58 protein-coding genes, 1 pseudogene and 1 CRISPR repeat array (1 of these 60 only partly in view) are annotated in these 57,106 nt (G+C 53.6%); of the genes and pseudogenes, 21 read left to right on the plus strand and 38 right to left on the minus strand.

Going from position 1 to position 57,106, the window contains the following annotated elements:
* Positions 1-41: 41 nt before the first annotated feature.
* The 6 genes from csrA to mltB all read right to left on the minus strand — a co-directional run bounded on the left by csrA (position 42) and on the right by mltB (position 6,830).
* On the minus strand, positions 42-227 hold the full coding sequence (csrA, locus tag ACJHW7_RS11735) for a carbon storage regulator CsrA (protein WP_000906486.1): 186 nt from the start codon (positions 225-227) through the stop codon (positions 42-44).
* 234 nt (positions 228-461) lie between these two features.
* Positions 462-3,092, minus strand: a complete 2,631-nt coding sequence (gene alaS, locus ACJHW7_RS11740; RefSeq protein ID WP_072847820.1) for an alanine--tRNA ligase — start codon at positions 3,090-3,092, stop codon at positions 462-464.
* Positions 3,093-3,219: 127 nt separating this feature from the next.
* Positions 3,220-3,720: a recombination regulator RecX gene (gene recX / locus ACJHW7_RS11745; protein ID WP_000140515.1), complete on the minus strand. Its 501-nt coding sequence runs from the start codon at positions 3,718-3,720 to the stop codon at positions 3,220-3,222.
* 242 nt (positions 3,721-3,962) lie between these two features.
* Complete coding sequence (gene recA, locus ACJHW7_RS11750; RefSeq protein ID WP_000963143.1) at positions 3,963-5,024, minus strand: recombinase RecA; 1,062 nt, start codon at positions 5,022-5,024, stop codon at positions 3,963-3,965.
* A gap of 79 nt (positions 5,025-5,103) precedes the next feature.
* Complete coding sequence (gene pncC, locus ACJHW7_RS11755) at positions 5,104-5,601, minus strand: nicotinamide-nucleotide amidase (RefSeq protein WP_000132231.1); 498 nt, start codon at positions 5,599-5,601, stop codon at positions 5,104-5,106.
* Between the two features lie 143 nt (positions 5,602-5,744).
* On the minus strand, positions 5,745-6,830 hold the full coding sequence (gene mltB, locus ACJHW7_RS11760) for a lytic murein transglycosylase B (RefSeq protein WP_024227183.1): 1,086 nt from the start codon (positions 6,828-6,830) through the stop codon (positions 5,745-5,747).
* 255 nt (positions 6,831-7,085) lie between these two features.
* On the opposite strand from mltB, the gene srlA reads away from it, so the two are divergent.
* From srlA to gutQ, 7 genes are all read left to right on the plus strand, one after another.
* Positions 7,086-7,649 (plus strand): PTS glucitol/sorbitol transporter subunit IIC, encoded by a 564-nt coding sequence (gene srlA / locus ACJHW7_RS11765; RefSeq protein WP_000573321.1) that lies wholly within the window; start codon positions 7,086-7,088, stop codon positions 7,647-7,649.
* On the plus strand, positions 7,646-8,605 hold the full coding sequence (gene srlE, locus ACJHW7_RS11770; RefSeq protein ID WP_000196929.1) for a PTS glucitol/sorbitol transporter subunit IIB: 960 nt from the start codon (positions 7,646-7,648) through the stop codon (positions 8,603-8,605). Before srlA ends, srlE begins: the two co-directional genes overlap by 4 nt.
* Before the next feature lie 10 nt (positions 8,606-8,615).
* On the plus strand, positions 8,616-8,987 hold the full coding sequence (gene srlB / locus ACJHW7_RS11775; protein ID WP_000216209.1) for a PTS glucitol/sorbitol transporter subunit IIA: 372 nt from the start codon (positions 8,616-8,618) through the stop codon (positions 8,985-8,987).
* A gap of 3 nt (positions 8,988-8,990) precedes the next feature.
* Positions 8,991-9,770, plus strand: coding sequence for a sorbitol-6-phosphate dehydrogenase (srlD, locus tag ACJHW7_RS11780; RefSeq protein ID WP_001077351.1), 780 nt, complete (start codon positions 8,991-8,993; stop codon positions 9,768-9,770).
* 105 nt (positions 9,771-9,875) lie between these two features.
* A complete protein-coding gene (gutM, locus tag ACJHW7_RS11785) occupies positions 9,876-10,235 on the plus strand; it encodes a transcriptional regulator GutM (protein WP_021557120.1) in 360 nt (119 codons plus the stop codon).
* Positions 10,236-10,301: 66 nt separating this feature from the next.
* Entirely contained in the window at positions 10,302-11,075 is a 774-nt protein-coding gene (gene srlR / locus ACJHW7_RS11790) for a glucitol operon DNA-binding transcriptional repressor SrlR (RefSeq protein ID WP_000804543.1), read from the plus strand.
* Positions 11,068-12,033: an arabinose-5-phosphate isomerase GutQ gene (gene gutQ, locus ACJHW7_RS11795; RefSeq protein ID WP_001287415.1), complete on the plus strand. Its 966-nt coding sequence runs from the start codon at positions 11,068-11,070 to the stop codon at positions 12,031-12,033. Before srlR ends, gutQ begins: the two co-directional genes overlap by 8 nt.
* Here gutQ and norR read toward each other — a convergent pair.
* Positions 12,030-13,544: a nitric oxide reductase transcriptional regulator NorR gene (gene norR, locus ACJHW7_RS11800; RefSeq protein WP_000010777.1), complete on the minus strand. Its 1,515-nt coding sequence runs from the start codon at positions 13,542-13,544 to the stop codon at positions 12,030-12,032. The genes gutQ and norR overlap by 4 nt on opposite strands.
* Positions 13,545-13,730: 186 nt before the next feature.
* Here norR and norV point away from each other — a divergent pair, with 186 nt between their 5' ends.
* Positions 13,731-15,170: an anaerobic nitric oxide reductase flavorubredoxin gene (gene norV, locus ACJHW7_RS11805; protein ID WP_000029625.1), complete on the plus strand. Its 1,440-nt coding sequence runs from the start codon at positions 13,731-13,733 to the stop codon at positions 15,168-15,170.
* The gene (norW, locus tag ACJHW7_RS11810) at positions 15,167-16,300 is read left to right on the plus strand and encodes an NADH:flavorubredoxin reductase NorW (RefSeq protein WP_000064748.1); all 1,134 of its coding nucleotides are present in this window, start codon (positions 15,167-15,169) and stop codon (positions 16,298-16,300) included. Before norV ends, norW begins: the two co-directional genes overlap by 4 nt.
* Before the next feature lie 127 nt (positions 16,301-16,427).
* Here norW and hypF read toward each other — a convergent pair whose 3' ends face one another.
* The 3 genes from hypF to ascG all read right to left on the minus strand — a co-directional run bounded on the left by hypF (position 16,428) and on the right by ascG (position 20,519).
* Positions 16,428-18,680, minus strand: a complete 2,253-nt coding sequence (gene hypF, locus ACJHW7_RS11815; protein WP_040235293.1) for a carbamoyltransferase HypF — start codon at positions 18,678-18,680, stop codon at positions 16,428-16,430.
* A gap of 152 nt (positions 18,681-18,832) precedes the next feature.
* Positions 18,833-19,360 carry an electron transport protein HydN gene (hydN, locus tag ACJHW7_RS11820; protein ID WP_001078777.1) on the minus strand — a complete coding sequence of 176 codons (528 nt, stop codon included), beginning with the start codon at positions 19,358-19,360 and terminating at the stop codon, positions 18,833-18,835.
* A 148-nt stretch (positions 19,361-19,508) separates the two neighbouring features.
* A complete protein-coding gene (ascG, locus tag ACJHW7_RS11825) occupies positions 19,509-20,519 on the minus strand; it encodes a DNA-binding transcriptional regulator AscG (RefSeq protein ID WP_024227184.1) in 1,011 nt (336 codons plus the stop codon).
* Positions 20,520-20,778: 259 nt separating this feature from the next.
* On the opposite strand from ascG, the gene ascF reads away from it, so the two are divergent.
* Positions 20,779-22,236, plus strand: a complete 1,458-nt coding sequence (gene ascF, locus ACJHW7_RS11830) for a PTS cellobiose/arbutin/salicin transporter subunit IIBC (protein WP_001107859.1) — start codon at positions 20,779-20,781, stop codon at positions 22,234-22,236.
* An 8-nt stretch (positions 22,237-22,244) separates the two neighbouring features.
* Complete coding sequence (gene ascB / locus ACJHW7_RS11835; RefSeq protein WP_021557125.1) at positions 22,245-23,669, plus strand: 6-phospho-beta-glucosidase AscB; 1,425 nt, start codon at positions 22,245-22,247, stop codon at positions 23,667-23,669.
* A 158-nt stretch (positions 23,670-23,827) separates the two neighbouring features.
* Here the strand turns inward: ascB and hycI are convergent, their stop codons facing one another.
* The 9 genes from hycI to hycA form a co-directional block, all read right to left on the minus strand.
* On the minus strand, positions 23,828-24,298 hold the full coding sequence (hycI, locus tag ACJHW7_RS11840; RefSeq protein WP_000132961.1) for a hydrogenase maturation peptidase HycI: 471 nt from the start codon (positions 24,296-24,298) through the stop codon (positions 23,828-23,830).
* Positions 24,291-24,701: a formate hydrogenlyase assembly protein HycH gene (gene hycH, locus ACJHW7_RS11845; protein ID WP_021557126.1), complete on the minus strand. Its 411-nt coding sequence runs from the start codon at positions 24,699-24,701 to the stop codon at positions 24,291-24,293. The genes hycI and hycH overlap by 8 nt, the downstream gene beginning before the upstream one ends.
* Positions 24,698-25,465 (minus strand): formate hydrogenlyase subunit HycG, encoded by a 768-nt coding sequence (hycG, locus tag ACJHW7_RS11850; protein WP_021557127.1) that lies wholly within the window; start codon positions 25,463-25,465, stop codon positions 24,698-24,700. The genes hycH and hycG overlap by 4 nt, the downstream gene beginning before the upstream one ends.
* Entirely contained in the window at positions 25,465-26,007 is a 543-nt protein-coding gene (gene hycF / locus ACJHW7_RS11855) for a formate hydrogenlyase subunit HycF (RefSeq protein ID WP_000493785.1), read from the minus strand. The genes hycG and hycF overlap by 1 nt, the downstream gene beginning before the upstream one ends.
* A 9-nt stretch (positions 26,008-26,016) precedes the next feature.
* A complete protein-coding gene (gene hycE / locus ACJHW7_RS11860) occupies positions 26,017-27,726 on the minus strand; it encodes a formate hydrogenlyase subunit HycE (protein WP_001288134.1) in 1,710 nt (569 codons plus the stop codon).
* Positions 27,727-27,743: 17 nt separating this feature from the next.
* Positions 27,744-28,667: a formate hydrogenlyase subunit HycD gene (gene hycD / locus ACJHW7_RS11865; protein WP_000115224.1), complete on the minus strand. Its 924-nt coding sequence runs from the start codon at positions 28,665-28,667 to the stop codon at positions 27,744-27,746.
* Positions 28,668-28,669: 2 nt separating this feature from the next.
* Positions 28,670-30,496, minus strand: coding sequence for a formate hydrogenlyase subunit 3 (gene hycC, locus ACJHW7_RS11870; RefSeq protein ID WP_001590570.1), 1,827 nt, complete (start codon positions 30,494-30,496; stop codon positions 28,670-28,672).
* Complete coding sequence (hycB, locus tag ACJHW7_RS11875) at positions 30,493-31,104, minus strand: formate hydrogenlyase subunit HycB (protein ID WP_001079186.1); 612 nt, start codon at positions 31,102-31,104, stop codon at positions 30,493-30,495. Before hycB ends, hycC begins: the two co-directional genes overlap by 4 nt.
* A gap of 124 nt (positions 31,105-31,228) precedes the next feature.
* Complete coding sequence (gene hycA / locus ACJHW7_RS11880; RefSeq protein WP_000158061.1) at positions 31,229-31,690, minus strand: formate hydrogenlyase regulator HycA; 462 nt, start codon at positions 31,688-31,690, stop codon at positions 31,229-31,231.
* 211 nt (positions 31,691-31,901) lie between these two features.
* Here hycA and hypA point away from each other — a divergent pair, with 211 nt between their 5' ends.
* From hypA to flhA, 6 genes are all read left to right on the plus strand, one after another.
* On the plus strand, positions 31,902-32,252 hold the full coding sequence (hypA, locus tag ACJHW7_RS11885; protein ID WP_001299100.1) for a hydrogenase maturation nickel metallochaperone HypA: 351 nt from the start codon (positions 31,902-31,904) through the stop codon (positions 32,250-32,252).
* A gap of 3 nt (positions 32,253-32,255) precedes the next feature.
* Complete coding sequence (hypB, locus tag ACJHW7_RS11890) at positions 32,256-33,128, plus strand: hydrogenase nickel incorporation protein HypB (protein WP_000337665.1); 873 nt, start codon at positions 32,256-32,258, stop codon at positions 33,126-33,128.
* The gene (gene hypC / locus ACJHW7_RS11895) at positions 33,119-33,391 is read left to right on the plus strand and encodes a hydrogenase 3 maturation protein HypC (protein WP_000334881.1); all 273 of its coding nucleotides are present in this window, start codon (positions 33,119-33,121) and stop codon (positions 33,389-33,391) included. The genes hypB and hypC overlap by 10 nt, the downstream gene beginning before the upstream one ends.
* Positions 33,391-34,512: a hydrogenase formation protein HypD gene (gene hypD / locus ACJHW7_RS11900; RefSeq protein WP_001212982.1), complete on the plus strand. Its 1,122-nt coding sequence runs from the start codon at positions 33,391-33,393 to the stop codon at positions 34,510-34,512. Before hypC ends, hypD begins: the two co-directional genes overlap by 1 nt.
* Entirely contained in the window at positions 34,509-35,519 is a 1,011-nt protein-coding gene (gene hypE, locus ACJHW7_RS11905) for a hydrogenase maturation carbamoyl dehydratase HypE (RefSeq protein ID WP_001059931.1), read from the plus strand. Before hypD ends, hypE begins: the two co-directional genes overlap by 4 nt.
* A 73-nt stretch (positions 35,520-35,592) precedes the next feature.
* Positions 35,593-37,671, plus strand: coding sequence for a formate hydrogenlyase transcriptional activator FlhA (gene flhA, locus ACJHW7_RS11910; RefSeq protein ID WP_001301446.1), 2,079 nt, complete (start codon positions 35,593-35,595; stop codon positions 37,669-37,671).
* 36 nt (positions 37,672-37,707) lie between these two features.
* Here flhA and ACJHW7_RS11915 read toward each other — a convergent pair whose 3' ends face one another.
* The gene (locus ACJHW7_RS11915) at positions 37,708-38,061 is read right to left on the minus strand and encodes a nitrous oxide-stimulated promoter family protein (RefSeq protein ID WP_021557128.1); all 354 of its coding nucleotides are present in this window, start codon (positions 38,059-38,061) and stop codon (positions 37,708-37,710) included.
* Between the two features lie 31 nt (positions 38,062-38,092).
* Positions 38,093-38,272 carry a hypothetical protein gene (locus ACJHW7_RS11920; RefSeq protein ID WP_000611933.1) on the minus strand — a complete coding sequence of 60 codons (180 nt, stop codon included), beginning with the start codon at positions 38,270-38,272 and terminating at the stop codon, positions 38,093-38,095.
* Between the two features lie 75 nt (positions 38,273-38,347).
* On the opposite strand from ACJHW7_RS11920, the gene mutS reads away from it, so the two are divergent.
* Entirely contained in the window at positions 38,348-40,909 is a 2,562-nt protein-coding gene (gene mutS, locus ACJHW7_RS11925) for a DNA mismatch repair protein MutS (protein ID WP_001272907.1), read from the plus strand.
* Positions 40,910-41,014: 105 nt separating this feature from the next.
* Entirely contained in the window at positions 41,015-41,671 is a 657-nt protein-coding gene (pphB, locus tag ACJHW7_RS11930) for a protein-serine/threonine phosphatase (protein ID WP_040234893.1), read from the plus strand.
* Positions 41,672-41,711: 40 nt separating this feature from the next.
* Here the strand turns inward: pphB and ACJHW7_RS11935 are convergent, their stop codons facing one another.
* Genes ACJHW7_RS11935 through ACJHW7_RS11945 form a run of 3 tightly spaced genes read right to left on the minus strand, consistent with a single transcriptional unit; the run spans position 41,712 to position 43,979 of the window.
* Positions 41,712-41,948: a non-oxidative hydroxyarylic acid decarboxylases subunit D gene (locus tag ACJHW7_RS11935; protein WP_000562982.1), complete on the minus strand. Its 237-nt coding sequence runs from the start codon at positions 41,946-41,948 to the stop codon at positions 41,712-41,714.
* A gap of 10 nt (positions 41,949-41,958) precedes the next feature.
* The gene (locus ACJHW7_RS11940) at positions 41,959-43,386 is read right to left on the minus strand and encodes a non-oxidative hydroxyarylic acid decarboxylases subunit C (RefSeq protein ID WP_000863205.1); all 1,428 of its coding nucleotides are present in this window, start codon (positions 43,384-43,386) and stop codon (positions 41,959-41,961) included.
* Positions 43,386-43,979, minus strand: coding sequence for a non-oxidative hydroxyarylic acid decarboxylases subunit B (locus ACJHW7_RS11945; protein WP_040234895.1), 594 nt, complete (start codon positions 43,977-43,979; stop codon positions 43,386-43,388). The genes ACJHW7_RS11940 and ACJHW7_RS11945 overlap by 1 nt, the downstream gene beginning before the upstream one ends.
* 146 nt (positions 43,980-44,125) lie before the next feature.
* On the opposite strand from ACJHW7_RS11945, the gene ACJHW7_RS11950 reads away from it, so the two are divergent.
* Entirely contained in the window at positions 44,126-44,533 is a 408-nt protein-coding gene (locus ACJHW7_RS11950) for a MarR family winged helix-turn-helix transcriptional regulator (protein WP_001208062.1), read from the plus strand.
* A gap of 119 nt (positions 44,534-44,652) precedes the next feature.
* Here the strand turns inward: ACJHW7_RS11950 and rpoS are convergent, their stop codons facing one another.
* The 12 genes from rpoS to cysD form a co-directional block, all read right to left on the minus strand.
* Positions 44,653-45,645 (minus strand): RNA polymerase sigma factor RpoS, encoded by a 993-nt coding sequence (gene rpoS, locus ACJHW7_RS11955; RefSeq protein WP_000081550.1) that lies wholly within the window; start codon positions 45,643-45,645, stop codon positions 44,653-44,655.
* A gap of 62 nt (positions 45,646-45,707) precedes the next feature.
* Positions 45,708-46,802, minus strand: a complete 1,095-nt coding sequence (gene nlpD, locus ACJHW7_RS11960; RefSeq protein WP_306174120.1) for a murein hydrolase activator NlpD — start codon at positions 46,800-46,802, stop codon at positions 45,708-45,710.
* Positions 46,803-46,986: 184 nt separating this feature from the next.
* Positions 46,987-47,613 carry a protein-L-isoaspartate O-methyltransferase gene (gene pcm / locus ACJHW7_RS11965; RefSeq protein ID WP_000254708.1) on the minus strand — a complete coding sequence of 209 codons (627 nt, stop codon included), beginning with the start codon at positions 47,611-47,613 and terminating at the stop codon, positions 46,987-46,989.
* Entirely contained in the window at positions 47,607-48,368 is a 762-nt protein-coding gene (gene surE / locus ACJHW7_RS11970; RefSeq protein WP_001295182.1) for a 5'/3'-nucleotidase SurE, read from the minus strand. Before surE ends, pcm begins: the two co-directional genes overlap by 7 nt.
* The gene (gene truD, locus ACJHW7_RS11975) at positions 48,349-49,398 is read right to left on the minus strand and encodes a tRNA pseudouridine(13) synthase TruD (RefSeq protein ID WP_000568924.1); all 1,050 of its coding nucleotides are present in this window, start codon (positions 49,396-49,398) and stop codon (positions 48,349-48,351) included. Before truD ends, surE begins: the two co-directional genes overlap by 20 nt.
* Positions 49,395-49,874: a 2-C-methyl-D-erythritol 2,4-cyclodiphosphate synthase gene (ispF, locus tag ACJHW7_RS11980; protein WP_001219242.1), complete on the minus strand. Its 480-nt coding sequence runs from the start codon at positions 49,872-49,874 to the stop codon at positions 49,395-49,397. Before ispF ends, truD begins: the two co-directional genes overlap by 4 nt.
* The gene (gene ispD / locus ACJHW7_RS11985; protein ID WP_000246138.1) at positions 49,874-50,584 is read right to left on the minus strand and encodes a 2-C-methyl-D-erythritol 4-phosphate cytidylyltransferase; all 711 of its coding nucleotides are present in this window, start codon (positions 50,582-50,584) and stop codon (positions 49,874-49,876) included. The genes ispF and ispD overlap by 1 nt, the downstream gene beginning before the upstream one ends.
* 18 nt (positions 50,585-50,602) lie before the next feature.
* Positions 50,603-50,914, minus strand: a complete 312-nt coding sequence (ftsB, locus tag ACJHW7_RS11990) for a cell division protein FtsB (RefSeq protein WP_000517476.1) — start codon at positions 50,912-50,914, stop codon at positions 50,603-50,605.
* 193 nt (positions 50,915-51,107) lie between these two features.
* Positions 51,108-51,431 (minus strand): DUF3561 family protein, encoded by a 324-nt coding sequence (locus ACJHW7_RS11995; RefSeq protein WP_001246103.1) that lies wholly within the window; start codon positions 51,429-51,431, stop codon positions 51,108-51,110.
* Between the two features lie 49 nt (positions 51,432-51,480).
* The gene (gene cysC, locus ACJHW7_RS12000; RefSeq protein ID WP_001173673.1) at positions 51,481-52,086 is read right to left on the minus strand and encodes an adenylyl-sulfate kinase; all 606 of its coding nucleotides are present in this window, start codon (positions 52,084-52,086) and stop codon (positions 51,481-51,483) included.
* Positions 52,086-53,513, minus strand: a complete 1,428-nt coding sequence (gene cysN / locus ACJHW7_RS12005; protein ID WP_021557132.1) for a sulfate adenylyltransferase subunit CysN — start codon at positions 53,511-53,513, stop codon at positions 52,086-52,088. The genes cysC and cysN overlap by 1 nt, the downstream gene beginning before the upstream one ends.
* A 1-nt stretch (position 53,514) precedes the next feature.
* Complete coding sequence (cysD, locus tag ACJHW7_RS12010; protein ID WP_000372390.1) at positions 53,515-54,423, minus strand: sulfate adenylyltransferase subunit CysD; 909 nt, start codon at positions 54,421-54,423, stop codon at positions 53,515-53,517.
* A gap of 251 nt (positions 54,424-54,674) precedes the next feature.
* Here cysD and iap point away from each other — a divergent pair, with 251 nt between their 5' ends.
* On the plus strand, positions 54,675-55,712 hold the full coding sequence (gene iap, locus ACJHW7_RS12015; RefSeq protein ID WP_000490429.1) for an alkaline phosphatase isozyme conversion aminopeptidase: 1,038 nt from the start codon (positions 54,675-54,677) through the stop codon (positions 55,710-55,712).
* Between the two features lie 81 nt (positions 55,713-55,793).
* A CRISPR array of direct repeats spans positions 55,794-56,615; the repeat unit is 29 nt; unit sequence CGGTTTATCCCCGCTGGCGCGGGGAACTC.
* 105 nt (positions 56,616-56,720) lie between these two features.
* Here iap and cas2e read toward each other — a convergent pair.
* Both cas2e and cas1e read right to left on the minus strand, forming a co-directional pair.
* Positions 56,721-57,005, minus strand: a complete 285-nt coding sequence (gene cas2e / locus ACJHW7_RS12020; RefSeq protein ID WP_001416755.1) for a type I-E CRISPR-associated endoribonuclease Cas2e — start codon at positions 57,003-57,005, stop codon at positions 56,721-56,723.
* A gap of 1 nt (position 57,006) precedes the next feature.
* Positions 57,007-57,106, minus strand: a pseudogene (gene cas1e / locus ACJHW7_RS12025) (type I-E CRISPR-associated endonuclease Cas1e) (it continues 817 nt past the right edge of the window).

Below are 57,106 nucleotides of genomic sequence, written 5' to 3' on the forward strand. Positions count from 1 at the left end.
TTGAGGGTGCGTCTCACCGATAAAGATGAGACGCGGAAAGATTAGTAACTGGACTGCTGGGATTTTTCAGCCTGGATACGCTGGTAGATCTCTTCACGGTGAACAGAAACTTCCTTCGGGGCATTTACGCCAATACGTACCTGGTTGCCCTTTACCCCTAAAACTGTCACGGTGACCTCATCCCCAATCATGAGGGTCTCACCAACTCGACGAGTCAGAATCAGCATTCTTTGCTCCTTGAAAGATTAAAAGAGTCGGGTCTCTCTGTATCCCGGCATTATCCATCATATAACGCCAAAAAGTAAGCAATGACAAACACATTACATCTAAGCAGTCATGGCATTACATTCTGTTAAACCTAAGTTTAGCCGATATACACAACTTCAACCTGACTTTATCGTTGTCGATAGCGTTAATGCGAATGCCGTGAAGCGAGTCCACGGCATTGCCTGACGCTTATATTATTGCAATTTCGCGCTGACCCAGCCTTTCACACTGGCTAACGCTGCAGGTAAGGCCGCAGCATCCGTACCACCGGCTTGCGCCATGTCAGGACGTCCACCACCCTTGCCGCCCACCTGCTGAGCGACCATACCAATCAGTTCCCCTGCTTTCACACGATCTGTGACGTCCTTAGATACGCCTGCAATCAGAGAAACCTTACCTTCGGCTACCGTTGCCAGCACGATAATTGTCGACCCCAGCTGATTTTTTAAATCGTCAACCATGGTACGCCACATTTTCGGCTCAACACCGCTAAGCTCGCTAACCAACAGCTTAACACCATTAACATCAATTGCCTTACTGGAAAGATTTGCGCTCTCCTGTGCGGCAGCTTGTTCTTTAAGCTGTTGTAGTTCTTTTTCTAACTGACGCGTACGTTCCAGTACTGAGCGCACTTTATCAGCCAGATTATTGCTATCGCCTTTCAGCAGATGCGCGACTTCGCTTAAGCGATCGCTGTCTGCATGAACGGTGGCGATAGCACCTTCTCCGGTTACCGCTTCGATACGACGAACGCCTGCAGCAGTACCCGATTCAGAGATGATGCGGAACAGACCAATATCACCAGTGCGGCTGGCGTGAGTACCGCCACACAGCTCGGTGGAGAAATCGCCCATGCTCAGCACGCGTACGCGCTCATCATACTTCTCGCCGAACAGCGCCATCGCACCTTTCGCTTTCGCCGCTTCGAGATCCATGATGTTGGTTTCGATCGGCAAATTGCGACGAATCTGTGCGTTCACCAGGTCTTCGACCGCACGAATCTCTTCTGGTTTCATCGCTTCGTTGTGTGAGAAGTCGAAGCGCAGCACCTTGTCGTTAACCAGTGAACCTTTCTGCGATACATGAGTACCCAGAACCTGGCGCAGCGCAGCATGCATCAGGTGCGTTGCGGAGTGATTCAGACGAATACGGGCGCGACGAGCCTCATCAACATCAGCCTGCACAGCGTCGCCCACTTTCAGAGAACCCGCAGCAAGTTTACCGATGTGACCAATCGCCTGGCCGTATTTCTGCGTATCTTCCACCACGAAGGAGAAGTTAGCGCCTTTCAGTTCGCCTTTATCACCAACCTGACCGCCGGATTCCGCATAGAATGGCGTTTGATCCAGCACGACCACAGCTTCCTGGCCTGCATTGATGGCATCAACCGCTTTACCATCAACAAACAGCGCGGTCACTTTGCCGTTCAGTTCCAGATGGTCATAGCCTTTAAATTCAGATGCACTGTCAACACGGATCATTGCGTTGTAATCGGCACCAAAGCCGCTGGCTTCGCGCGCGCGACGACGCTGCTCTTCCATTGCAGCTTCAAAACCAGCTTCGTCAACTTTGATGTTGCGCTCACGACAAACATCAGCCGTCAGGTCAACCGGGAAGCCATAGGTGTCGTACAGACGGAAAGCAGTTTCACCATCCAGCGTATCACCAGAAAGTTTTGCCAGCTCTTCATCCAGCAACGCCAGACCGCGCTCCAGAGTACGAGCAAACTGCTCTTCTTCAGTCTTCAGCACCTGCTCAACCTGCGCCTGCTGGCGTTTCAGGTCTTCACCCGCAGAGCCCATAACGTCGATCAGCGGACCAACCAGTTTGTAGAAGAAGGTTTCTTTCGCGCCGAGCATATTACCGTGACGCACTGCGCGACGAATGATACGACGCAGTACATAACCACGGTTTTCATTGGACGGCATTACGCCATCCGCGATCAGGAACGCACAAGAACGAATGTGGTCAGCGATTACGCGCAGCGATTTATTGCTAAGATCGGTCGCGCCAGTGACTTTCGCTACCGCCTGGATCAACGTGCGGAACAGGTCGATGTCATAGTTAGAGTTAACGTGTTGCAGCACCGCAGCAATACGCTCCAGACCCATACCGGTATCTACAGACGGCTTCGGCAGCGGTTCCATCGTGCCATCGGCCTGGCGGTTGAACTGCATGAAGACGATGTTCCAGATCTCAATGTAGCGGTCGCCGTCTTCTTCCGGACTTCCCGGAGGGCCACCCCAAATGTGGTCGCCGTGATCGTAGAAGATTTCGGTGCACGGGCCGCACGGACCAGTGTCACCCATCTGCCAGAAGTTGTCAGATGCGTATGGCGCACCTTTGTTATCGCCGATGCGAATAATACGTTCGCGCGGGATCCCGACTTCTTTTTCCCAGATTTCGTAGGCTTCGTCGTCGCTTTCATAGACGGTAACCCACAGACGCTCTTTCGGCAGGGCAAACCATTTTTCGCTGGTCAGCAGTTCCCATGCAAACTGAATGGCATCGTGTTTGAAATAGTCGCCGAAGCTGAAGTTGCCCAGCATTTCGAAGAAGGTATGGTGACGCGCGGTGTAACCGACGTTTTCCAGGTCGTTGTGTTTACCACCCGCACGCACACAGCGTTGGGAAGTGGTAGCGCGGGAATAATTACGCTTGTCGAGCCCAAGGAACACATCCTTGAACTGGTTCATCCCGGCGTTGGTAAACAACAAAGTTGGGTCGTTATGGGGTACCAGGGAGCTGCTGGCAACTACCTGATGTCCCTTACTATGGAAAAAGTCGAGAAACGCCTGACGGATCTCAGCGGTGCTCTTGCTCATAATTATCCTGAAATCAAGCTAACGAAATATCGCCACCAGCTCCAGCGTGTCTTAACCGCCGGGCTGGTAACTGAAAAGTGGGAATAAGATAAGTTTTCTTGACTGGGAAGTAAAATACCGTATGCGTTCAGTCGGCAAAATTTCGCCAAATATCCTGGATATCTTCCATCAGATAGCCACGATAGAGCAGAAAACGCTGGATCTTAACTTTTTCTGAAAAGACAGTTGACAAAGGTTCACCATATTTTCGCGTCGCCTGATCGCGCGCCAGTGCGCACCAGTCGATGTCACATTCACGCATCGCTTTTTCTGTCGCTTCGCGGGAAATACCTTTCTGATTCAGTTCCTGGCGAATACGCGCAGGTCCATAACCTTTGCGGCTACGGCTGGCGATAAAGCGCGCAACAAATCGGCTGTCATCGAGATAGCCATGTTCATGGCACCAGGCAATAACGCGCTCGTAATCTTCTTCCGTGGCATCAATCTCTTCCGGGCCATTTTTGCCCATAATCGGTGCCGCGAGTTTACGTCGCAGTTCTTGCTCACTGTGATCGCGCACCGCCAGAATGCGTACCGCACGATCCAACAGGCGAGCATATGCCGGGCGACGGGACGTTGATTCTGTCATGGCATATCCTTACAACTTAAAAAAGCAAAAGGGCCGCAGATGCGACCCAGGTTTTGCTGATAAACAGATTTAATAGTCAATGAGTGTGCAGAATGTTCCCGCAGGCCCAATTCGTTAGAGGATCGAGGTGAGAGTAATTTTTCACGCCAGTGCTGGCCTGTTCCCCTCACCCTAACCCTCTCCCCAAAGGGGCGAGGGGACCGTCCGTGCACACATTATCTATTATCATCAATAACGAACGATTAAAAATCTTCGTTAGTTTCTGCTACGCCTTCGCTATCATCTACAGAGAAATCCGGCGTTGAGTTCGGGTTGCTCAGCAGCAACTCACGTACTTTCTTCTCGATCTCTTTCGCGGTTTCCGGGTTATCTTTCAGCCAGGCAGTTGCATTCGCTTTACCCTGACCGATCTTCTCACCTTTGTAGCTGTACCACGCGCCTGCTTTCTCGATCAGCTTCTCTTTTACGCCCAGGTCAACCAGTTCGCCGTAGAAGTTGATACCTTCGCCGTAGAGGATCTGGAATTCAGCCTGTTTAAACGGCGCAGCGATTTTGTTCTTCACCACTTTCACGCGGGTTTCGCTACCCACCACGTTTTCGCCCTCTTTCACCGCGCCGATACGACGGATGTCGAGACGAACAGAGGCGTAGAATTTCAGCGCGTTACCACCGGTAGTGGTTTCCGGGTTACCGAACATCACACCAATTTTCATACGGATCTGGTTGATGAAGATCAGCAGCGTGTTGGACTGCTTCAGGTTACCCGCCAGCTTACGCATCGCCTGGCTCATCATACGTGCCGCAAGGCCCATGTGAGAGTCGCCGATTTCGCCTTCGATTTCCGCTTTCGGCGTCAGTGCCGCCACGGAGTCAACGACGATAACGTCTACTGCGCCAGAACGCGCCAGGGCGTCACAGATTTCCAGTGCCTGCTCGCCGGTATCCGGCTGGGAGCACAGCAGGTTGTCGATATCGACGCCCAGTTTACGTGCGTAGATTGGGTCCAGCGCGTGTTCAGCATCGATAAACGCACAGGTTTTACCTTCACGCTGCGCTGCGGCGATCACCTGAAGCGTCAGCGTGGTTTTACCGGAAGATTCCGGTCCGTAGATTTCGACGATACGGCCCATCGGCAGACCACCTGCCCCAAGCGCGATATCCAGTGAAAGCGAACCGGTAGAGATGGTTTCCACATCCATGGAACGGTCTTCACCCAGGCGCATGATGGAGCCTTTACCAAATTGTTTCTCAATCTGGCCCAGTGCTGCCGCCAACGCTTTCTGTTTGTTTTCGTCGATAGCCATTTTTACTCCTGTCATGCCGGGTAATACCGGATAGTCAATATGTTCTGTTGAAGCAATTATACTGTATGCTCATACAGTATCAAGTGTTTTGTAGAAATTGTTGCCACAAGGTCTGCAATGCATACGCAGTAGCCTGACGACGCACCGCATCACGGTCGCCGCTGAAGCATTCCCGCCGGGTAATGCCTTCACCGCGGGCAGTGGCAAAAGCAAACCAGACGGTGCCGACAGGCTTCTCTTCACTGCCGCCATCCGGCCCGGCGATACCACTAATAGACACGGCGTAATCAGCACGAGCCGCTTTCAGTGCGCCTATCGCCATTTCCACCACGACGGGTTCGCTCACCGCGCCATGCTGCGCCAGCGTCTCTTCGCGTACGCCGATCATTTGCGCTTTCGCTTCGTTACTGTAGGTGACAAATCCGCGTTCAAACCAGGCGGAACTGCCGGCAATATCGGTAATCACTTTCGCTACCCAACCGCCGGTACAAGACTCAGCAGTTGTTACGGTTGCGCCACGGGCTTTCAGCGCCTGCCCAACCTGTTCGCTTAACTGCATCAGTTCACTGTCAGTCATCACAACCTCTGTCAGTCAAAAATTTATGCCGGACAAGATAGCACTTTCGTCAGGAAGATGGTGTTGGCGTTGCAATTTTACGAGGAGGATTCAGAAAAAAGCTGATTAGCCAGAGGGAAGCTCACGCCCCCTCTTGCAAATAGTTACTGCACGCGCGCCAGCGCCACGGCTTGTCCTAACTGCCAGACCGCCATTGCGTAATGGGTGCTGTGGTTATAACGGGTAATGGTGTAGAAGTTCGGCATACCGTACCAGTACTGGTAACCGGTACCGACATCCAGACGCAGCAGGCTGGCTTGTTGATGGTTGCCCAGCGGCTGCTGTGGCGTTAAACCTGCCGCGGCAAGCTGCGAAATGCTGTACTTGGTTTTGAAGCCATTTGGCAAGCCTGGAGCCTGACCGTTTGCCATTACCGCGACCTGATCGCCTTTCACCCAGCCGTGCGCTTTGAAATAGTTCGCCACGCTACCGATCGCATCAACCGGCTCCCACAGGTTGATATGCCCATCGCCGCTGAAATCCACTGCATATTGTTTGTAAGACGACGGCATAAACTGTCCGTAGCCCATCGCCCCGGCAAAGGAACCTTTCAGATTGAGCGGATCGTCCTGCTCGTCGCGCGCCATCAACAGGAAGGTTTCCAGCTCGCCAGAGAAATACTCCGCGCGGCGTGGGTAGTTAAATGACAGCGTTGCCAGCGCATCGAGGATGCGAGTTTTCCCCATCACGCGCCCCCAGCGGGTTTCAACGCCGATAATCCCGACGATAATTTCCGGCGGTACGCCATACACCTGCCACGCGCGATTCAACGCATCTTCATACTGATTCCAGAAAACCACACCGTTCTGTACATTGTCCGGCGTAATAAATTTTTTGCGATAACGCAGCCATGCGCCGTTCGGACCTGATGGCGGTTTCACCGATGTCGTTGGTGCCTGGTTATCCATCAGCCGCAGTACCGAATCCAGACGTTTCGCCTGGGAGAGAATTTCCTGCAACTGCTGACGATCGAAACCGTGTTTGTTCACCATTTTGTCGATGAACTGCTGGGCATTCGGGTTATTAGCGAAATCGCCGCCCATCTGCATCACATTGTGCTGCGGCTCAAGCAGGAAGCCGCCAGACGGCGTTCCGGTGGTCGTTTCAGTCTCAGTAGGTTTTGGCTTGCTGCTACAGGCGGCAAGCAACACAAAAAGGGGAAGCAATGTTACATAACGACGCTTGAACATGAGGGGTCCATTTAACAGATTCAACCAGGGGCAAGTATGGTAAAGCATCACGCCCCGCACAAGGAAGCGGTAGTCACTGCCCGATACGGACTTTACATAACTCAACTCATTCTCCTCGCTATCCTTTTACTCAAACTTTCAAATTAAAATATTTATCTTTCATTTTGCGATCAAAATAACACTTTTAAATCTTTCAATCTGATTAGATTAGGTTGCCGTTTGGTAATAAAACAATAAATCCTGAAGGAGAGAACAATGATAGAAACCATTACTCATGGTGCAGAGTGGTTTATCGGGCTGTTCCAAAAGGGCGGAGAGGTGTTTACCGGGATGGTGACCGGCATTCTTCCGCTGTTGATTAGCCTGCTGGTTATCATGAACGCACTGATTAATTTTATCGGTCAGCATCGTATTGAACGTTTTGCTCAACGTTGCGCCGGTAACCCTGTTTCCCGTTACCTGCTGTTACCGTGCATTGGCACGTTTGTCTTTTGCAATCCGATGACCTTAAGCCTGGGTCGCTTTATGCCGGAAAAGTACAAACCCAGCTACTACGCGGCGGCCTCTTATAGCTGCCACTCAATGAATGGCCTCTTTCCCCATATCAACCCTGGCGAACTGTTTGTTTATCTTGGCATTGCCAGCGGTCTGACAACGCTGAACCTGCCACTTGGCCCACTGGCGGTGAGCTATCTGCTGGTTGGTCTGGTCACCAACTTCTTCCGCGGCTGGGTGACCGATCTGACCACCGCTATTTTTGAGAAAAAGATGGGCATTCAACTTGAACAAAAAGTTCATCTGGCAGGAGCAACATCATGACGCGTATTCGGATCGAAAAAGGAACGGGTGGCTGGGGCGGCCCGCTTGAGCTGGAAGCCACGCCGGGCAAAAAAATCGTCTATATCACCGCCGGTACCCGGCCTGCGATTGTCGACAAACTGGCACAGCTTACTGGCTGGCAGGCTATTGACGGATTTAAAGAAGGTGAACCCGCGGAGGCAGAAATTGGCATTGCGGTAATCGACTGTGGCGGCACATTACGCTGCGGCATCTATCCGAAACGACGTATTCCCACCATTAATATCCACTCGACGGGCAAGTCCGGTCCACTGGCGCAGTACATTGTGGAAGATATTTATGTCTCTGGTGTAAAAGAAGAAAACATCACTGTAGTGGGTGATGCGACACCACAACCCTCTTCCGTAGGCCGTGACTATGACACCAGCAAGAAAATCACCGAACAAAGCGATGGTTTACTGGCGAAGGTGGGAATGGGTATGGGTTCTGCCGTAGCCGTGTTGTTTCAATCTGGTCGTGACACCATCGACACTGTATTAAAAACCATTCTGCCGTTTATGGCATTCGTTTCGGCGCTCATTGGCATCATTATGGCTTCTGGCCTTGGTGACTGGATTGCCCACGGCCTTGCTCCGCTGGCGAGCCATCCACTGGGTCTGGTCATGCTGGCGCTCATCTGCTCCTTCCCACTGCTTTCACCTTTCCTGGGCCCAGGCGCAGTTATCGCACAGGTTATCGGCGTATTGATTGGCGTGCAGATTGGTCTCGGCAATATTCCGCCGCATCTGGCTTTACCTGCACTGTTTGCCATCAACGCGCAGGCGGCCTGCGACTTCATTCCAGTCGGTTTGTCGCTGGCGGAAGCCCGTCAGGACACGGTTCGCGTCGGTGTCCCTTCTGTTCTGGTGAGCCGCTTTTTAACCGGCGCACCGACTGTACTGATCGCCTGGTTTGTCTCCGGTTTTATCTATCAATAGAGGCTGAAACATGACCGTTATTTATCAGACCACCATCACCCGTATCGGCGCGAGTGCCACTGACGCCCTCAGCGACCAGATGCTCATCACCTTTCGTGAAGGCGCGCCTGCGGATCTCGAAGAGTATTGCTTCATTCATTGCCACGGCGAGTTGAAAGGTGCACTCCATCCCGGTTTGCAATTTACGCTCGGGCAGCATCGCTATCCGGTGACCGCCGTTGGCAGCGTGGCGGAAGACAACCTTCGCGAACTGGGTCATGTCACCCTGCGCTTCGATGGTTTAAACGAAGCGGAATTTCCGGGCACTGTCCATGTAGCAGGCCCTGTACCCGACGATATCGCGCCGGGATCGATTTTGAAGTTTGAATCTGTTAAGGAGTAAAAAATGAATCAGGTTGCCGTTGTCATCGGTGGTGGGCAAACCTTAGGCGCGTTCCTGTGCCACGGTCTGGCTGCCGAGGGGTATCGCGTCGCGGTTGTCGATATTCAGAGCGACAAAGCCGCAAATGTGGCACAAGAAATTAACGCCGAATATGGTGAAGGAACAGCGTACGGTTTTGGTGCTGACGCCACCAGCGAGCAAAGCGTTCTGGCGCTCTCTCGTGGGGTAGATGAAATCTTTGGTCGCGTGGATTTACTGGTCTACAGCGCCGGAATTGCAAAAGCAGCCTTTATCAGCGATTTCCAGCTCGGCGATTTTGACCGTTCGCTACAGGTGAACCTGGTTGGCTATTTCCTGTGTGCGCGTGAATTTTCGCGTTTGATGATCCGCGACGGGATTCAGGGGCGCATTATTCAGATCAACTCGAAATCCGGCAAAGTGGGCAGCAAACACAACTCTGGCTACAGCGCCGCGAAATTTGGTGGCGTCGGGCTGACTCAATCACTGGCGCTGGATCTGGCGGAGTACGGTATTACGGTTCATTCACTGATGCTAGGTAACCTGCTGAAATCGCCGATGTTTCAGTCGCTATTGCCACAATATGCCACCAAGCTGGGTATCAAACCGGATCAAGTCGAGCAGTATTACATCGATAAAGTACCGCTCAAACGCGGCTGCGATTATCAGGACGTACTGAATATGCTGTTGTTCTACGCCAGTCCTAAGGCATCGTACTGCACTGGTCAGTCGATCAATGTCACCGGCGGTCAGGTGATGTTCTGATTAACAGCGGAGATCCGTTAAGGATCTCCGTGAGACTAATAGAATGCCTGATGCGCTACGCTCATCAGGCCTACAGGACTTCCGCCACTACATTAAGGAAAAGTTATGGTATCCGCACTCATCACTGTCGCCGTTATCGCCTGGTGTGCGCAACTGGCCTTAGGCGGCTGGCAAATTTCTCGTTTTAACCGTGCCTTCGACACACTATGCCAGCAAGGGCGGGTTGGCGTGGGCCGTTCCAGCGAGCGCTTTAAACCGCGGGTCGTGGTCGCCATCGCCCTGGACGATCAGCAGCGCATCGCCGACACCTTGTTTATGAAAGGACTGACCGTCTTCGCCCGACCGCAAAAAATTCCCGCAATTACCGGCATGCATGCGGGTGATTTACAGCCCGATGTGATCTTTCCCCATGATCCACTATCACAGAATGCTCTATCATTGGCGCTTAAACTGAAACGTGGATAATTTCGTTGTGAATGTTACTTGCTTGCGAAGTTATCATTTTGAAACCTAAATCAGGTAATCACGCCCATGAAACCTCGTCAGCGTCAGGCCGCCATTCTGGAGTATCTGCAAAAGCAGGGTAAATGCTCGGTTGAAGAATTGGCGCAATACTTTGACACCACAGGCACAACCATTCGCAAAGATCTGGTCATTCTGGAACATGCCGGAACCGTCATTCGTACTTATGGCGGAGTGGTGTTGAATAAAGAGGAATCCGATCCGCCTATCGATCATAAAACACTCATCAACACCCACAAGAAAGAGCTGATAGCAGAAGCTGCCGTTGGTTTTATTCATGATGGCGATTCGATCATTCTTGATGCTGGCAGCACCGTTTTGCAGATGGTGCCTCTGCTCTCGCGCTTTAATAACATCACGGTGATGACCAACAGCCTGCATATCGTCAATGCGCTATCCGAACTGGATAACGAACAAACTATCCTGATGCCAGGCGGAACGTTTCGTAAAAAATCGGCCTCATTTCACGGGCAGCTGGCAGAGAATGCCTTCGAGCATTTCACCTTCGACAAATTATTCATGGGTACTGACGGCATCGATCTCAATGCGGGCGTAACCACCTTCAACGAGGTCTATACCGTCAGTAAGGCAATGTGCAATGCCGCGCGCGAAGTGATTTTGATGGCGGACTCATCAAAGTTTGGCCGTAAAAGCCCCAACGTAGTTTGCAGTCTTGAAAGCGTCGATAAGCTGATTACCGACGCAGATATCGATCCGGCGTTTCGTCAGGCGCTGGAAGAGAAAGGGATCGATGTGATCATAACCGGAGAGAGCAATGAGTGAAGCACTACTGAACGCGGGACGTCAGACGTTAATGCTGGAATTGCAGGAAGCAAGCCGTTTACCGGAACGTCTGGGCGATGATTTTGTTCGCGCCGCCAATATCATCCTGCACTGCGAAGGCAAAGTGGTGGTTTCGGGAATTGGCAAATCGGGCCACATTGGTAAGAAAATCGCCGCAACGCTTGCCAGTACCGGCACACCGGCTTTTTTTGTCCATCCGGCAGAAGCGCTGCACGGCGATCTGGGGATGATCGAAAGCCGCGATGTGATGCTGTTTATCTCTTACTCCGGTGGGGCGAAGGAACTGGATCTGATTATTCCGCGTCTGGAAGACAAATCTATCGCGCTGCTGGCGATGACCGGCAAACCGACGTCACCGCTGGGCCTGGCGGCGAAAGCGGTGCTGGATATCTCCGTAGAACGCGAAGCCTGCCCGATGCACCTTGCGCCGACCTCCAGCACCGTCAATACCCTGATGATGGGTGACGCGCTGGCGATGGCAGTCATGCAGGCGCGCGGATTTAATGAAGAAGATTTTGCCCGCTCCCACCCTGCTGGAGCACTGGGCGCTCGCTTGCTGAATAAAGTGCATCATCTGATGCGCCGTGACGATGCCATCCCACAGGTGGCGTTAACCGCCAGCGTGATGGATGCGATGCTGGAACTCAGCCGCACCGGTCTGGGGCTGGTGGCGGTATGTGACGCTCAACAACAGGTACAAGGCGTCTTTACCGACGGCGATTTACGTCGCTGGCTGGTTGGCGGCGGCGCACTCACCACGCCAGTCAATGAAGCGATGACGACAGGCGGCACCACATTACAGGCACAAAGTCGCGCCATCGACGCCAAAGAGATCCTGATGAAGCGCAAAATCACTGCCGCACCGGTGGTAGATGAAAACGGCAAACTCACCGGCGCAATTAACCTGCAGGATTTCTATCAGGCCGGGATTATTTAATCCTTCATTCCCAGACGTTTCGCCAGCCGATGCAGGTTGGCGACGTCGGTTTCCAGCATCCGCGCGCAGGCAGCCCAGTTGTGATGATTTTGTGCCAGCGCCTGACGAATAGTTTCACGCTGGAACGCTTCTGTCGCTTCACGCAGGTTTTGCTTAACAACGGGCACCGCCGCCACTTCTGGCGTCGGCAACGTCACCTCAGGAAAAGCAAAATGTTGCGCCTCAAGAATCACTTCATCGCCGTTGCGGGTGGCTCTCGACAGCACTACCGCCCGATGAATAGCATGTTCCAGTTCGCGCACGTTCCCCGGAAAACGATAGTGTTGCAGTAAATTTCGCGCTCCGGCACTTAATACCACGCGGGAGAGCCCCAGCCGCAAACGACACTGCTCGCAGAAATACCCCGCCAGCAGAATGACATCATCGCCCCGCTCACGCAGCGGCGGCACCGAAAGTGGAAACACGCTCAGGCGATGAAACAAGTCAGCGCGAAATCGCCCTGCCAGCACCTCTTCGCGTAAGTCGCGGTTAGTCGCCGCCAGCACGCGCACATCGACCCGCAAACTGCGGTCATCGCCAACGCGCTGAATATCGCCATACTGCAACACCCTCAGCAGCTTGGCCTGCAATGCCAACGACAACTCGCCGATCTCATCCAGAAACAGAGTGCCGTTATCCGCCATTTCAAACTTCCCGCTGCGGTTACTGATTGCGCCAGTAAACGCTCCTTTCACATGCCCGAACAGTTCACTTTCCGCCACACTTTCCGGCAGTGCGGCACAGTTGAGATAGACCAGCGGATTCACCGCCCGTGGCGAGGCTTCATGAATCGCTTTCGCCACCAGCTCCTTACCGGTTCCCGTCTCACCGCTGATCAGGACGTTGAGATCGGACGCCGCCACAATCTCAATCTCTTTTTTCAGTTGCGTCATGCCAGGGGACAAGCCAATCATCTGCGTCTGTTTCACCGCTTCAAACGGCGTGGCATCGCCTGGCATCATATTCTGGCTTTCCAGTTGTTCAATCAGCAACGCATTGCTTAACGCTCCCGCCGCCAGCGCAGCAATCAGCCGTAGCTCTTCGTCGCTGAAAACATCGAACTGATCGGGCTGCATCCCGTCGAGCGTCAGTGCGCCGATCAGGTTTTGCCCGGCAAACAATGGCAGACCAACGCAGGCGTGAACCTTCAGACTCTCCTGCCCAGGAATCAAACCGTCATAGGGATCGGGCAATTCGCTGTCTGCGGGAAAGCGCACCACATCCCCGGCGCGGGCAATCGCTTCCAGGCGTGGATGCCCTTCCAGCGCAAAGCGTCTACCGAGTACATCCTTTGCCAGACCGTCGATGGCAAGCGGAATAAACTGCCGCGAATCGTAACGTAGCAACGCAGACGCATCGCACTCCAGCACCTGACGTAGCGTGGTGATCAGGCGCTGAAAACGATCCTGATGACCAATCCCACGCTGCAATTCGATGGCGATATTCGCCAGCACATCAACGGAAAAACTCATCTTTGCCTCACTGTCAATTTGACTATAGATATTGTCATATTGACCATTTGATTGATAGTCATTTTGACTACTCATTAATGAGCATAATTTTATTTATAGAGTAAAAACAATCAGATAAAAAACTGGCACGCAATCTGCAATTAGCAAGACATCTTTTTAGAACACGCTGAATAAATTGAGGTTGCTATGTCTATTGTGGTGAAAAATAACATTCATTGGGTGGGTCAACGTGACTGGGAAGTGCGTGATTTTCACGGCACGGAATATAAAACGCTGCGCGGCAGCAGCTACAACAGCTACCTCATCCGCGAAGAAAAAAACGTGCTGATCGACACCGTCGACCATAAATTCAGCCGCGAATTTGTGCAGAACCTGCGTAATGAAATCGATCTGGCGGATATCGATTACATCGTGATTAACCATGCAGAAGAGGACCACGCTGGGGCGCTGACCGAACTGATGGCGCAAATTCCCGATACGCCGATCTACTGTACTGCCAACGCTATCGACTCGATAAATGGTCATCACCATCATCCGGAGTGGAATTTTAATGTGGTGAAAACTGGCGACACGCTGGATATCGGCAACGGCAAACAGCTCATTTTTGTCGAAACACCAATGCTGCACTGGCCGGACAGCATGATGACTTACCTGACAGGCGACGCGGTGCTGTTCAGTAACGATGCTTTCGGTCAGCACTACTGCGACGAGCATCTGTTCAACGATGAAGTGGATCAGACGGAGCTTTTCGAGCAGTGCCAGCGTTACTACGCCAATATCCTGACGCCGTTCAGCCGCCTGGTAACGCCGAAAATTACCGAGATCCTGGGCTTTAACTTACCAGTCGATATGATAGCGACCTCCCACGGCGTGGTCTGGCGCGATAACCCGACGCAAATTGTCGAGCTGTACCTGAAGTGGGCCGCTGATTATCAGGAAGACAGAATCACCATTTTCTACGACACCATGTCGAATAACACCCGCATGATGGCTGACGCTATCGCCCAGGGGATTGCGGAAACCGACCCACGCGTGGCGGTGAAAATTTTCAACGTCGCCCGAAGCGATAAAAACGAAATCCTGACCAATGTCTTCCGCTCAAAAGGCGTGCTGGTCGGCACTTCGACGATGAATAACGTGATGATGCCGAAAATCGCCGGGCTGGTGGAGGAGATGACTGGTTTACGCTTCCGTAACAAACGCGCCAGTGCTTTCGGCTCTCACGGCTGGAGCGGCGGTGCGGTGGATCGTCTTTCCACGCGCCTGCAGGATGCGGGTTTCGAAATGTCGCTTAGCCTGAAAGCCAAATGGCGACCAGACCAGGACGCTCTGGAGTTATGTCGTGAACACGGTCGCGAAATCGCCCGTCAGTGGGCGCTCGCGCCGCTGCCGCAGAGCACGGTGAATACGGTGGTTAAAGAAGAAACCTCTGCCACCACGACGGCTGACCTCGGCCCACGGATGCAGTGCAGCGTCTGCCAGTGGATTTACGATCCGGCAAAAGGCGAGCCAATGCAGGACGTTGCGCCAGGAACGCCGTGGAGTGAAGTCCCGGATAACTTCCTCTGCCCGGAATGCTCCCTCGGCAAAGACGTCTTTGAAGAACTGGCATCGGAGGCAAAATGAGTAACGGCATTGTGATCATCGGTTCGGGCTTCGCCGCCCGCCAACTGGTGAAAAATATTCGCAAACAGGACGCCACTATTCCATTAACCCTGATTGCCGCCGACAGCATGGATGAGTACAACAAACCTGACCTCAGCCATGTTATCAGTCAGGGGCAACGTGCCGATGACCTTACCCGCCAGACGGCGGGTGAATTTGCCGAGCAGTTTAATCTGCACCTGTTTCCACAAACCTGGGTGACGGATATCGATGCCGAAGCCCGTGTGGTGAAAAGCCAGAATAATCAGTGGCAATACGACAAGCTAGTACTGGCAACCGGTGCCAGTGCCTTTGTCCCGCCTGTGCCTGGGCGTGAGTTAATGCTGACGTTAAATAGTCAGCAAGAGTATCGCGCCTGTGAAACGCAACTGCGGGATGCCCGACGCGTGTTGATTGTTGGCGGTGGTTTGATTGGTAGCGAACTGGCGATGGATTTTTGTCGTGCAGGCAAAGCGGTCACGCTAATCGACAACGCTGCCAGTATTCTGGCGTCATTAATGCCACCGGAAGTAAGCAGCCGCTTGCAGCATCGGTTGACGGAGATGGGCGTTCATCTGTTGTTGAAATCTCAGTTGCAGGGGCTGGAAAAAACAGATTCTGGCATTCTGGCAACGCTGGACCGCCAGCGCAGTATCGAAGTGGATGCGGTAATTGCCGCCACCGGACTGCGCCCGGAAACCGCCCTGGCACGACGCGCCGGGCTGACGATTAATCGCGGCGTTTGCGTCGATAGTTATCTGCAAACCAGTAATGCCGATATTTACGCGCTGGGCGATTGCGCGGAAATTAACGGTCAGGTATTGCCGTTCCTCCAGCCGATTCAACTTAGCGCGATGGTGCTGGCAAAAAATCTTCTCGGCAATAACACGCCACTGAAACTACCGGCGATGCTGGTGAAAATCAAAACGCCGGAATTACCGCTGCATCTGGCAGGCGAAACCCAGCGTCAGGATTTACGCTGGCAAATTAATACCGAACGCCAGGGAATGGTGGCGCGCGGCGTTGACGATGCTGACCAGCTTCGCGCCTTTGTGGTCAGTGAGGATCGGATGAAAGAGGCATTTGGATTGTTGAAAACATTGCCTATGTAGGTGGGCTACTGTGCCTAAAATGTCGGATGCGACGCTGGCGCGTCTTATCCAACCTACGGGGACGCATGTGTAGGCCGGATAAGGCGTTTACGCCGCATCCGGCAATGGTGTCCAAATGCAACACGTTTTATCCGTTCTGGACTTCACCCGCTAACCAACGCGCCGCAGCAATAACCCCCTGCCCCAGAGACAAACCGCCATCACCCGCCGGTAAACTCTGTGGAAAGAGCAATGTGAAATCAGCGAGATAATGCGCCAGACGTGCACGCAGCAAACGGTTATGAATAACCCCGCCGCTAAATACCAGCGTAGTGATACCACGCATCGTGGCCTGCTCACGCATCAACGCGGCAAAACCCTGCGCCAGCGCATCATGAAACGCCCACGCGCGTTGATTAACCGGTGCCTGCCAGTTCAGCCACTGCTGCCAGAAAGTGGCGAGATCCAGTTGATTGTCCACCAGCGGCATTGTCACCGGATGCGTCACTCCGTGGCACGAAGCTGCGAGTGCCTCCAGAGCACAAGCCGCTTCACCTTCATAACTTAACGTGGCTGGCGCACAGCCCAGTGCCGCCGCCACGGCATCGAACAACCGCCCACACGATGACGCCAGCGGCGCGTTAATTCCACGCTCAATGGCCCGCGCCAGCACGCTCCAGTTTTGCTGTTGCACACTTGCTGTTTCAGAATAATTCTGCCACTCCGGCACAAAGCGCAGGCACTGCACCAGCAGGTTTCGCCACGGCTGCGTCGCCGCCAAATCGCCACCCGGAAGCGCCACTGCAGGCAAGCCGCCCAGGTGCTCACATTCGCGATAGTTCACCCGCAGACACTCGCCGCCCCACAAAGCGCCGTTCTCCCCCATACCGATACCATCGAGCGTCAAAGCAATGACATCACCGCCATCCAGCGGCCACTGATGCTCTGCCAGACACGCCGCTGCGTGGGCATGATGATGCAGCACCGTTTGCGTCGGCATATTCATTTCGCTCGCCCACTGGCTGGAGACATAGCCCGGATGCACGTCATGCACAACGTATTGCGGAGTGAAATCGTAGATGTTTTGCATCAGGCGTAACGCTTCGCGCCACTGCATCTGGATGCCATCGTCACTTAAATCGCCCAGATGCTGACTCAACACCGCTTGTTCACCGCGCACCAGGCAGAAGGTGTTTTTCAGATCCGCGCCAAGACACAGCACAGGCGGAACATTTTTAAAGCCCGGAGGCAAAACCAGCGCATCCGGCACATACCCGCGTGAACGGCGCAGCATTTCGCCGCTTTCGCGCACCACCGAATCATCCATCCGCTGCACGATGTCGCGGTTATGTATCAAGAATCCGTCGGCAATGCCCTGCAAATCCGCCAGCGCCTGTTCGTTGCTGATAGCTGGTGGTTTACCGCTCAGGTTGCCGGAGGTCATCACCAGCGGGCATTGCAGTTCCTGTAACAGCAAATGCTGGAGCGGGTTCGCAGGCAACATTACCCCGACTTCGTTAAGGCCAGGGGCGATATCATCACAAAGCTCAGGAACGTATTTTTTATCCACCAGCACAATCGGCGCGGCGGGCGTGGTAAGCAACTGGCGCGCAGCGTCTGGTAAACCGTCAGCCACTGGCAACATGACCGCCAGCGGTTTCGCCGGGCGATGTTTGCGCGCCCGAAGTGTCGCCACCGCGTTACTGTTACGTGCATCGCAGGCAAGATGAAATCCGCCAATCCCTTTGATGGCGACAATGTTGCCCGCTTTTAGCTGTGCGATAGCTGCCTGTAATGCCGCCTCTTGTTCCGCATGTTCACCATGACTTACCCATTCAAGATGCGGGCCACACTCCGGGCAGGCCACCGGCTGGGCGTGGAAGCGACGATCGAGCGGGTCGCGGTACTCTTTATCACAGGCTGGACACAGCGGAAACGCCGCCATCACGGTAAACGGGCGATCGTAAGGCATGGCGCGAATAATGGTGAAGCGCGGGCCGCAGTGGGTACAGTTGATAAATGGATAACGATAACGCCGTTCGCCTGGGGTATTCATTTCGGCAAGGCAAGCAGAGCAAGTAGCGGCATCCGGGACAATTTGCGTATTCATGGCACCTCCCGCGCTCTGGCGGATGGTGAACTCAGTGGGCAGTTGTGACCAGATGTACGGCTCACGCTCGACGCTATCAATACGCGCCAGCGGCGGGCAGTGCTGATGCAATTGAACAAGAAACGTTTCCGGGTCTTCCAGCAGCCGGACTTCTACTCCATCGCCGTCATTACAGACATCGCCGTGAAGATTTAATTGCTGTGCCAGTTGCCAGACAAACGGACGAAAACCGACGCCCTGCACTTTGCCACGAATACGCAGTTGAACACCGCAAGATGTGTTTTTTGACATTGAGTTATTCCCGCCATCATGAATTGCGTAACCCGCCCAGCCGGACACGACAGCGTCGCATCCGGCAGTCACAGGTCGGCGATACCGCCCGCTCCGTATTCTACGAATATTTCCGGGAATTCCTTTGATGCCAGAACAGTTCTGTAAGATTTTTAGAACATCAGCGCCGTACGGCGGCGTTTTTCTGCGCTCAGTTGTTCAAGTTTATTGCGATCGACACAAATTAGCGCATGGGTCGGGCAAGCCGCCATACACGCCGGGCCGTCTTCACGATGGTTGCACAGGTCGCATTTATTGGCTTCGGCTTTGTCAGCCCGTACATTCAGCCCTGCGCCGCTGTTGCGAATCACCGGACGTACCACCACTTCCATCGCGCCATACGGGCAAGCCACAACGCAGGTTTTGCAACCAATGCAACGTTCCTGCATCACATGAACAAACCCTTTATCACGGCTGATAGCACCATTCGGGCAGACGTTAGCGCACGGTGCATCTTCACACTGACGGCAAACTGTCGCCGTGGAAATGTTCACACCTTTAATGACATGGATACGCGGTAAAAATGTTTCCGGGGTCAGCGATGCACAGTCCTGATTTTCCTGATGAGAAACCACGCACGCCACTTCACAGGTACGGCAACCAATACATTTACTCGCGTCAGCAATGATGAAACGGTTCATCAAATTCTCCAGCAATGACAGTTAATGCGCCGATACATTCACAAATCATGCCAGTTTTTAATTCACTGTTATTTAAGGAAATTAATTTCTGTAATGCAGGAAAAAAGATGTCATCGACACTAGTGACGATGACATGTGATGACAATGTTTATCGCGAAAGAGCAATGAGTGAGTCGCGGCGGATCAGTTTTCCGCTGAAGGTTTTCGGCGGTGAGAAATCCCCGCCATCGAGCATAAAAATCAGCCGTCCAATAATTTCCTGAATCATCTCAGTCACCGGAATTTTTACGCTGGAGAGCGCCGGAACGATATAGGGGGCAATTGCGATATCATCGAATCCGATAACTGACACCTGCTCTGGCACCGCTACGCCGCGCTCGTGTAACGCTTTCATCGCACCTATCGCCATATCGTCGTTACTGGCAACTAACGCGCTAAATTTAGCCCCACGTTCGAGCAACATTTCTACCCCTTCGGCCCCGCTGGCAGGTGTCCATTTACCGTTAGCGATAAGTTTTTCATTGAGCGCAATACCATGCTGCGACAGCGCGTCTTTATACCCGGCAAGACGTTCAATGCTGGTGGGGGAATCCATCGAGCCGGTAAGGAAAGCAATCTCCTGATGCCCGGCGTTTATCAACTCTGCCACGGCGTTAAAACTGGTCTGTTTATGATCGCACCAGACGCTATGGCTGCTGTTTTTGCGCAGGCGGCGATTAAGCACCATTATCGGCTGACTGTGCGCGTCAATGATGTCATCGATCTCATCCACGCTTAAAAAACGCGGGTAAATCATAATGGCGTCGCAGCGCAAATCCAGCAGATACTGAATCGCCTGGCGCTCTTCTTCGGCGCTGTGTTTACCATCTGCCAATAGCAACTGCCGCCCTTTCTCTTCCGCCATTCGCGCGGCATGAAAGAGTAATTCACTAAAATAAATGCCGTGGTAAAGCGTGTTGGTCACTACCAGCCCCAGCGTCTGAGTACTCTTCGCCGACAGATTGCGCGCCAGCAAGTTTGGGCGGTAACCGCTCTCTTCTACCGCCTGAAACACGCGATCTTTAGTCTCCTGGCTGACGTAGCCATTACCTGAAAGCACGCGGGAAACGGTCGCTTTTGAAACCCCGGCGCGCTTCGCCACTTCCAGCATCGTCGTCATCATTTTCATCCCTTTACACGCAATCAACGCAGTGTACTGCACCGTTTGCCGATTGTCCTTGCGCAATCGGCGGGAAAAATATTCAGGTGACCGGTTTCACAAATATAAAAAATGAACAATTAACTCTCTTGCTTATTTAGTGACAACTATTCATGATTTTGTGAAACCGGTTTCCTAATTCCGTTTCAGCATCGGCATTTTTCCGTCACGTCGACTGATAACAACTACATCTACCCTACTGATAACAGGATAAAATCCGATGGCCAAAAATTATGCGGCGCTGGCACGCTCGGTGATAGCGGCACTGGGCGGCGTTGATAACATCTCGGCAGTCACGCACTGTATGACGCGTTTGCGCTTTGTTATCAAAGATGACCAGCTTATCGACAGCCCGACGTTAAAAACCATCCCCGGCGTGCTCGGCGTGGTACGTAGTGACAACCAGTGTCAGGTGATTATCGGCAATACCGTTTCACAAGCCTTTCAGGAAGTCGTCAGCCTGCTGCCGGGAGATATGCAGCCCGCACAGCCCGTAGGTAAACCCAAACTCACGCTACGTCGCATTGGTGCGGGGATCCTCGATGCGCTGATCGGCACCATGTCACCGCTGATCCCGGCGATTATCGGCGGATCGATGGTCAAACTGCTGGCGATGATCCTCGAGATGAGCGGCGTGCTGACAAAAGGATCGCCGACCTTAACCATTCTGAATGTGATTGGTGACGGTGCTTTCTTCTTCCTGCCGCTAATGGTCGCGGCATCTGCCGCCATCAAATTTAAAACCAATATGTCGCTGGCGATTGCCATCGCGGGTGTGCTGGTACATCCGAGTTTTATTGAACTGATGGCGAAAGCGGCCCAGGGGGAACATGTCGAATTTGCCCTGATCCCGGTCACCGCGGTGAAATACACCTACACGGTGATCCCGGCGCTGGTGATGACCTGGTGCCTGTCATATATCGAACGCTGGGTGGATCGCATTACACCGGCGGTGACCAAAAACTTCCTCAAGCCAATGCTGATTGTGTTGATTGCCGCACCGCTGGCAATCCTGCTGATTGGCCCGATTGGTATCTGGATCGGTAGCGCCATTTCGGCGCTGGTTTACACCATTCATGGTTATCTGGGCTGGCTTTCAGTCGCCATTATGGGCGCGCTGTGGCCTCTGCTGGTAATGACCGGGATGCACCGCGTCTTTACGCCAACCATCATTCAGACCATTGCCGAAACCGGCAAAGAAGGGATGGTCATGCCGTCAGAGATCGGCGCTAACCTGTCGCTGGGCGGTTCATCACTGGCGGTGGCGTGGAAAACGAAAAACCCGGAACTGCGCCAGACGGCGCTCGCAGCGGCGGCATCAGCCATTATGGCGGGGATTTCCGAACCGGCGTTATACGGCGTGGCGATCCGCCTGAAACGTCCGCTTATCGCCAGTCTTATCAGCGGTTTTATTTGCGGCGCGGTTGCCGGTATGGCGGGGCTTGCCAGCCACTCAATGGCAGCGCCGGGGTTATTTACCAGCGTGCAATTCTTCGATCCGGCGAATCCAATGAGCATCGTCTGGGTGTTCGCGGTCATGGCGCTGGCGGTGGTGCTGTCGTTTATCCTCACACTGTTGCTCGGCTTTGAAGATATTCCTGTTGAGGAAGCGGCTGCCGAGGCGCGAAAGCATCAGAGCGTACAACCGACCGTCGCCAAAGAAGTAAGTCTTAATTGAGGATGAAAATGTCAGTATTTCCAGAAGGTTTTTTATGGGGCGGCGCGCTTGCCGCCAACCAGTCTGAAGGTGCGTTCCGTGAAGGTGGCAAAGGGCTGACCACGGTCGATATGATCCCGCACGGCGAGCATCGAATGGCGGTGAAACTGGGACTGGAAAAACGTTTTCAGTTGCGCGATGACGAGTTTTATCCCAGCCATGAGGCGACGGATTTTTATCATCGTTATAAAGAAGATATCGCCCTGATGGCAGAGATGGGATTCAAAGTGTTCCGTACCTCAATTGCCTGGAGCCGCCTCTTCCCGCAGGGTGATGAACTGACGCCCAACCAGCAGGGCATTGCTTTTTACCGTTCTGTCTTTGAAGAGTGTAAAAAGTACGGTATCGAACCGCTGGTCACGTTGTGCCACTTCGATGTGCCGATGCATCTGGTCACCGAATATGGCTCCTGGCGTAACCGCAAGCTGGTGGAGTTTTTCAGCCGCTACGCCAGGACCTGCTTTGAAGCATTTGATGGTCTGGTGAAATACTGGCTAACCTTCAATGAAATCAACATTATGTTGCATAGCCCGTTCTCCGGCGCGGGTCTGGTGTTTGAAGAAGGTGAAAATCAGGATCAGGTGAAATATCAGGCCGCGCATCACCAGCTGGTTGCCAGTGCGCTAGCCACCAAAATCGCCCATGAGGTTAACCCGCAAAATCAGGTGGGCTGTATGCTGGCGGGCGGCAACTTCTACCCTTACAGTTGCAAGCCGGAAGATGTCTGGGCGGCGCTGGAGAAAGACCGGGAAAACCTGTTTTTTATCGATGTGCAGGCGCGGGGCGCGTATCCGGCTTACTCTGCCCGCGTATTCCGCGAAAAAGGGGTAACCATCGACAAAGCACCGGGCGATGATGAAATCCTGAAAAACACCGTCGATTTTGTCTCTTTCAGCTATTACGCCTCGCGCTGCGCCTCGGCGGAGATGAACGCCAACAATAGCAGTGCGGCGAACGTGGTGAAATCGCTGCGTAACCCATATTTACAGGTAAGCGACTGGGGCTGGGGAATTGATCCACTCGGTCTGCGTATCACCATGAACATGATGTACGACCGCTATCAGAAGCCGCTGTTTCTGGTGGAAAACGGCCTCGGCGCAAAAGATGAACTTGCTGCCAATGGCGAGATTAACGATGACTATCGCATCAGCTATTTACGCGAACATATCCGCGCAATGGGCGAAGCGATTGCAGATGGCATTCCGCTGATGGGCTACACCACCTGGGGCTGTATTGATTTAGTTTCCGCCTCAACGGGTGAAATGAGCAAACGCTACGGTTTTGTCTACGTAGACCGTGACGACGCAGGCAACGGTACGCTGACGCGCACGCGTAAGAAATCATTCTGGTGGTATAAAAAAGTGATTGCCAGTAATGGTGAGGATTTAGAGTAAGCAACCGTGCCGGATGCGGCGTGAACGCCTTATCCGGCCTACATAGTTCGTGCGACATGTAGGCCCGATAAGCGCAGCGCATCGGGCAATTTAGCATTTGGCATCAGAGCTGGTTCACCCCATCAAGAACATCCCTGTCCTGATTCCTTATTGAAAAACTACTCTTCTTCCACCGCTAACTGCGCGAAGCCGCCGTTCCCTTCCCAGCCTTCCAGCCGTTGATAAACGGTTTCTACCGCATCTTTAATCGGCTGGGTCATCGGGTAGTAAAAGCCGACGATATCCGGCTGGATGCCGAGGAAAATCACTTCGCCAATGTCTTCTTTCAACTGATCGATAAGGTAGTTCAACGGCATGTTATGGGTAGTCATCATAAACATCTCGGCGATATCATCCGGGTCGATGATGCGGATTTCGCCGGGGTTTAGCCCCATATCCGTGGCATCGACAATCAGCAGTCGTGTAGGGCGCAGTTCACGGATGGCGACGATGTCGTTTTCCGGTGCACTACCGCCATCAATCACCACCCAGTTACCTTTCGGCGCGGCGGCGCACTTTTCCGCCAGCAGCGGACCTGCGCCATCATCGCCCATCATGCTATTGCCAACACAGAGTAAAACGTCAGTCACGCAGTCTCCTCACCATCAAATAGATGGCGTTTTCCTGATGAATATCATGCAGCATACTTAACAGCATTGTACTCCATTCCTGCTGCTGCGAAGTTTGCGCTGCCCGGGCTTTATCGAATGCATTGGCCAGCATCGGCACATGGTTAATGTCGATGACGATCTCACCGTACTTCGGTACGCCTTCCATTTTGCGGCGGGCTTCGCTGCCCGCCTCCAGAGTGGCAATCCATGCCAGATAGTCATCCCATGGGCAGGTGAGCGCCGCTTCCAGGCAATCGATAACCCCAAGGTGGTGACCAATCGCCAGGCTGTAATAGACCACCTGCTGCGCCTCGGCGGGCGTGGCATCGTTCTCATCAATAAATTTACGGCTCAGTTGACTGAACACCACCTTTTCACTCATCGGATACGCGCCTCTTCAACAACATGATTCAGATGGCTGACAATCTCGTTCAGACGCGGATCGTTTTCCGCTTCCAGCCAGCGTGCAACCTGTTCTTCGCCCTGCCCTAACTGTGTCAGGAAGTCATCGGCAATCTGGCGACCGTAACGATAACCTGCCAGGCGGCGTGCTTCGCGATCCACTTTCACACGCAGCGGCTGCACCATATCGCCATGCAGGATCTCCGCCGGTTGTTCATCCTGCTCACCCGGGCCACGGGCGTGAATTTTCTGCTCCAGCAGGCCGAGCGCCATTGCAAAGCCGTACAGCGTGGCGGCAGGCGTTGGCGGGCACCCCGGAATGTAGACATCCACCGGGACGATTTTATCCGTACCGCCCCACACGCAGTAGAGATCGTGGAAGATCCCGCCGCTGTTACCGCAGGCACCGTAGGAGATACAAATTTTCGGGTCCGGCGTGGACTGCCACGCACGCAGCGCAGGGGATCGCATTGCACGGGTGACCGCGCCGGTAAACAGTAAAATATCCGCATGACGCGGTGAAGGAACGACTTTAATGCCGAAGCGTTCTGCATCAAACAGCGGCGAAAGCGTGGCGAAAATTTCGATTTCGCAGCCGTTGCAGCCGCCGCAGTCCACGCGGTAAACGTAGGCAGAGCGTTTGATTTTTTTCAGTAACGACGCCTTCATACTGGCGATGGATTCATCCACCGTCATCGGGACCGGAATGCCGTTGGCGTCACGGGGGCCTAATAAATTGCTCATCAGATGGCCTCTTTCATATGGCGAGTCAGTTCAATACGGTCGGACGGCACCAGGCATTTCTGGCGCTTACATTCCGGGCAAGTCTCAAAGCTTTCGCGGTGGTTTTCCGCGCGGCTGTCGCCGTTGTGCTTAAGCAGCGCAATGGCGTAGTCGATCTCTTTCTGAACGGCGAAAGGACGATTGCAGACGCGACAGTTGCACAGCGCGAAGCGAGACTGTTGCAGGAAGTCTTCTTTCTTCCACACCGCCAGTTCGTACTCTTGCGACAGTTTGATCGCCGCCGTCGGGCAAACTTCTTCGCAGCGTCCACAGAAGATGCAGCGCCCGAGATTAAACTCCCACGCAAGCTCTCCTGTGGCGAGGTCAGTTTCAACCGTTAAGGCGTTTGACGGGCAGGCATTGACGCAGGCCGCGCAGCCGATGCACTGCTGCGGGTTCTGCTCTGGCTTACCACGGAAGTTTTTATCAACCGCAATCGGCTCCAGCGGATAAGACGAGGTCGCCGTGCCGGTTTTGATGACTTTTTTGATAAAGGTAAACATGGCGATTCCTTATTTCAGCGGCGAGTTTTTACGCTCAATGCTGTAGCGCTCGAGTTCTTTGTACGGCACCACTTTGCTCTTCTTCTTACGTACATCGACTACGGTCATGCGGTCGGTACAGGAGTAGCACGGGTCCAGGCTACCGATAATCAGCGGCGCATCGGAAACGGTATTGCCACGCAGCATGTAGCGCAGGGTCGGCCAGTTCGCGTAGGTCGCGGCACGGCAGCGCCAGCGGTACAGCTTCTGGTTGTCGCCGGTCATGCTCCAGTGGATATCATCGCCGCGCGGCGCTTCGGCAAAGCCCAGCGCGAAACGGTGTGGAATGTAAGTAAAGCCTTCCACCATCAGTGGGCCACCCGGCAGGTTATCCAGACCGTAGTCGATCATGTTCAGCGCGGTATAGACTTCGTTGATACGCACTTTCAGACGGGAAATAACGTCGCAGCCCTGCTCGCTGTGGACTTCCATTGGCAGCAGGCCATAGCCGACAAATGGGTGATCGGCGCGGGTATCGCGGGCGTGACCGCTGGCGCGGACCATCGGGCCAACGTTACTGAAGTCGCGAGCGATTTCCGGGTCCAGACGACCAATGCCGACAGTGCGCTGTTCCATGTTCGGCGTACTCAGCAGCACATCCACCAGCTCCTGCACTTCACGACGCATCTGTTGCGCCAGTTGACGGGTCTGGATCATGTCATCTTTCAGCAGATCGCGACGAATCCCGCCGATCAGGTTCAGGCCGTAGGTTTTACGCGCACCGGTAAGGATCTCTGCCATTTTCATGGAGGTTTCACGCACGCGGAAGAACTGCATAAAGCCGGAGTCGAAGCCGGTAAAGTGGCAGGCGAGGCCGAGGTTGAGCAGATGCGAGTGCAGGCGTTCTACCTCCAGCAGAATGGCGCGGATCATCTGCGCGCGTTCTGGTACCTGGATACCCATCGCGTTTTCCACCGACGTGGTGTAGGCGGTGCTGTGGGCAAAGCCGCAGATCCCGCACACACGGTCAGAGAGGAAGGTCACTTCGTTGTAACCCATGCGGGTTTCTGCCAGTTTTTCCATACCGCGATGGACATAGAACAGACGGTAGTCGGCGTCGATAATGTTTTCGCCATCGACGAACAGACGGAAGTGACCCGGTTCGTCAGAAGTGACGTGCAGCGGACCAATCGGCACGACATTGTTTTTCTTGTCGCCCAGTTCGTTGATGAACTCGTAGGTTTCAGCATCGGTGGTCGGTGCCGGACGTTGACGATAATCCATGCTGTCTTTACGCAGCGGATAAAGTTCATCCGGCCAGTCATCCGGCAGCACCAGACGGCGTTCATCCGGCAGCCCTACCGGAATCAAACCGTACATATCGCGCACTTCACGCTCGCCCCATACCGCCGCCGGAACGCGCGGTGTCACGGACGGATATTCCGGTTTGTTGGCGTCAACTTCGACGCGTACCGTTACCCAGCACTTAGTACCCTTCTCCATCGACAGCACGTAGTAAACGGCGTAATGACCATTCAGTTTGCGTTCGTCGTTACCAAACAGCACCGACAGCCAGCCACCCTGTTTGTAGTAAAGAAACTCCACCACTTCCGGCAGGTAGTTCACCTTTACGGTGACAGTCAGCTGATCTTTGGTCTGCCAGGCGTGGTCCAGCACGACGCCCGGAAATGCCTCATTCAGCGCGGCGAGATAATGTTGACCTAATTTTTCTTCAGACATGCTCAAACTCTCTTTAATCACGCCGCCAGCAAGGAGACGAACGCTAAAAATGCAAAGCCAAACCCAGCCCAGGTAATGCGCGGAGTAATATCAAGACGCAGACGGGCCATGCTGTTTTCGAACAGCGCGATAACCAGGACGCCGACCACCAGTTTGACGATGGCAATCACCAGCGCCAGCAGCAGCCCACCGGCGGTGAAGGTTTCCATCTGTCCCCACGGGATAAATACGCCGACGAACATCTGCAGCACCACCAGCTGTTTCAGGCTGATACCCCATTTCATGACGCCAAAGCCGCTGCCGCTATACTCAGAGAGCGGACCTTCCTGCAACTCCTGCTCGGCTTCCGCCAGGTCGAACGGCAGTTTGCCCATTTCGATAAAAGTGGCGAACGCACAGGCACAAAGCGCCAGCACCAGCGGGATGCTCTGGCTCAGCGGCCAGTGATAAACGGTGTCGGTGATGTTGCTGATGTTGGTGGAACCGGCAACCTGTGCGGCAACCCACAGACCAAGCAGCAGCATCGGTTCGACCAGCACGCCAAGCATCGCTTCACGGCTCGCGCCGATAGCAGTAAACGGGCTACCGGTATCCAGACCGGAAATGGCAAAGAAGAAACGCGCGATGGCAAAGAGATACAGTAAGGTGATCAAATCACCCAGTTGCGGCAGCGGAGAACCAACGGTCACCACCGGCAGCGCAGTAGCGATAGTCAGCATGACGCCCACCATCACATACGGCGTCAGGCGGAACACCCAGCCGGAGGCATCCGGGCCAACGCTCTGGCGACCCAGCAGTTTGATAATGTCGCGATACTCCTGCAACACGCCCGGCCCGCGACGGTTATGCAAGCGGGCGCGCGCCACGCGGGTAATACCGGAGAGCAGCGGCGCAACGGCAAATAACACCAGCGCCTGAATTAACGGATATAAAACACTCATTCTCAGGCTCCTCGTGAAACAATAATCACCACCAGTACCGCCAGTTCAACCAGCGCCATCCGGCGGAACAGCAACGCACTGCCTTCGCATTGCCAGCCCGGCACCAGCGACACCGGATTCAGCCATTTGCGCAGTTTCAGCACCGGCGCAAACGCCTGTTTCACCGGCATGGCAAAACCGTGAGCGGTAATCACCATTGATTTTTCGTGGTCGTAGCCGCACACCCAGGCCGCGCCGCGGGAACGCGATGGCAAACGATCGCCTTTGCAAATCGCCATAATGATGAATGGCAGCAGCGGGCAGGCAATCAGCAGCAACGTGATCATCGGTTGAGAAACGGTGGTGTTAGCAGGCTCCAGCGGCAGAGGTACAGCAGCAGAGAGCATCGGCAGTAGCCACGGCGCAGCAACACCGCCAATTACGCAGCAAATCGCCAGTGCCACTACGCTTACGCTCATCAGGAGCGGTGCACAGGTGGCGTTTTCGGCTTCTTTGGTACGCGGCGCGCCGAGGAACGTGACGCCATAGACTTTCGCCATACACATCACCGCCAGCGCACCGGTAATTGCCAGACCCACAGCGAGCAGCGGCCCCAGCAGACGGGCAACAAACGCGCCACTATTGCTCAGTTTGAAGAAGGATTGATAGATAACCCATTCCCCGGCAAAACCGTTCAGCGGCGGCAGTGCAGCCATTGCCATCAGCCCGACTAACATAGCGATGGAGATAACCGGCATTTTCTTGCCAATACCACCGAGTTTTTCGATATCGCGATGACCGGTACGGAACCAGACGCTCCCCGCCCCGAGGAACAGTACGCTTTTGAACAGGCTATGGTTAAGCAGATGGTACAGACCACCGACCAGGCCAAGAGCAATCAGCGCCGGTTGTTCGAGCGCGATACCCGTTACGCCAGCGCCCAGCCCCAGCAGGATAATGCCGATATTTTCCAGGGTGTGGTAAGCCAGTAGACGCTGGATATTATGTTCCATCAACGCATACAGACCGCCGACAAACGCGGTGATCATACCGAGCACCAGCAGCGCGATCCCCCACCACAGCGGTGCATTACCGCCCAGCAGTGACAGGGTTAAAATGCCCAGCAGGCCAATTTTCATGACTACCGTAGAAAACAACGCGGCAGCTGGCGCAGAGGCGTTAGCATGTGCCTGCGGCACCCAGCCGTGCAGCGGAATAATCCCGGCCAGCAGGCCAAAGCCAATCACACCGAGCAGCCAGATATCGGAACCGAGCGGCAGCTGTTGCATACGCATATCCAGCAGGCGCAGATCCAGCGTGCCATAACGCTGCCACAGCAGCCAGCAAGCAATCACCAGCAGCAGAGTGCCAAGACGCCCCAGCGCAAACCACAGTTTGCCCTCTTTGCTGTTGCTGGTAAGGAACACCGCACACAAGGCCATGACTTCAGCCATTACCACGAACATGCCGAGGTTGCTGGCGATGACGGCGCAGACGGCGGCAGCCATCAACATATTGATCTGCAAGCCGTTGCACTTCACCTGCGCGTGGCGATGCCAGTCAATGTTGTAGAGGCTGACAAACAGACCGCACAGACCGAGCGTAATCAGCCAAATCGCGTTAAGCGGAGAGATTTGCACATCGTAGCTTACCAGCGACAGCGCACCGCTCACGCCAACCGCGCCAGTCAGTACAGTGAAGCCCGCGGCTGCCGTATACAGACTACCAACCGCGCCGCCAATTCCGGCTATCCAGCCGCTTAGCGCCTTTTGAAAAGAAAAGAGAAATGCCAGAACAGCGGCGGCGACAAACCACGCCACGCCGCTATTGATCAGGGAAATTGCGCTCATTTAGCCTCTCCACTTTGAGCCTGCTGAAACAAGGTGAGATCGCCAAAGTCCGTGTTAAAGGTCAGCTCACGCTTACGTTTGCTGACGCGGGCGATATCGGTGTTATCCACCAGATGCAGGGCTTTAGTCGGGCACATCCGCACGCAGGCCGGACCTTGTTCATCAAAGCTACAAAGGTCACATTTGACGGCGATCGCGCGAATACCTGGCACCCAGTCAAGCAATGTGCTGACACGCGCCGGAGCAGGCGGTGCCGGTGGCGCTTTCGGGGTATTGGCGTTTGCCGGAATATCCAGCGGACGGCTGCCGGAAAATTCGATTGCGCCAAACGGGCAGGCGATGCCGCACAGTTTGCAGCTTACGCACAGGCTTTCATTCAACTGCACGGCCCCATCAACGCGGGTGATGGCGTTAACCGGGCAGACCACCGCGCAGGGTGCATCTTCACAGTGGTGACAGAGCTGCGGCGCAGATTCTTTTTCATTTAGCATCACTCTCAGGCGCGGCATTGATTGCAGGCCGTGCTGGCGATGCGTCTCTGAACAGGCGGCCTCACAGGTGTGGCAGCCGATACAGAGCGTGGAGTCAGCAATTACAAAACGATTCACCAGGCATTCCTCAGGTGATTGTCATTTTTGACGAAAACATGCCGATGAAATGTCATTTTCGACACTCATCGACACGCCCATCCCCAAACAGGCGTAACGCCTGCAAAACGGGCAAAGCCTCAGCTCATGCTGCCGGGCTTTGTCCCTTTACCAGTTGGCTTAAATTCACCGGCACATTGTTTTCAATAGCGGTGTATAAGCTGTCGTAAACGCCAGCGATTTTTTCGAGATAGTGTTCCAGAACCTGTTCGCGATCGCGGATGTTGACCTTGCCATCAATCATGCCGTCAATGCTCAGTTGCGCCTGCGCAATCCGCTGTTTGTCTTCGCCCTCTTTTGTTTCGACGTAATACTCGATGGTGTGGCTGTTAAAGCCATCCGCCAGGGTGACGTAAATACGAAAATGTTCAAAAAGGACGAAACAGAGTTCTTTGTCCGGCGCGCAGCTCATGGCGTGATGCAGGCGCGCTTTCGATAACGTGATCCCCTGAACCAGCGAATTGCAGTAGATGTGCCACTGGTCCTGTAGGCGACGATGCCGCTGTGCGATGTAATCGGCTTTCTCGCTTATTTCCCAAATAGTCATTGTCAGGTTACCCGTTTAACAGAGATGCCAGCTTTAAGCATTTTCTGTGCCAACTTTTAATTCATTGTTATTAAAACGATTTTTAAGCTAAAGATGAATTTCGTCGCCGTGTCGACGTGTCATTTCGACATCATCGACATTATTCACCGCAGGGATAATCAATACTGGCACAATTATTGCTTGTAGCTGGCCATAGTTAATGGGAGGCGATATGCACGAAATAACCCTCTGCCAACGGGCACTGGAATTGATCGAACAGCAGGCCGCAAAACACGGCGCAAAACGCGTAACTGGGGTCTGGCTCAAAATTGGCGCATTTTCTTGTGTCGAAACCAGCTCTCTTGCCTTTTGTTTTGATCTGGTTTGCCGCGGCAGCGTGGCGGAAGGTTGTAAACTGCACCTCGAAGAACAAGAGGCCGAATGCTGGTGTGAAACATGCCAACAGTATGTGACGCTACTGACCCAGCGCGTCCGCCGCTGTCCACAGTGTCATGGTGACATGCTACAGATTGTGGCAGACGACGGTTTACAGATTCGGCGGATAGAAATAGACCAGGAGTGAGCGATGTGTACAACATGCGGTTGCGGTGAAGGCAACCTGTATATCGAGGGTGATGAACATAACCCTCATTCCGCGTTTCGTAGCGCGCCATTTGCCCCGGCGGCACGCCCGAAGATGAAAATCACCGGCATTAAAGCGCCTGAATTTACCCCCAGCCAGACTGAAGAAGGCGACCTGCATTACGGTCATGGCGAAGCGGGCACTCACGCACCGGGCATGAGCCAGCGCCGGATGCTGGAAGTCGAAATTGACGTGCTGGACAAAAACAACCGTCTGGCTGAACGCAACCGCGCGCGCTTTGCTGCCCGCAAGCAACTGGTGCTCAACCTGGTTTCCAGCCCTGGTTCCGGTAAAACCACCCTGCTGACGGAAACCTTAATGCGCCTGAAAGACAGCGTTCCGTGCGCGGTTATTGAAGGTGACCAGCAAACCGTGAACGATGCCGCACGCATTCGCGCTACCGGCACACCAGCGATTCAGGTGAATACCGGTAAAGGCTGCCATCTTGACGCACAGATGATTGCTGACGCCGCACCGCGCCTGCCACTGGACGATAACGGTATTCTGTTTATCGAAAACGTTGGCAACCTCGTATGCCCGGCGAGCTTCGATCTCGGTGAAAAACACAAAGTGGCGGTGCTTTCCGTTACCGAAGGTGAAGACAAACCGCTGAAATATCCGCATATGTTTGCCGCCGCCTCGCTGATGCTGCTCAACAAAGTTGACCTGTTGCCGTATCTCAACTTTGACGTTGAGAAGTGCATCGCCTGCGCCCGCGAAGTCAATCCAGAAATTGAAATCATCCTTATTTCCGCCACCAGCGGCGAAGGGATGGACCAGTGGCTGAACTGGCTGGAGACACAGCGATGTGCATAGGCGTTCCCGGCCAGATCCGCACCATTGACGGCAACCAGGCGAAAGTCGACGTCTGCGGCATTCAGCGCGATGTCGATTTAACGTTAGTCGGCAGCTGCGATGAAAACGGTCAGCCGCGCGTGGGCCAGTGGGTACTGGTACACGTTGGCTTTGCCATGAGCGTAATTAATGAAGCCGAAGCACGCGACACTCTCGACGCCTTACAAAACATGTTTGACGTTGAGCCGGATGTCGGCGCGCTGTTGTATGGCGAGGAAAAATAATGCGTTTTGTTGATGAATATCGCGCGCCGGAACAGGTGATGCAGTTAATTGAGCATCTGCGCGAACGTGCTTCACATCTCTCTTACACCGCCGAACGCCCTCTGCGGATTATGGAAGTGTGCGGTGGTCATACCCACGCCATTTTTAAATTCGGCCTCGACCAGTTACTGCCGGAAAACGTTGAGTTTATCCACGGTCCGGGTTGCCCGGTGTGCGTACTGCCGATGGGCAGAATCGACACCTGCGTGGAGATTGCCAGCCATCCGGAAGTCATCTTCTGTACCTTTGGCGACGCCATGCGCGTGCCGGGGAAACAGGGATCGCTGTTGCAGGCAAAAGCACGCGGTGCCGATGTGCGCATCGTCTATTCGCCGATGGATGCGTTGAAACTGGCGCAGGAGAATCCAACCCGCAAAGTGGTGTTCTTCGGCTTAGGTTTTGAAACCACCATGCCGACCACCGCTATCACTCTGCAACAGGCGAAAGCGCGTGATGTGCAGAATTTTTACTTCTTCTGCCAGCACATTACGCTTATCCCGACGCTTCGCAGTTTGCTGGAACAGCCGGATAACGGTATCGACGCGTTCCTCGCGCCGGGCCACGTTAGTATGGTTATCGGCACTGATGCCTATAATTTTATCGCCAGCGATTTTCATCGTCCGCTGGTGGTCGCTGGTTTCGAACCCCTTGATCTACTGCAAGGCGTGGTGATGCTGGTGGAGCAGAAAATAGCGGCCCACAGCAAGGTAGAGAATCAGTATCGTCGGGTGGTACCGGATGCCGGTAACCTGCTGGCGCAACAGGCGATTGCCGATGTGTTCTGTGTCAACGGCGACAGCGAATGGCGCGGCTTAGGCGTGATTGAATCTTCTGGCGTGCACCTGACGCCGGATTATCAACGATTCGATGCCGAAGCACATTTCCGCCCGGCACCGCAGCAGGTCTGCGATGACCCGCGCGCGCGTTGTGGCGAAGTCTTGACGGGCAAATGTAAGCCGCATCAATGCCCGCTGTTTGGTAACACCTGTAATCCTCAAACCGCGTTTGGTGCGCTGATGGTTTCCTCCGAAGGAGCGTGCGCCGCGTGGTATCAGTATCGTCAGCAGGAGAGTGAAGCGTGAATAATATCCAACTCGCCCACGGCAGCGGCGGCCAGGCGATGCAGCAATTAATCAACAGCCTGTTTATGGAAGCCTTTGCCAACCCGTGGCTGGCAGAGCAGGAAGATCAGGCACGTCTTGATCTGGCGCAGCTGGTAGCGGAAGGCGACCGTCTGGCGTTCTCCACCGACAGTTACGTTATTGACCCGCTGTTCTTCCCTGGCGGTAATATCGGCAAGCTGGCGATTTGCGGCACCGCCAATGACGTTGCGGTCAGTGGCGCTATTCCGCGCTATCTCTCCTGTGGCTTTATCCTCGAAGAAGGATTGCCGATGGAGACACTGAAAGCCGTAGTGACCAGCATGGCAGAAACCGCCCGCACGGCAGGCATTGCCATCGTTACTGGCGATACTAAAGTGGTGCAGCGCGGCGCGGCAGATAAACTGTTTATCAACACCGCGGGCATGGGCGCAATTCCGGCGAATATTCACTGGGGCGCACAGACGCTAACCGCAGGCGATGTATTGCTGGTGAGCGGTACACTCGGCGACCACGGGGCGACTATCCTTAACCTGCGTGAGCAGCTGGGGCTGGATGGCGAACTGGTCAGCGACTGCGCGGTGCTGACGCCGCTTATTCAGACGCTGCGTGACATTCCCGGCGTGAAAGCGCTGCGTGATGCCACCCGTGGTGGTGTAAACGCGGTGGTTCATGAGTTCGCGGCAGCCTGCGGTTGCGGTATTGAAATTTCTGAATCAGCGCTGCCGGTTAAACCTGCCGTGCGCGGCGTTTGCGAATTGCTGGGACTGGACGCCCTGAACTTTGCCAACGAAGGCAAACTGGTGATCGCCGTTGAACGCAACGCGGCAGAGCAAGTGCTGGCAGCGTTACATTCCCATCCACTGGGGAAAGACGCGGCGCTGATTGGTGAAGTGGTGGAACGTAAAGGTGTTCGTCTTGCCGGTCTATATGGCGTGAAACGAACCCTCGATTTACCACACGCCGAACCGCTTCCGCGTATATGCTAATAAAATTCTAAATCTCCTATAGTTAGTCAATGACCTTTTGCACCGCTTTGCGGTGCTTTCCTGGAAGAACAAAATGTCATATACACCGATGAGTGATCTCGGACAGCAAGGGTTGTTCGACATCACTCGGACACTATTGCAGCAGCCCGATCTGGCCTCGCTGTGTGAGGCTCTTTCGCAACTGGTAAAGCGTTCTGCGCTCGCCGACAACGCGGCTATTGTGTTGTGGCAAGCGCAGACTCAACGTGCGTCTTATTACGCATCGCGTGAAAAAGACACCCCCATTAAATATGAAGACGAAACTGTTCTGGCACACGGTCCGGTACGCAGCATTTTGTCGCGCCCTGATACGCTGCATTGCAGTTACGAAGAATTTTGTGAAACCTGGCCGCAGCTGGCCGCAGGTGGGCTATACCCCAAATTTGGTCACTATTGCCTGATGCCACTGGCGGCGGAAGGGCATATTTTTGGTGGCTGTGAATTTATTCGTTATGACGATCGCCCCTGGAGCGAAAAAGAGTTCAATCGTCTGCAAACATTTACGCAGATCGTTTCTGTCGTCACCGAACAAATCCAGAGCCGCGTCGTTAACAATGTCGACTATGAGTTGTTATGCCGGGAACGCGATAACTTCCGCATCCTGGTCGCCATCACCAACGCGGTGCTTTCCCGCCTGGATATGGACGAACTGGTCAGCGAAGTCGCCAAAGAAATCCATTACTATTTCGATATTGACGATATCAGTATCGTCTTACGCAGCCACCGTAAAAACAAACTCAACATCTACTCCACTCACTATCTTGATAAACAGCATCCCGCCCACGAACAGAGCGAAGTCGATGAAGCCGGAACCCTCACCGAACGCGTGTTCAAAAGTAAAGAGATGCTGCTGATTAATCTCCACGAGCGGGATGATTTAGCCCCGTATGAACGCATGTTGTTCGATACCTGGGGCAACCAGATTCAAACCTTGTGCCTGTTACCGCTGATGTCTGGCGACACCATGCTGGGCGTGCTGAAACTGGCGCAATGTGAAGAGAAAGTGTTTACCACTACCAATCTGAATTTACTGCGCCAGATTGCCGAACGTGTGGCAATCGCTGTCGATAACGCCCTCGCCTATCAGGAAATCCATCGTCTGAAAGAACGGCTGGTTGATGAAAACCTCGCCCTGACCGAGCAGCTCAACAATGTTGATAGTGAATTTGGCGAGATTATTGGCCGCAGCGAAGCCATGTACAGCGTGCTTAAACAAGTTGAAATGGTGGCGCAAAGTGACAGTACCGTGCTGATCCTCGGTGAAACTGGCACGGGTAAAGAGCTGATTGCCCGTGCTATCCATAATCTCAGTGGGCGTAATAATCGCCGCATGGTCAAAATGAACTGCGCGGCGATGCCTGCCGGATTGCTGGAGAGCGATCTGTTTGGTCATGAGCGTGGGGCTTTTACCGGTGCCAGCGCCCAGCGTATCGGTCGTTTTGAACTGGCGGATAAAAGCTCCCTGTTCCTCGACGAAGTGGGCGATATGCCACTGGAGTTACAGCCGAAGTTGCTGCGTGTATTGCAGGAACAGGAGTTTGAACGCCTCGGCAGCAACAAAATCATTCAGACGGACGTGCGTCTAATCGCCGCGACTAACCGCGATCTGAAAAAAATGGTCGCCGACCGTGAGTTCCGTAGCGATCTCTATTACCGCCTGAACGTATTCCCGATTCACCTTCCGCCACTACGCGAGCGTCCGGAAGATATTCCGCTGCTGGCGAAAGCCTTTACCTTCAAAATTGCCCGTCGTCTGGGGCGCAATATCGACAGCATTCCTGCCGAGACGTTGCGCACCTTGAGCAATATGGAGTGGCCGGGTAACGTACGCGAACTGGAAAACGTCATTGAGCGCGCGGTATTGCTAACACGCGGCAACGTGCTGCAGCTGTCATTGCCAGATATTGCTTTACCGGAGCCTGAAACGCCGCCTGCCGCAACGGTTGTCGCTCAGGAGGGCGAAGATGAATATCAGTTGATTGTTCGCGTGCTGAAAGAAACTAACGGCGTGGTTGCCGGGCCTAAAGGCGCTGCGCAACGTCTGGGGCTGAAACGCACGACCCTGCTGTCACGGATGAAGCGACTGGGAATTGATAAATCGGCATTGATTTAACTGCAAATTGCCGGACAGATCTGACTGTCCGGCATACTATTCACGAGGTTTTTTCGGACGATATTTTTCCGGCAGTTCTGGCACCGGACGCTTGTCATCGATGAGATGACGCACGGTTAAGATCGGATGACGCCACAGCATTCTCGGCCCGGCCCAACGCATAATCTGTTTCATCTCTTCACGCTTTGCAGGCTGGTAACAGTGCACCGGACACTGCTTACAGGCTGGCTTCTCTTCGCCGAACACACATTTATCCAGCCGCTTTTGCGCGTAAACAAACAACGCCTCGTAATGCTTCGGCTCCGCTGACGCCTGCGGGCATTTCGCTTGATAAAGATCGATCATTTTTTTAATCGTCAGTTTTTCACGAGAGATACGCTTGCCGGACATGATGCCTCCACCTCATTAAGATGCATTTATATTACAACTTAATCTTAAAGGGCACTATGACTCTAAAGAAGAAGGGTTCGCCAACCGATACAATTTTGCGTACTTGCTTCATAAGCATCACGCAAAAGCTGCAAAACAGCATCTTTCCCGGAACCAGCATCAAGAACTCGCCGTTCGCTTCTTCCCCTGAAATGATTAACTCCGGTATCATGTGCGCCTTATGTGATTACAACGAAAATAAAAACCATCACACCCCATTTAATATCAGGGAACCGGACATAACCCCATGAGTGCAATAGAAAATTTCGACGCCCATACGCCCATGATGCAGCAGTATCTCAAGCTGAAAGCCCAGCATCCCGAGATCCTGCTGTTTTACCGGATGGGTGATTTTTATGAACTGTTTTATGACGACGCAAAACGCGCGTCGCAACTGCTGGATATTTCACTGACCAAACGAGGTGCTTCAGCGGGAGAGCCGATCCCGATGGCGGGGATCCCCTACCATGCGGTGGAAAACTACCTCGCCAAACTGGTGAATCAGGGCGAGTCCGTTGCCATCTGCGAACAAATTGGCGATCCGGCGACCAGCAAAGGTCCGGTTGAGCGCAAAGTTGTGCGTATCGTTACGCCAGGCACCATCAGCGATGAAGCCCTGTTGCAGGAGCGTCAGGACAACCTGCTGGCGGCTATCTGGCAGGACAGCAAAGGTTTCGGCTACGCGACGCTGGATATCAGTTCCGGGCGTTTTCGCCTTAGCGAACCGGCCGACCGCGAAACGATGGCGGCAGAATTGCAACGCACTAATCCGGCGGAACTGCTGTATGCAGAAGATTTCGCCGAGATGTCGCTGATTGAAGGCCGTCGCGGCCTGCGCCGTCGCCCGCTGTGGGAGTTTGAAATCGACACCGCGCGCCAGCAGTTGAATCTGCAATTTGGCACCCGCGATCTGGTCGGTTTTGGCGTCGAGAACGCGCCGCGCGGACTTTGTGCTGCCGGTTGTCTGTTGCAGTATGCGAAAGATACCCAACGTACGACTCTGCCGCATATTCGTTCCATCACCATGGAACGTGAGCAGGACAGCATCATTATGGATGCCGCGACGCGTCGTAATCTGGAAATCACCCAGAACCTGGCGGGTGGTGCGGAAAATACGCTGGCTTCTGTGCTCGACTGCACCGTCACGCCGATGGGCAGCCGTATGCTGAAACGCTGGCTGCATATGCCAGTGCGCGATACCCGCGTGTTGCTTGAGCGCCAGCAAACTATTGGCGCATTGCAGGATTTCACCGCCGGGCTACAGCCGGTACTGCGTCAGGTCGGCGACCTGGAACGTATTCTGGCACGTCTGGCTTTACGAACTGCTCGCCCACGCGATCTGGCCCGTATGCGCCACGCTTTCCAGCAACTGCCGGAGCTGCGTGCGCAGTTAGAAACTGTCGATAGTGCACCGGTACAGGCGCTGCGTGAGAAGATGGGCGAGTTTGCCGAGCTGCGCGATCTGCTGGAGCGAGCAATCATCGACACACCGCCGGTGCTGGTACGCGACGGTGGTGTTATCGCATCGGGCTATAACGAAGAGCTGGATGAGTGGCGTGCGCTGGCTGACGGCGCGACCGATTATCTGGAGCGTCTGGAAGTCCGCGAGCGTGAACGTACCGGCCTGGACACGCTGAAAGTTGGCTTTAATGCGGTGCACGGCTACTACATTCAAATCAGCCGTGGACAAAGCCATCTGGCACCCATCAACTACATGCGTCGCCAGACGCTGAAAAACGCCGAGCGTTACATTATTCCAGAGCTGAAAGAGTACGAAGACAAAGTCCTCACTTCAAAAGGCAAAGCACTGGCACTGGAAAAACAGCTTTATGAAGAGTTGTTCGACCTGCTGTTGCCGCATCTGGAAGCGTTGCAACAGAGCGCGAGCGCGCTGGCGGAACTCGACGTGCTGGTGAACCTGGCGGAACGGGCCTATACCCTGAACTACACCTGCCCGACCTTTATTGATAAACCGGGCATTCGCATTACCGAAGGCCGCCATCCGGTGGTTGAACAGGTGCTGAACGAGCCATTTATCGCCAACCCGCTGAATCTGTCACCGCAGCGCCGGATGTTGATTATTACCGGCCCGAACATGGGCGGTAAAAGTACCTATATGCGCCAGACCGCACTGATTGCGCTGATGGCCTACATCGGCAGCTATGTACCGGCACAAAAAGTCGAGATTGGACCTATCGATCGCATCTTTACCCGCGTAGGCGCGGCAGATGACCTGGCTTCCGGGCGCTCAACCTTTATGGTGGAGATGACTGAAACCGCCAATATTTTACATAACGCCACCGAATACAGTCTGGTGTTAATGGATGAGATCGGGCGTGGAACGTCCACTTACGATGGTCTGTCACTGGCATGGGCGTGCGCGGAAAATCTGGCGAATAAGATTAAGGCATTGACGCTGTTTGCTACCCACTATTTCGAGCTGACCCAGTTACCGGAGAAAATGGAAGGCGTCGCCAACGTGCATCTCGATGCACTGGAGCACGGCGACACCATTGCCTTTATGCATAGCGTGCAGGATGGCGCGGCGAGCAAAAGCTACGGCCTGGCGGTTGCAGCTCTGGCGGGCGTGCCAAAAGAGGTGATTAAGCGCGCACGGCAAAAACTGCGTGAGCTGGAAAGCATTTCGCCGAACGCCGCCGCTACGCAAGTGGATGGTACACAAATGTCTTTGCTGTCCGTACCGGAAGAAACCTCGCCTGCGGTCGAGGCACTGGAAAACCTCGATCCGGATTCACTCACCCCGCGTCAGGCGCTGGAATGGATTTATCGCCTGAAGAGTCTGGTGTAATAATAATTCCCGATAGTCTTTTGCTATCGGGAATATTAACGATAACTGACGAATCAAATAAAAATACCCTGTATAATAGGAAAGCTTATTTTACAGGGTAAAACCATGCCATCTACACGCTATCAAAAAATCAATGCCCATCACTATCGCCATATATGGGTCGTTGGTGATATTCATGGTGAATATCAGTTATTACAATCCCGCTTACATCAACTCTCTTTTTTCCCCGAAACCGACTTACTTATTTCTGTCGGCGATAATATTGATCGTGGGCCGGAGAGTCTTAACGTCCTGCGCCTGCTAAACCAGCCCTGGTTTATCTCCGTTAAAGGCAACCACGAAGCAATGGCGCTGGATGCGTTCGCGACCGGCGATGGCAATATGTGGCTTGCCAGCGGTGGTGACTGGTTTTTCGATTTAAATGATTCAGAGCAAAAAGAAGCTACAGATCTGTTGCTGAAATTCCATCACCTTCCACATATTATTGAAATCACTAACGACAACATAAAATATGTCATCGCACATGCAGATTATCCGGGGAGTGAATATCTCTTTGGTAAAGAAATAGCGGAGAGCGAATTACTCTGGCCTGTTGATCGTGTGCAGAAATCGCTTAATGGCGAGTTACAACAAATAAACGGCGCTGATTATTTTATATTTGGACATATGATGTTTGATAACATTCAGACGTTCGCTAACCAGATTTATATTGATACCGGATCGCCGAAAAGCGGGCGGCTGTCATTTTATAAAATAAAGTAATGAGGCCGGGTAAAGCAAAGCCACTACCCGGCACTTTTTATTAGCGCTTACCTTCCGCCAGCAGCGGCGGGATGCTCGGCACCATTGGCGCGTCATCAATATCTTTCTGCGTCATGCGGAACGCTTCGGGATAATGTTCGCGGCTGGTACGGCGCAGCGGTTCGGTATCGCGCCAGGTATAAAGGCAATGCTGGCACTGATATACCGTCCAGACATCTTTCACCGGCGATTTCGCCATCACTTCAATCTGTTCATCGGCACAACGTGGACAAATCATCTTGTTCTCCTTATTTACGTGCGGCCAGCATAGCGGTCAGTTTTTCAGCCCAGGCTTTGGTTTCCGGCAAATCCACCACCGGCTGGCTGTAGTGACCACGGTTGTCCGGGGCGACAGGCGTGGTGGCGTCGATAATCAGCTTGTCGGTGATCCCCGCCGGGCTTGAGCCAGGGTCGAGTTCCAGCACGGACATATTCGGCAACTGCACCAAATCCCCTGCCGGATTTACTTTCGAGGAGAGCGCCCACATCACCTGCGGCAGGTTGAACGGGTCAACGTCTTCATCGACCATAATCACCATCTTTACGTAGCCCAGACCGTGCGGCGTGGTCATCGCACGCAGGCCCACCGCGCGGGCAAAGCCGCCGTAGCGTTTTTTGGTGGAGATAATCGCCAGCAGGCCGTGGGTGTACATGGCGTTCACCGCCTGTACTTCCGGGAACTCGGCTTTAAGTTGCTGATACAGCGGCACACAGGTGGCTGGCCCCATCAGGTAGTCGATTTCGGTCCACGGCATGCCGAGGTACAGCGATTCGAAAATCGGCCTGGTGCGGTAAGAGACTTTATCGATGCGCACCACGGTCATGTTACGCCCGCCGGAGTAGTGTCCGGTAAACTCACCGAACGGCCCTTCAATTTCGCGTTTACGGCTTTCGATGACCCCTTCGAGGATCACTTCTGAACCCCACGGCACATCAAAACCGGTCAGCGGGGCGGTGGCGATCGGGTACGGGCTTTCACGCAGCGCGCCTGCCATTTCATACTCAGACTGATCGTATTTCAGTGGCGTTGCGCCCATCAGCGTGATGATCGGATCGTTACCGAGCGTGATCGCAATAGGTAGATCTTCACCGCGCTCTTCTGCTTTATGCAGATGCAGGGCGATATCGTGCATCGGCACCGGTTGCAGGCCGAGCTTACGCTTGCCCTTCACTTCCATGCGGTAGATGCCGACGTTCTGCTTGCCGAAGTTATCCGGGTCGAGCGGATCGCGGGAAACCACGCACGCTTTGTCGAGATAGAAACCGCCATCACCGTCGTTTAAACGAAACAGCGGCAGGATATCGAACAGATTAATCTCGTCACCATCGACGGTGTTCTGCGCCCAGGCTGGATTGGCGCGGCGCTCCGGGGCGATCGGGAAGTTATCCCAGCGGCGGATAAACTCATCAATCTGTTTTTTAACCGGGGTGTTTGGCGGCAGGCCCAGGGAAATCGCGTGGTTCTGCCAGGAACCGATGGTATTCATCGCCACGCGGGCATCGGTAAAACCGCGAATATTATCAAACCACAGCGCCGGTGCACCATCGCCGATACGCCCGGTGGCGTTGGCAGCGGCAGCCAGATCCGGTTCCGCGTTCACCTCTTCGCTGATTTTCAGTAACTGGCCGTGGTCATCAAGCGCCTGTAAAAAGCTGCGTAAATCATCAAATGCCATTATTCATTCTCCTGATAAAAATTCCGGACCTGCGGCAATCCTTGCCAGCGCCTGGCGTGGGGATGTTCGAGGCCAAATTGATCCAGCACGCGGGCTACTACATGGTGGACAATGTCATCTACCGTTTCGGGATGGTTATAAAAGGCAGGCATCGGCGGCACCATCGCCACGCCCATGCGTGAAAGTGCGAGCATATTTTCGAGATGGATGGTGCTAAGCGGCATTTCACGCGGCACCAGCACCAGTTTGCGGCCTTCTTTGAGCACGACGTCCGCCGCGCGCCCTACCAGGCCATCAGCGTAACCAGCGCGGATACCGGCGAGCGTTTTCATACTGCACGGAATAACGATCATGCCGTCGGTACGAAAGGAACCTGAGGAGATGGTCGCCGCCTGATCCGCCGGGTTATGGCTGAAGTCAGCGAGGGCAGCAACATCGCGGGCGCTGTAAGGCGTTTCCAGTTCAATGGTGGTTTTCGCCCACTTCGACATCACCAGATGAGTCTCGACATTCGGCATCTCCCGCAGCGCTTGCAGTAATGCCACACCAAGAGGCGCACCGGTAGCCCCTGTCATACCGACGATCAGTTTCATTGCTTACTCTCTTAATTGTTCGTATACGAACGTTATTATTAAAATACGCCTCTGTTCTCATTGCGGCAAGCACTGAAAAGTAACAACATCCCCTTCGTCACTGAAAAACCGCTATGATAGCGGCAGATAGTTTGCCCGGAGTTTACATGGCGTTACGAAATAAAGCGTTCCATCAGTTACGACAGCTTTTTCAGCAGCACACGGCTCGCTGGCAGCACGAGTTACCTGACCTGACCAAACCACAGTATGCGGTGATGCGCGCCATTGCTGATAAGCCTGGTATCGAACAGGTGGCACTGATAGAAGCAGCAGTCAGCACCAAAGCAACGTTGGCAGAAATGTTGGCAAGAATGGAGAATCGTGGCTTAGTCAGACGTGAACATGATGCCGCTGACAAGCGGCGTCGCTTTGTCTGGCTGACTGCCGAAGGAGAAAAGATACTTGCTGCGGCGATACCGATTGGTGACAGCGTGGATGAGGAATTTTTGGGGCGTTTGAGTGCAGAAGAGCAGGAGCTGTTTGTGCAGCTGGTGCGCAAGATGATGAACACATAGGATGCAAATTGCCGGGTAGGACGCTGACGTGTCTTATCCAGGCGACAAAAACACAAGCTTCCCAAACAAAAGAAAAAGGCCAGCCTCGCTTGAGACTGGCCTTTCTGACAGATGCTTACTTATTCGCGGAACAGCGCTTCGATATTCAGCCCCTGCGTTTGCAGGATTTCGCGCAAACGGCGCAGGCCTTCAACCTGAATCTGGCGAACACGTTCACGGGTGAGGCCAATTTCACGACCTACATCTTCCAGTGTTGCCGCTTCGTACCCCAGCAAACCGAATCGACGTGCCAGTACTTCACGCTGTTTGGCGTTCAGCTCGAACAGCCATTTGACGATGCTCTGCTTCATATCGTCATCTTGCGTGGTATCTTCCGGACCGTTCTCTTTTTCATCGGCCAGGATGTCCAGCAACGCTTTTTCGGAATCACCACCCAGCGGGGTGTCTACCGAGGTAATGCGCTCGTTAAGACGAAGCATACGGCTGACGTCATCAACTGGCTTATCCAGTTGCTCTGCGATCTCTTCCGCACTTGGTTCATGGTCCAGCTTATGGGACAACTCACGTGCGGTTCGCAGGTAAACGTTCAGCTCCTTTACGATGTGAATCGGCAAACGAATAGTACGGGTTTGGTTCATAATCGCCCGTTCAATCGTCTGGCGAATCCACCAGGTTGCGTATGTTGAGAAGCGGAAACCACGTTCCGGGTCAAACTTCTCTACCGCGCGGATCAGCCCCAGGTTGCCCTCTTCGATAAGGTCCAGCAACGCCAGACCACGATTGCCATAACGGCGGGCAATTTTTACCACCAGACGCAAGTTACTCTCGATCATCCGGCGGCGAGAGGCGACATCTCCACGCAGTGCGCGACGCGCAAAATAAACTTCTTCTTCGGCCGTTAACAGTGGTGAATAACCAATCTCACCAAGGTAAAGCTGAGTCGCGTCCAACACACGCTGTGTGGCTCCCTGCGATAACAGTTCCTCTTCGGCCAAATCGTTATCACTGGGTTCCTCTTCTACTAAGGCCTTTTCGTCAAAAACCTCAACTCCGTTCTCATCAAATTCCGCATCTTCATTTAAATCATGAACTTTCAGCGTATTCTGACTCATAAGGTGGCTCCTACCCGTGATCCCTTGACGGAACATTCAAGCAAAAGCCTGGTTCCGCCGATTTATCGCTGCGGCAAATAACGCAGCGGGTTTACGGATTTCCCCTTGTAACGAATTTCAAAATGCAAGCGTGTTGAACTGGTTCCGGTGCTACCCATGGTTGCTATTTTTTGCCCCGCCTTCACTTCTTGTTGTTCCCGGACCAGCATTGTGTCGTTATGGGCGTAGGCACTCAGGTAATCATCATTATGTTTGATGATAATCAGATTACCGTAGCCGCGCAGCGCGTTACCAGCATAAACAACGCGGCCATCTGCGGTCGCGATAATTGCCTGTCCTTTGCTGCCTGCGATATCAATCCCCTTGTTGCCCCCCTCAGAAGCGCCAAAGGTTTCGATCACTTTGCCCTCAGTCGGCCAGCGCCAGGTGGAGATAGGCGTACTGGTTGATGTACTGCTGACAGTCGGCTCGGTTGTGCTTGCTGTTGGTACCGTTACAGGCGCTGTGACCGTGGTCGCAGTTGGCTTGTTGTTCGGCAACATTTTGTTAGCACTCTGTTCACCCGAAGACTCAGAATACGTAATTGTCGGTTGCGACGCAACAGCAACGGTGGAATTTTGTGCAGGCTTGATCACAACTCCTTGCTCTGCTGCGTCGGCCTGGGTAATGGCATTTCCGCCAGTGATTGGCGTACCGGAAGCATTCCCCACCTGTAAGGTCTGACCAACGTTCAGCGCGTATGGTGCCTGAATATTGTTGCGCTGAGCAAGGTCACGGAAATCGTTGCCAGTAATCCAGGCGATATAGAAAAGTGTGTCGCCTTTTTTCACGGTGTATGTACTGCCGCTATAACTGCCTTTCGGAATGTTCCCATACTGACGGTTGTAGACGATTCGTCCGTTTTCCATCTGTACCGGCTGCTGAGCTACTGGCTGCACTGGCTGGATTTGCGGTTGTTGAGTAGCCTGAATTTGTGGCTGCTGTACCGGCTGAATTTGCGGTTGCTGCGCTGTAGACGTCGTCCCCATTTTCGGCGGCGGCGTAATCAACATACCAGAATTGGTATTTGCAGGCGCATTGCCATTAACGGAGCTGACCGGTGCCGGTGGATTTGAAGTGTCAGAACAGCCTGCCAGCCATAGCGAAACCAGTGACAAAGCCGCAATGCGGCGAACGGTGAATTTTGGGCTTCCCGCGCTCATTTATCCCCCAGGAAAAATTGGTTAATAACCAGTGACATAATTACCGTGCAAGGCACCATACTGAACACTGGAAAAGATGTTCACGATACGCTGACCTGCGGCAAAATAACCAGGAAAAATCCAGGTATTTCCTCACGTTTTAAGCCAGCTCACCCTTCACTAAAGGGACAAAGCGCACGGCCTCCACGGTATCGATAATAAATTCGCCTCCCCGACGACGCACCCGTTTCAAATACTGGTGCTCCTCCCCTACGGGTAAGACGAGAATCCCGCCTTCGTCCAGCTGCGTCATTAGCGCAGTTGGAATTTCCGGCGGTGCCGCCGTAACAATGATAGCGTCAAACGGCGCACGTGCCTGCCAACCTTGCCATCCATCGCCATGGCGGGTTGAAACATTATGTAAATCAAGATTTTTCAGGCGGCGACGCGCCTGCCACTGCAAACCTTTAATCCGTTCGACCGAGCAAACATGCTGGACAAGATGCGCCAGGATTGCCGTTTGATATCCCGAACCGGTGCCAATTTCCAGCACCCGCGACTGCGGCGTCAGCTCGAGTAATTCGGTCATTCGCGCCACCATATACGGCTGCGAAATTGTCTGCCCCTGACCTATCGGCAAAGCGATATTGTCCCAGGCTTTTTGTTCAAACGCTTCATCAACGAATTTTTCACGCGGCACGGCGGCAAGTGCATTCAGCACCTGCTCATCCTGAATACCTTGCGCACGTAATTGATCCAGAAGTGCTTGTACGCGTCTGCTTACCATTGCGTGCCAACTCCCACGCTGTTTAACCAGTCTGAAACCACATCTTGCGCGCTATGCGCAGTTAAATCCACATGCAGCGGCGTGATGGAGACATAGCCCTCATCTACCGCAGCAAAATCGGTCCCCGGACCGGCATCACATTTACCGCCCGGCGGGCCAATCCAGTACAGCGTATTGCCGCGCGGATCTTGCTGCGGGATCACCTGATCTGCCGGATGTCGTGTACCGCAGCGCGTCACGCGAATACCTTTGATTTGATCCAAGGGTAAATCCGGAACGTTAATATTAAGAATACGCCCGGTGCGCAGCGGCTCTTTACACAGTGCGCGCAAAATTGAACAGGTTACCGCCGCGGCAGTGTCGTAATGTTTATGCCCGTCAAGCGAGACGGCAAGCGCCGGAAAACCTAAATGACGGCCTTCCATCGCGGCGGCTACCGTACCGGAATAAATAACATCATCCCCCAGATTCGGCCCGGCGTTAATTCCGGATACAACAATGTCCGGGCGCGGACGCATCAGAGCATTCACGCCAAGATAGACGCAATCGGTCGGGGTTCCCATTTGCACAGCAATATCACCATTTTCAAAGGTAAACGTGCGCAGGGAGGATTCCAGTGTCAGAGAATTTGAAGCGCCGCTGCGGTTACGATCGGGGGCGACCACCTGAACGTCAGCAAACTCACGCAAGGCTTTTGCCAGCGTTTGTATACCGGGTGCATGTACCCCGTCATCATTACTCAGCAATATGCGCATAATCACCTGTTGTGTTGATAAGTTCCCTGACAACGCTGGTTGCAAAACTACCCGCCGGAAGCCAGAAACGGATCTCTACGGTGACGTCATCCCACCAATTCCAGCTTAATTGTTGCGGATACAGCAGCATCGCTCTGCGCGCGGCTTCAACTTTTTCGCGCACCAGTAAAGCTTGTAATTCAGTTTCTGCGGCGACAGCTGCTTGTTCGAATGCCAGCGCTTCACGCTGAGTTCCCCATTCGCCACTGCCCGGCAATGCGGCGGTTATCATCAGCTCTTTATCGTTGACGCGACGCTGTAATTCCGCCAATTCTTCGGTGGTTGCTACAAACCAGCTACCACGTCCGGCTAATTGTAGCGCATCGCCGTCAACAACTTGATTAACGTCTGCTTTTTTGAGGCGCTCAGCAACAATCTGATTAAACAACGCACTGCGGGCTGCCGACAACCAAAAACTCCGTTTATTGCGATCGCGCACCGGAGTATTGGTTTGCGCCCAGCGCAGCGCGCCCTGCAAGTTGCTACCGCCAATCCCAAAACGTTGGGCACCGAAGTAGTTCGGTACACCTTTTACGCAAATATCGATCAGACGTTGTTCAACGTCATCGCGATTGCTCACTTCGCGCAGAACCAGGGTAAAGGCGTTACCTTTCAGCGCCCCTAAACGCAGCTTGCGCTTGTGCCGCGCATACTCCAGTACCTGGCAGCCTTCCAATTGAAAGGCGCTCAGATCGGGCATTTCCTTGCCCGGCACGCGAGCGCATAACCACTGTTCTGTAACAGCATGTTTGTCTTTTTGCCCAGCAAAGCTGACTTCACGGGCATGAATTTTCAGGAATTTCGCCAGTGCATCCGCCACAAAACGGGTATTGCAGCCGTTTTTGAGGATTCTAACCAGAATATGCTCACCTTCACCATCAGGCTCAAAGCCCAAATCTTCCACCACCACAAAGTCTTCCGGATTGGCTTTCAGCAGCCCGGTGCCTTGCGGTTTACCGTGGAGGTAAGTGAGATTATCAAACTCAATCATTTTGTTGCCTTAATGAGTAGCGCCACCGCTTCACAGGCAATCCCTTCCCCACGTCCGGTAAATCCAAGTTTTTCCGTAGTAGTGGCTTTCACGTTAACATCATCCATATGGCAGCCGAGATCTTCGGCAATAAACACGCGCATTTGTGGAATGTGCGGCAACATCTTCGGTGCCTGAGCTATGATAGTGACATCGACGTTGCCAAGGGTATAACCCTTCGCCTGAATACGACGCCAGGCTTCGCGTAGCAGCTCGCGGCTATCGGCACCTTTAAATGCCGGATCGGTATCCGGGAACAGTTTGCCGATATCCCCCAGCGCCGCCGCGCCAAGCAATGCATCGGTCAACGCATGGAGCGCCACGTCGCCATCAGAATGCGCCAGCAATCCTTTTTCGTAAGGAATGCGTACGCCACCAATGATAATTGGGCCTTCACCGCCAAAGGCGTGTACGTCAAAACCGTGTCCAATTCGCATTATGTATTCTCCTGATGGATGGTTCGGGTGAGGTAAAACTCGGCCAGTGCCAAATCCTCCGGGCGCGTGACTTTAATGTTATCCGCACGGCCTTCGACCAACTGAGGATGGAATCCGCAATATTCCAGCGCCGAGGCTTCGTCGGTAATAGTCGCGCCTTCATTTAGAGCGCGCGTCAGACAGTCATGTAACAGCTCACGAGGGAAAAATTGCGGCGTCAGCGCGTGCCATAAGCCGTTGCGATCAACGGTATGAGCAATGGCATTTTTGCCCGGTTCGGCACGTTTCATAGTATCGCGCACTGGTGCTGCTAGGATCCCTCCCGTGCGGCTGGTTTCGCTCAACGCCAACAATCGCGCGAGGTCATCCTGATGCAGACAAGGACGAGCGGCGTCATGCACCAATACCCACTGCGCGTCGCCAGCGGCTTTCAAACCTGCCAGCACGGAATCGGCACGCTCATCACCGCCATCTACAACGGTGATTTGCGGATGATTCGCCAGAGGAAGTTGTGCAAAACGGCTATCGCCAGGACTTATGGCAATGACGACACGTTTCACCCGGGGATGCGCCAGCAGCGCATGCACCGAGTGTTCAAGAATGGTTTGATTACCGATTGAGAGATATTGCTTAGGACATTCCGTTTGCATTCGACGGCCAAATCCGGCCGCCGGAACCACGGCGCAAACATCCAAATGAGTGGTTGCCATGTTAATTCCCGGGCTGATTTATCGATTGTTTTGCCCCGCAGACTGTGCGCGCTTCGACGCGTCAGGTACCAGACGATAAAAAGTTTCGCCCGGCCTGGTCATGCTGAGTTCATTACGCGCACGCTCTTCGAGCGCCTCCTGGCCGCCATTGAGATCGTCAATTTCGGCAAAAAGTTGATCGTTTCGCGCTTTAAGTTTCGCGTTTGTAGCTTGCTGTGCCGCCACATCATCATTGACGCGGGTATAGTCATGTATACCGTTCTTACCGAACCACAGCGAATACTGTAGCCAGACCAGAATAGCCAGCAACAGCAGCGTTAGTTTACCCATCCTGCCCCCTGAAAAACGGCATCATCATCCCATGCATCCGAAGACGACTCTACATCCTCTGTTGGGGATACCGCGACAACGCGGGCAAATGTACCACATTTGTCCATTGTTACGTATACCCAGGGCGTGCAGAACATAATCTCATTATTAGTTACGGTTTGAATTATGAACAGAGGAGACGGGAAAGTACAAATTAGCCCAGTAGCCACATAAACAGTGCGCCAAACATAATGCCTACTGTCATCAGGGTGAAAACAATACTGTAGCGTAGCTTTCCGTCCATCAATGAATGCAGCGCAATCCCCACCACTACCGCGACAGGCATCAGTGCCAGAAAGAAAGGCCAGGTGTAGATAAAGAAGAACAGCGTGTTAGAGCCATAAATCAACATCGGCATCGCCAGCGCAAATAACCAGGAGATAAAACCGACCACGGCACCAGGCAGTGACCATGTGGTTTCTTCATCCTCAGTAAGGCTGTCGTTATTTGTTAGTGTAATGTTATGGCTATTACGCATATTTGATCCTGTTACTTTGACGAACCGGGCATGGAAACCCGGTGGTGTCTCAGGATCTGATAATATCGTTCTGTCTCAACAGATCTAATAATTGCTGTACCAAATTTGTTACTAATTGTTCACCATTGAGATGAATTTCTGCCGATTCAGGCGCTTCGTAAACGGAATCTATTCCCGTAAAGTTGCGCAGTTCACCGGCACGCGCTTTCTTATATAAGCCTTTTGGATCGCGGGCTTCGCAAATCGCCAGCGGCGTATCGACAAACACTTCGATAAAGCGCCCTTCTCCTACGCGTTCGCGAACCATCTGGCGTTCGGCGCGGTGTGGCGAGATAAATGCGGTCAGCACCACCAGTCCGGCTTCAACCATCAAATTCGCCACTTCACCGACGCGACGGATATTCTCTTTACGATCGGCATCGCTAAAACCGAGATCGCTGCATAATCCGTGGCGAACATTATCGCCATCCAGCAGATACGTACTAACGCCGAGTTTATGTAACGCCTCCTCCAGCGCCCCGGCGACCGTTGATTTACCGGACCCGGAGAGGCCGGTAAACCACAGCACTACACCACGATGACCGTGGTGTAGCTCGCGTTGTTGCACAGTGACCGGATGGCTATGCCAGACGACGTTTTCGTCATGCAGCGCCATTATTTATCCCCCAGCAAATCGCGCGCGCCCCAGTGTGGAAAGTGGCGGCGAACCAGGGCATTCAATTCCAGTTCGAATGCACTAAATTCAGATGGCGCAGCAGTTGCCTGGCTAACTGGCTCATGCACCATACCGGCACCTACGGTCACATTGCTCAGGCGATCGATAAAAATCAGCCCACCGGTAACCGGGTTTTGCTGATAACGATCTAACACCAGTGGCTCGTCAAAAGTGAGATCCACCAGGCCGATGCCGTTCAGCGGCAGGTTTTCAACTTCGCGTTGGGTAAGGTTATTAATATCAACCTGATAACGAATGCCATCAACACGAGCACGCGTCTTCTTACCGGCAATTTTGATGTCATAACTCTGGCCCGGGGAAAGCGGCTGTTCCGCCATCCATACCACATCCACCGACGCGCTCTGCACAGCTGGTAACGCTTCGTCTGCCGCCAGCAGCAGATCGCCACGGCTGATGTCGATCTCATCCGTCAGCACCAGGGTGATCGCTTCTCCGGCAAAGGCTTCTTCGCGATCACCATCAAAAGTCACGATCCGCGCGACGTTTGATTCCACACCAGAGGGCAGCACTTTTACACGTTGCCCGACTTCCACGCGACCGGATGCCAGCGTTCCGGCGTAGCCACGAAAATCGAGATTTGGGCGGTTAACGTACTGCACTGGGAAGCGCATTGGCTGGACATCCACCACTCGCTGGATCTCCACGGTTTCCAGCACTTCGAGCAGTGTCGGACCGCTGTACCACGGCATACTTTCACTTTGCGAAGCCACGTTGTCGCCTTCCAGCGCAGAGAGCGGCACAAAGCGAATATCCAGATTGCCAGGTAACTGTTCGGCGAAAGTCAGGTAGTCTTCACGAATGCGGGTGAATGTCTCTTCACTGTAATCCACCAGATCCATTTTGTTGATCGCTACGACCAGATGTTTGATCCCCAGCAGCGTGGAGATAAAACTGTGACGACGGGTTTGATCGAGCACGCCTTTACGGGCGTCGATCAATAAGATCGCCAGCTCACACGTTGAGGCGCCGGTCGCCATATTGCGGGTATACTGCTCGTGCCCGGGGGTGTCGGCGATAATAAATTTACGCTTCTCGGTAGAGAAATAACGGTAAGCCACGTCGATAGTAATACCCTGTTCGCGTTCAGCTTGCAGGCCATCCACCAGCAACGCCAAATCCAGTTTCTCGCCCTGGGTACCGTGTCGTTTGCTGTCGTTATGCAGCGATGAGAGCTGATCTTCATAGATTTGGCGGGTATCGTGCAGCAGACGACCAATCAGGGTACTTTTGCCGTCATCGACGCTACCACAGGTCAGAAAACGCAGCAGGCTTTTATGTTGTTGCGCAATCATCCAGGCTTCGACGCCGCCTTCATTGGCGATTTGTTGTGCAAGTGCGGTGTTCATCTTAAAAATACCCCTGACGTTTTTTCAGCTCCATAGAACCAGCCTGGTCGCGGTCAATCACGCGACCCTGACGTTCACTGGTGGTGGAAACCAGCATCTCTTCGATGATTTCCGGCAGTGTTTGTGCATTTGACTCCACCGCACCGGTCAGCGGCCAGCAGCCCAGCGTACGGAAACGCACCATCCGTTTTTTGATCACTTCGCCCGGTTGCAGGTCGATACGGTTGTCATCAATCATCATCAACATACCGTCGCGTTCCAGAACCGGACGTTCCGCAGCGAGATACAGCGGCACAATGTCGATATTTTCCAGCCAGATGTATTGCCAGATATCCTGCTCGGTCCAGTTAGAGAGCGGGAAGACGCGGATGCTTTCGCCTTTGTTAATTTGCCCGTTGTAGTTGTGCCACAGCTCCGGGCGCTGATTTTTCGGATCCCAGCGATGGAAGCGGTCACGGAAAGAGTAGATTCGCTCTTTTGCGCGGGATTTCTCTTCGTCACGGCGCGCACCACCGAAGGCGGCATCAAAACCGTATTTGTTCAGGGCCTGTTTCAGGCCTTCAGTTTTCATAATATCGGTATGTTTCGCGCTGCCGTGTATGAATGGATTAATCCCCATCGCCACGCCTTCCGGGTTTTTATGCACCAGCAGCTCGCAGCCGTAGGCTTTAGCAGTACGATCGCGGAACTCATACATCTCGCGGAATTTCCAGCCGGTATCAACATGCAGCAACGGGAAAGGCAGCGTACCTGGATAAAACGCCTTGCGCGCCAGATGCAGCATGACGCTGGAATCTTTACCGATAGAGTAGAGCATCACCGGATTTGAGAATTCTGCCGCCACCTCGCGAATAATGTGGATGCTTTCCGCCTCCAGTTGCCGCAGGTGAGTAAGTCGTTTTTGATCCATAACCGTTCCTTTGCAATACCGCTATTTTCTTGCCATCAGATGTTTCGACTATAGGGAGCGTAAGAGAACGAATGAAATTACCAATTAGAATGAGTAGTTCCTTAACGGAATAACGATTTGGCAAAGCTAATATCAAAAAGTGCTTAAGGCACCGGATTTCGGGCGTTTAGGAAGATTTGAAATTGTTTTAGCGCAGCGGCAGTTTCATACTATGGCGGTAAAAAAATTTGCATGGTATTTAAGGACTCACTATGTTTTCCGCATTGCGCCACCGTACCGCTGCCTTGGCGCTCGGCGTATGCTTTATTCTCCCCGTACACGCCTCGTCACCTAAACCTGGCGATTTTGCTAATACTCAGGCACGACATATTGCTACTTTCTTTCCGGGACGCATGACCGGAACTCCTGCAGAAATGTTATCTGCCGATTATATTCGCCAACAGTTTCAGCAAATGGGTTATCGCAGTGATATTCGGACATTTAATAGTCGGTATATTTATACCGCCCGCGATAATCGTAAGAGCTGGCATAACGTGACGGGAAGTACGGTGATTGCCGCTCATGAAGGCAAAGCCCCGCAGCAGATCATCATTATGGCGCATCTGGATACTTACGCCCCGCTGAGCGATGCTGACGCCGATGCCAATCTCGGCGGGCTGACGTTACAAGGAATGGATGATAACGCCGCAGGTTTAGGTGTCATGCTGGAATTGGCAGAACGCCTGAAAAATACGCCTACCGAGTATGGTATTCGATTTGTGGCGACCAGCGGCGAAGAGGAAGGGAAATTAGGCGCTGAGAATTTACTCAAGCGGATGAGTGACACCGAAAAGAAAAATACGCTGCTGGTGATTAATCTCGATAACTTAATTGTTGGCGATAAATTGTATTTCAACAGCGGTGTAAAAACCCCTGAAGCAGTAAGGAAATTAACGCGCGACAGGGCGCTGGCAATTGCGCGTAGTCATGGAATTGCCGCAACGACCAATCCGGGTTTGAATAAAAATTATCCGAAAGGCACTGGGTGTTGTAATGACGCAGAAATATTCGACAAAGCGGGCATTGCTGTACTTTCGGTGGAAGCGACTAACTGGAATCTTGGGAATAAGGATGGTTATCAGCAACGCGCAAAAACACCTGCCTTCCCGGCGGGAAATAGCTGGCATGACGTAAGACTGGATAATCAACAACATATTGATAAGGCACTTCCTGGAAGAATAGAACGTCGCTGCCGTGATGTTATGCGGATAATGCTACCGTTGGTGAAGGAGCTGGCGAAGGCGTCTTGATGGGTTGGAAAATGGGAGCTGGGTGTTCTACCGCAGGGGCGGGGAATTCTCAGTGATATCCATCATCGCATCCAGTGCGCCCGGTTTATCCCCGCTGGCGCGGGGAACACCAGCGTCAGGCGTGAAATCTCACCGTCGTTGCCGGTTTATCCCTGCTGGCGCGGGGAACTCTCGGTTCAGGCGTTGCAAACCTGGCTACCGGGCGGTTTATCCCCGCTAACGCGGGGAACTCGTAGTCCATCATTCCACCTATGTCTGAACTCCCGGTTTATCCCCGCTGGCGCGGGGAACTCAGCAACGATAACCACAGAATACGGAGAACTGGTGGTTTATCCCCGCTGGCGCGGGGAACTCGACCGCCGACAGATTGCGAGTACGTCTGGCTACGGTTTATCCCCGCTGGCGCGGGGAACTCAAGCCCGTGGCGCGGGTCGCCGCTGGCGTCAACGGTTTATCCCCGCTGCCGCGGGGAACTCAGCCCGCCTGGTCATCTCAACGCAGCATTACTCGGTTTATCCCCGCTGCCGCGGGGAACTCTTTACGCAGCCATCACCGAAATTAACTATTCCCGGTTTATCCCCGCTGGCGCGGGGAACTCGGCCGCTGAACGTTTCCCGTCGCACCGGTGTGCGGTTTATCCCCGCTGGCGCGGGGAACTCCGCGCACCGGTACTGAGGCACAACAACGAGAGCGGTTTATCCCCGCTGGCGCGGGGAACTCCCGTGCCATTTTTTGCGCCGCCGAGCCTTTATCGGTTTATCCCCGCTGGCGCGGGGAACTCTTATTGATATCAGCGATGAGGAGGTTTATCGCCGGTTTATCCCCGCTGGCGCGGGGAACTCTATTTATTGTGCAATTAGTTTTGCATTAAATGCGGTTTATCCCCGCTGGCGCGGGGAACTCTCTAAAAGTATACATTTGTTCTGAAAGCATTTTTTCCCATAAAAACAACCCACCAACCTTAATGTAACATTTCCTTATTATTAAAGATCAGCTAATTCTTTGTTTTCAAACAGGTAAAAAAGACACCAACCTTAAACCATCCAAATCTACCGGGGTACGCCTGTTTACCCCAAATGTCTGGAACTCAAATCCCGATTCCGTATTCGTTGCCCATGCCATCACTACATTGCCTTCTTCCGCCAGTCCAGCTATTTGTTCCCAGATCATTTCACGAATTTTTGCGGATACATCACCTACATATACCCCTGCACGTACCTCCAACAACCAGATGGCTAATCTACCTCGTAAGCGCGGAGGTACATTTTCAGTGACCACGACCAACATACTCATTTCAGCTACTCCGATGGCCTGCATCTCCCAGTGAAACAGGAAGCGGAATGGCAACAGGCTGTGCATCTCCAGGTGGGGCCGGCGGTTGTATTTCTCCAGCA

Source organism: Escherichia sp. WS1152, from assembly GCF_046487665.1.
GTDB classification, from domain to species: Bacteria; Pseudomonadota; Gammaproteobacteria; order Enterobacterales; family Enterobacteriaceae; genus Escherichia; species Escherichia coli.

Bases quoted from the DNA above. Each gene is read 5' to 3' on its own strand.
- csrA (WP_000906486.1), bottom strand. From the start codon at position 227: ATGCTGATTCTGACTCGTCGAGTTGGTGAGACCCTCATGATTGGGGAT.
- alaS (WP_072847820.1), bottom strand. From the start codon at position 3,092: ATGAGCAAGAGCACCGCTGAGATCCGTCAGGCGTTTCTCGACTTTTTC.
- recX (WP_000140515.1), bottom strand. From the start codon at position 3,720: ATGACAGAATCAACGTCCCGTCGCCCGGCATATGCTCGCCTGTTGGAT.
- recA (WP_000963143.1), bottom strand. From the start codon at position 5,024: ATGGCTATCGACGAAAACAAACAGAAAGCGTTGGCGGCAGCACTGGGC.
- pncC (WP_000132231.1), bottom strand. From the start codon at position 5,601: ATGACTGACAGTGAACTGATGCAGTTAAGCGAACAGGTTGGGCAGGCG.
- mltB (WP_024227183.1), bottom strand. From the start codon at position 6,830: ATGTTCAAGCGTCGTTATGTAACATTGCTTCCCCTTTTTGTGTTGCTT.
- srlA (WP_000573321.1), top strand. From the start codon at position 7,086: ATGATAGAAACCATTACTCATGGTGCAGAGTGGTTTATCGGGCTGTTC.
- srlE (WP_000196929.1), top strand. From the start codon at position 7,646: ATGACGCGTATTCGGATCGAAAAAGGAACGGGTGGCTGGGGCGGCCCG.
- srlB (WP_000216209.1), top strand. From the start codon at position 8,616: ATGACCGTTATTTATCAGACCACCATCACCCGTATCGGCGCGAGTGCC.
- srlD (WP_001077351.1), top strand. From the start codon at position 8,991: ATGAATCAGGTTGCCGTTGTCATCGGTGGTGGGCAAACCTTAGGCGCG.
- gutM (WP_021557120.1), top strand. From the start codon at position 9,876: ATGGTATCCGCACTCATCACTGTCGCCGTTATCGCCTGGTGTGCGCAA.
- srlR (WP_000804543.1), top strand. From the start codon at position 10,302: ATGAAACCTCGTCAGCGTCAGGCCGCCATTCTGGAGTATCTGCAAAAG.
- gutQ (WP_001287415.1), top strand. From the start codon at position 11,068: ATGAGTGAAGCACTACTGAACGCGGGACGTCAGACGTTAATGCTGGAA.
- norR (WP_000010777.1), bottom strand. From the start codon at position 13,544: ATGAGTTTTTCCGTTGATGTGCTGGCGAATATCGCCATCGAATTGCAG.
- norV (WP_000029625.1), top strand. From the start codon at position 13,731: ATGTCTATTGTGGTGAAAAATAACATTCATTGGGTGGGTCAACGTGAC.
- norW (WP_000064748.1), top strand. From the start codon at position 15,167: ATGAGTAACGGCATTGTGATCATCGGTTCGGGCTTCGCCGCCCGCCAA.
- hypF (WP_040235293.1), bottom strand. From the start codon at position 18,680: ATGTCAAAAAACACATCTTGCGGTGTTCAACTGCGTATTCGTGGCAAA.
- hydN (WP_001078777.1), bottom strand. From the start codon at position 19,360: ATGAACCGTTTCATCATTGCTGACGCGAGTAAATGTATTGGTTGCCGT.
- ascG (WP_024227184.1), bottom strand. From the start codon at position 20,519: ATGACGACGATGCTGGAAGTGGCGAAGCGCGCCGGGGTTTCAAAAGCG.
- ascF (WP_001107859.1), top strand. From the start codon at position 20,779: ATGGCCAAAAATTATGCGGCGCTGGCACGCTCGGTGATAGCGGCACTG.
- ascB (WP_021557125.1), top strand. From the start codon at position 22,245: ATGTCAGTATTTCCAGAAGGTTTTTTATGGGGCGGCGCGCTTGCCGCC.
- hycH (WP_021557126.1), bottom strand. From the start codon at position 24,701: ATGAGTGAAAAGGTGGTGTTCAGTCAACTGAGCCGTAAATTTATTGAT.
- hycG (WP_021557127.1), bottom strand. From the start codon at position 25,465: ATGAGCAATTTATTAGGCCCCCGTGACGCCAACGGCATTCCGGTCCCG.
- hycF (WP_000493785.1), bottom strand. From the start codon at position 26,007: ATGTTTACCTTTATCAAAAAAGTCATCAAAACCGGCACGGCGACCTCG.
- hycE (WP_001288134.1), bottom strand. From the start codon at position 27,726: ATGTCTGAAGAAAAATTAGGTCAACATTATCTCGCCGCGCTGAATGAG.
- hycD (WP_000115224.1), bottom strand. From the start codon at position 28,667: ATGAGTGTTTTATATCCGTTAATTCAGGCGCTGGTGTTATTTGCCGTT.
- hycC (WP_001590570.1), bottom strand. From the start codon at position 30,496: ATGAGCGCAATTTCCCTGATCAATAGCGGCGTGGCGTGGTTTGTCGCC.
- hycA (WP_000158061.1), bottom strand. From the start codon at position 31,690: ATGACTATTTGGGAAATAAGCGAGAAAGCCGATTACATCGCACAGCGG.
- hypA (WP_001299100.1), top strand. From the start codon at position 31,902: ATGCACGAAATAACCCTCTGCCAACGGGCACTGGAATTGATCGAACAG.
- hypB (WP_000337665.1), top strand. From the start codon at position 32,256: ATGTGTACAACATGCGGTTGCGGTGAAGGCAACCTGTATATCGAGGGT.
- hypC (WP_000334881.1), top strand. From the start codon at position 33,119: ATGTGCATAGGCGTTCCCGGCCAGATCCGCACCATTGACGGCAACCAG.
- hypD (WP_001212982.1), top strand. From the start codon at position 33,391: ATGCGTTTTGTTGATGAATATCGCGCGCCGGAACAGGTGATGCAGTTA.
- flhA (WP_001301446.1), top strand. From the start codon at position 35,593: ATGTCATATACACCGATGAGTGATCTCGGACAGCAAGGGTTGTTCGAC.
- ACJHW7_RS11915 (WP_021557128.1), bottom strand. From the start codon at position 38,061: ATGTCCGGCAAGCGTATCTCTCGTGAAAAACTGACGATTAAAAAAATG.
- ACJHW7_RS11920 (WP_000611933.1), bottom strand. From the start codon at position 38,272: ATGATACCGGAGTTAATCATTTCAGGGGAAGAAGCGAACGGCGAGTTC.
- mutS (WP_001272907.1), top strand. From the start codon at position 38,348: ATGAGTGCAATAGAAAATTTCGACGCCCATACGCCCATGATGCAGCAG.
- pphB (WP_040234893.1), top strand. From the start codon at position 41,015: ATGCCATCTACACGCTATCAAAAAATCAATGCCCATCACTATCGCCAT.
- ACJHW7_RS11935 (WP_000562982.1), bottom strand. From the start codon at position 41,948: ATGATTTGTCCACGTTGTGCCGATGAACAGATTGAAGTGATGGCGAAA.
- ACJHW7_RS11940 (WP_000863205.1), bottom strand. From the start codon at position 43,386: ATGGCATTTGATGATTTACGCAGCTTTTTACAGGCGCTTGATGACCAC.
- ACJHW7_RS11945 (WP_040234895.1), bottom strand. From the start codon at position 43,979: ATGAAACTGATCGTCGGTATGACAGGGGCTACCGGTGCGCCTCTTGGT.
- ACJHW7_RS11950 (WP_001208062.1), top strand. From the start codon at position 44,126: ATGGCGTTACGAAATAAAGCGTTCCATCAGTTACGACAGCTTTTTCAG.
- rpoS (WP_000081550.1), bottom strand. From the start codon at position 45,645: ATGAGTCAGAATACGCTGAAAGTTCATGATTTAAATGAAGATGCGGAA.
- pcm (WP_000254708.1), bottom strand. From the start codon at position 47,613: ATGGTAAGCAGACGCGTACAAGCACTTCTGGATCAATTACGTGCGCAA.
- surE (WP_001295182.1), bottom strand. From the start codon at position 48,368: ATGCGCATATTGCTGAGTAATGATGACGGGGTACATGCACCCGGTATA.
- truD (WP_000568924.1), bottom strand. From the start codon at position 49,398: ATGATTGAGTTTGATAATCTCACTTACCTCCACGGTAAACCGCAAGGC.
- ispF (WP_001219242.1), bottom strand. From the start codon at position 49,874: ATGCGAATTGGACACGGTTTTGACGTACACGCCTTTGGCGGTGAAGGC.
- ispD (WP_000246138.1), bottom strand. From the start codon at position 50,584: ATGGCAACCACTCATTTGGATGTTTGCGCCGTGGTTCCGGCGGCCGGA.
- ftsB (WP_000517476.1), bottom strand. From the start codon at position 50,914: ATGGGTAAACTAACGCTGCTGTTGCTGGCTATTCTGGTCTGGCTACAG.
- ACJHW7_RS11995 (WP_001246103.1), bottom strand. From the start codon at position 51,431: ATGCGTAATAGCCATAACATTACACTAACAAATAACGACAGCCTTACT.
- cysC (WP_001173673.1), bottom strand. From the start codon at position 52,086: ATGGCGCTGCATGACGAAAACGTCGTCTGGCATAGCCATCCGGTCACT.
- cysN (WP_021557132.1), bottom strand. From the start codon at position 53,513: ATGAACACCGCACTTGCACAACAAATCGCCAATGAAGGCGGCGTCGAA.
- cysD (WP_000372390.1), bottom strand. From the start codon at position 54,423: ATGGATCAAAAACGACTTACTCACCTGCGGCAACTGGAGGCGGAAAGC.
- iap (WP_000490429.1), top strand. From the start codon at position 54,675: ATGTTTTCCGCATTGCGCCACCGTACCGCTGCCTTGGCGCTCGGCGTA.
- cas2e (WP_001416755.1), bottom strand. From the start codon at position 57,005: ATGAGTATGTTGGTCGTGGTCACTGAAAATGTACCTCCGCGCTTACGA.